The organism is Nonomuraea guangzhouensis (assembly GCF_019396345.1).
Lineage (GTDB): Bacteria > Actinomycetota > Actinomycetes > Streptosporangiales > Streptosporangiaceae > Nonomuraea > Nonomuraea guangzhouensis.
In genome coordinates this window covers 56,355-114,025 of the sequence record NZ_JAHKRM010000037.1, presented here as the reverse complement: position 1 = coordinate 114,025, position 57,671 = coordinate 56,355, and the positions used below count along the sequence as shown (strand labels likewise).

Genomic DNA, 57,671 nt, shown 5'->3' with positions numbered 1-57,671 from the left:
GGCGGGCGACTCGACGCGTTCGGCGGTGGGCTCGCGTCTGCCCGGAGCGGCCAGCACCGCCACGAGCAGCACCAGCGCGGCCTGCGTCCAGAGCCAGGGGCGGTGCAGGGCGCTCTCCGGTTGCGCGGGCACGTGGCCGAGCGGCTCCAGGAGCCGCCACAGCCCGCCCGCGTCCGACAGGTTCAGGCGTTCCAGCGACGGTTCCGAGTCGAGGGCCTTGACCAGTTCGGGCGCGACGGGCGGGGCCACCGCGACCATCGCCACTCCGTAGCGCGCGAGCGTGGCCGCGTCCTTGCCGCCGCGCCCGCCGGCCAGGCCTTCGGCCGCGGTGGCCACCAGGGCGCGGGTCTTCGACGCGACGGGCAGCTCCGCCTCGCCGATCAACGGGGTACGCCCGTGCAGCACGGTGAAGCCGGAGCCCCTGATCACCAGGGTGCGCTCGCCGTGCTGGGACTTGAGCGCGGCCAGGGCGGGCATGACATCGGCCGCGCTGCCCTGAAGCGGCCCCGGCACCCCCTGGGCGACCCAGAACCCGGCGGCGAGCACCGGCGTGCTGAACGCGACCGCCACGACCAGCGTGGCGCCCAGCCTGCGCGGCCCGCCGGCGGCGCGCGACTCGGCCAGCCGGTGCGCGGTCAGCCCCACGAGCACGAGCAGCCCGGTGGCGGCGAACGCCAGCGGCACACCCGGCCAGGCCCGTGCCCCCTCGACGGTGACGCGGCTGGCCAGGATCGCGACCAGCACCCCGTACACCGCGACGCCCCACCCGATCGCGACGATCATCCGCTGCGCCCGCATGAGCAGCGCGGCCAGCGCGGCGATGACCAGCCCGCCGGTCACCCAGAACGGCGGCAGCCCGGGACCTCCGGGGCTGAAGGCCAGCAGCGACTCGGGAGCCAGTTGCTGGTCGGACAGCGCGGCGTCGTGCAGCCCGGCTTCGAGCAGCAGCCGGCCCGGGTCGAGCACCAGACCGGCCAGCCACGGGAACAGCAGGGCCACGGGGACGGTCAGGGCGATGGCCATCGAGGTCACCACGTCCCGCCGTACTCCGCCATAGGCCACGGCGGCGAGCACGCCGAGCACCGCGAACAGCGGGTAGACCAGCGGCACGAACGCCGTGCCCACCGCGAGCAGCAGGCCGAGGCCCCAGCCCGCGCGGCGGGCGCGGCGGCGCTCGCCGGACAGGAGGTTCGTGGCGAGCGCGGCGTAGACCGGCAGCAGCACGAAGACCACCGCCGTGCCGAGCCGGCCGGCCGCGATCGCGCCCGTCGCGACCGGCAGCAGCGCGTACGTGGCGGCCAGCCAGACCCGGGCGGGCACCTCGGGGATGATGCGGCGGGTCGCCAGGTAGGCGGAGGCCCCGGCCAGCGGCACCGAGCCGAGCAGCAGCACCGAGACGGCCAGCCAGGTCTTGCCGAACGCCAGCGTGGACAGGGCGGCGACCACCGCGACGTACGGCGGCGCCCAGTCCGTCGAACCGAGGCCGATGTCGTGGAAGCCCTCGGTGTAGAAGCGCCACAGGTCGGCCGCGTCGCCGGTGACGGGGACCAGCGCGCCGCCGCCGAGCCGGTCGCCGCCCAGCAGGGAGCGTTCGGCCACCAGCGTGACGAGGGTGAGCGCGGCGACGAGCAGCACGCCCGGGCGGCCGACGAACCGCCTGACGGCGCCGGTGTCGGACGGCATCACCTCGGCGTCCTCGTCGGCGGCGGCGTAGTGGTGGCGTCCTTCCGAGCCGACGGGCCCCTCTCCGGCGAGGAAGCTCTGGACCATGTCGACCAGCCGCCGGTAGGCCGCGCCTCGCGGCGTCAGCAACCGCTTAATACGGATATATCCCTTTTTGCGGCCATGGCGGCGGGCGCGGCGGGCCTTGAGCAGCCGGGTCGGGTGGATCAGGATCGAGCCGAGCGCGACCATCTCGTCCAGCGCGTTGGCGGGCTGCTTGCCGACGACATAGAGCAGCGTGCGGAGGCACGAGCCGAAGACGTTCCGGATCAGCGCGCCCAGCAGCGCGCGGAACGGCAGGTTCGCCATGACGACGAAGATCGCGTTACGCCGGTCGAGCCTGCGCGGATGGTCGCCGCTGACCGTGATGGGCCGCCGCCTGCGGGTCGCCGCCTCGGCGTGCCAGGCGATCGCCGTGGTGACGACCAGCACCCGGTGCCCGGCGTTGCGCACCCGCCAGCAGAGGTCGAGGTCGTCGCGGAAGAGGGGGAAGAACGGGTCCAGGCCGCCGACCTCGTCCCACACCTCGCGGCGGATCAACATGCCCGCAGTGGAGACCGAGAGCGCCTCGCGGGTGCCGTCGTGCTGCCCCTGGTCGAACTCCCGGGGCTCCAGGCCGGTGTCCCTGCGCCCGGTGCGGTCGACGGTCACGCCGACTTCGAGCAGTCGCCTGCGGTCCAGCCAGTCGCGGAGTTTCGGACCGAGCACCGCCGCTTTTGGGCTGTGCTGGGCTTCGTGCAGCAGCATTTCGAGTGCGCGGTGGTCGGGGGCGCAGTCGTCGTGGAGCAGCCAGATCCACTCGTCCTGGCCGCTGCCGGGCAACTTGCCGAGCACCTCGGCGACCGCCTCGCCGAACCCGGTGGAGCGGGGCAGTTTCAGCACGTTGCCGGAGCCGAGCGCCTTGGCCAGCACGTCGGCCGAGCCGTCCCTGCTGCCGTTGTCGGCGCCGACCAGCCGATCCGGCCTGCGGCTCTGGCCCAGCACCGCCTGCAGGGTCTCCCCGAGCCAGCGCCCGCCGTCGTGGGCGACGACGATCGCGGTGACGAAGTAACGACGCATCGGACGCGACTCCTGGGGAGTGGATCAGGCGCGCCCACCATACATGCGAAAAAGGGTCACACGGCAGACCGCGTGACCCCTTCTCTTATATCCCTAAACGGCCTCTCGCTTGATCCTTCTGCGCTCCCGCTCGGACAGCCCACCCCAGATGCCGAACCGCTCATCGTGTTCGAGTGCGTACTCAAGGCACTCCGCACGTACTTCGCACGATCGGCAGACCTTCTTGGCCTCTCGGGTGGAGCCGCCTTTCTCCGGGAAGAACGCCTCCGGATCCGTCTGAGCGCACAACGCACGCTCCTGCCAGCCGAGTTCTTCAGCGTCAAGCTCATCTTGTGCGATGACCAGATCGGTCACTGCACACCTCCCTGCCGCCCGCCCGCAATGGAGCCCCCCATGGAACGCCTTCCTTACTACCCACCCACAGGAAGGCGTAACAACATGGTTGTAATTACACGCGTGTGCCGTACGTGGAGTCAAGCGGCATGCCGGTATCCGGGGAAAGACCAGATCTCGCCCCGGTGTGCATGGCATGTGATGTTCGCACCCCGGCCTACGCCCTCGATCCGTGGCTCTGGCCTGGTGTATTGGAACGTCTGTCAGCGGTCCGAACCGTACCAGGGCAGGAAAGACACCCGCCCGTGGCCCACCTTCTCTCTAGCCGTGCTTTAACGGACTCTTACCTGCGTGGCTCGTTAGGGGCGTATATGGCCGTGGGGTCGATCGGGTCGTCTCCCTGCCCGGGCGCACCGCCCAGCGCGTCGCCCTGGAACATCGACTGGTCGAGCCGGACCGTCGCCTCGGTCGGGGGCTCGTTCCACCGCGCCGCCTGGTGGTGCGGCTGGTAGGGCTGCGGCTCGTACTGGGCCGGTTGGGGCTCGTACTGGGCCTGGTGGGCCGGGGGTTGGGCCTGGTGGGCGGGGGGTTGCGGCGGGTAGCCCGGCTGCTGGAGCTGCTGCGGGTGGCCGAAGGGGTCGTCGTACGGACTGGCCTGCTGCTGGCTCGCGTAGTCGGGGACGCGGAGGTCGGGGGCGCCGCTGTTCGCCGAGTGCTGGTACGTCTCGGCCTGCTGGTAGGCGTCCAGGAGTTGCTGGGAACGCGGGTCCACCGGCGGGTCGGGCTCCTGGTAGGCGGCCGGGGTGGCGTACTCCTGGCCCGAGAAGCCGGTGAAGGGCTGGCCCTGCGGCTGGTCGAAGGCGTTGGGAACGTAGGGCTGCTGGCCGAACAGGGGCTGCTGCTGCGACGCGGGTGGGGGCTGGTCGGTCGGCGCCCATGGGTTCGGCTGGTTGTCGATGGGGGCGAAGGGGTTGGGCGGGTTCGCTGCCGGGGCGTACGCGTTGGGCTGGCTGTCGACGGTCTGGTAGCCGTCGGCCGGGGCGTAGGTGTTCGGTGGGGTCGCCGCCGGGGCGTACGCGTTGGGCTGACTGTCCGCGGTCTGGTAGCCGTTCGCCGGGCTGTCGGCCGGAGCGTAGGCGTTCGGCTGGCTGTCGGCCGGGGCGTAGGCATTCGGCTGGCTGTCCGCGGGGACGTACGGGACCGCCTGGTTGTCCGGTGTGTTGTACGGCTGCGCGAAGGCGTTCGGCTCGCTGTCCGCGGGGACGTAGGGGGCGGGCTGGTACTCGGGCTTCGGCTGGGAGAAGCTCGGATCCGTCTGGCCGAAGCCGGGCTGGGGCTGGGGGAAGCCCTGGTCCGGCTGGCCCTGGTTCTGGTCGGCTGTGGCGGGGAACGCGGCGGTGGCCGGCTGGGGCGTCGAGGCCGGCTGGCCGTAACCGGGCTGCTCAGACTGGCCACCGTAGCTGGGCGGCTGCGGGACATAGCCAGGCTGCTCCACCGGACCGCCATAGCTCGGCGGCTGCGGGACGTAACCCGGCTGCCCCACCGGAGCGCCCTGGCCGTCCGGCTGACCGCCAACGCTGGGCGGCTGCTGGCCATAAGCAGGCTGCTCCACCGGACCGCCGTAGCTGGGCGGCTGCGGGACGTAGCCGGGCTGCTCGGGCGCGCCACCATAGCTCGGCGGCTGCTGGCCGTAGCTCTGCTGCTCCGCCGGACCCCCGGCGAAAGGCGGTTGCTCGCCGTACGGCTGCTGCAAGGGGGGTTGCTGACCGTAGGGGGCGTTGGGGAACTGCTGGCCGTACCCCTGCTGGGGCTGGACGGCAGGGCGGTCGGGGAGGACCAGGGGAAGCAGGTAGACCAGCGCGATGCCCGTCAGGGCGAGCACCGGCACGCCCCTGAGCCCGAACTCCGCCGTCAACCGCGCCCCGTTGCCCGCGAAGAGCCCGAGCACCAACGTGATCGCACCGAACAGCGTGGCGATGCCGAGCATGGCCGCCGCGCCGAACGCGACCGGCTTGGCCTGGGGCGACGGTGGGCCGACCTTGGTGAGCAGCAGCACCGAGCCGAGGAGCAGCGCGGTCGTGACGGGGCTGGTGAAGTTCCCGAAGTTGCTGAAGGCGCGGTCGGCGAAGGAGAGGGCGAGTTCGCCGGACAGCGAGGCCGAGGAGCTGACGAGCACCTTGCCGATGGCCACGAGGATGTTCAGCCCGCCGCCGGCGAGCATGAGCCAGGCGGCCGGCTCCCTCAACCGGGTGACGTCAAGTTTGCTCACAAGTACCCCCATCGGACCCTTTAGCCCGAAGGGAGTGTGCCACATCGCCGCCTTTGACGGCGGAGGTCCCAGCAACCTCTTACGTGCTAGACGTCCCAGTTAGGCCCTATTTGCTGGGTTTTTCGGAGACCGAAGCGTTGTAAAGCTGGCTCCCGCGACAGGCGTGTCGGAGGCCCCTGCAAGACTGGTCCGCATGCACATCGTGTCCCTCGCCGGCGGCATCGGCGGCGCCCGCTTCCTGCGTGGCCTGCGGGCGACGGCCCCCGACGCCCAGATCACCGTCATCGGCAACACGGGTGACGACATCACCCTGTTCGGCCTGCGCGTCTGCCCCGACCTCGACACCGTCATGTACACCCTGGGCGGCGGCATCGACGAGGAGCAGGGCTGGGGCCGCGCCAAGGAGTCCCACGCCGTCAAGGAGGAGCTGGCGGCCTACGGGGTCGAGCCGCAGTGGTTCGGGCTGGGCGACCGCGACTTCGCCACGCACATCGTCCGGTCCCAGATGCTGGAGGCCGGCTACTCCCTCTCCCAGATCACCGAGGCGCTCTGCGCGCGCTGGCAGCCGGGCGTGCGGCTGCTGCCGATGAGCGACGAGCGCTGCGAGACGCACGTGGTCATCTCCGACGAGCGCGGGCGGCGGGCGATCCACTTCCAGGAGTGGTGGGTACGACTGCGCGCCTCCATCCCCGCCGAGTCGATCGCGCTGGTCGGGGTCGAGACCGCCAAGCCCGCCCCGGGCGTGCTGGAGGCCATCGCCGAGGCCGACGTGGTGATCCTGCCGCCGTCCAACCCGGTGGTGAGCATCGGCACGATCCTGCAGGTGCCGGGCATCCGCGACGCGCTGCTGGCCAAGACCGTGGTGGGCGTCTCCCCCATCATCGGCGGGGCGCCGGTGCGCGGCATGGCCGACGCCTGCCTCACCGCGATCGGCGTCGAGACGAGCGCCCAGGCGGTGCTCGACCTGTACGGCGCGGAGCTGATCGACGGCTGGCTGGTCGCCGAGGAGGACTCCGGCGTCACCCTCGACGGGGTCACGGTGGCGGCCCGGCCACTGATCATGCATGACGCCGACGCGACGGCCGACATCGCACGCGCCGCCCTCGACCTGGCCCTGGAGCTCGCCCGATGACCCTGACAAACACTGGGCGGGTCGAGGTCTTCGGAGTTCAGGGGATCGGCGAGGTGCGGCCCGGTGACGACATCGCGGCCCTTCTCGGCGGTGCCGACCTGCGCGACGGCGACATCCTCGTCATCACCTCCAAGATCGTGAGCAAGGCCGAGGGCCGCGTCCGGCAGGCCCCCGACCGCGCGGCCGCCATCGCCGACGAGACCGAGCGCGTCGTGGCCAGGCGCGGCGACACCGTCATCTCGCAGACCCGCCACGGCTTCGTCATGGCCGCAGCCGGGGTCGACGCCTCCAACACCGCCCCCGGCACGGTCCTGCTGCTCCCCGAGGACTCCGACGCCTCCGCCCGCCGCGTCAGGGCGGCTCTGGCGGCTCGCGCGCGGGTGGGCGTGATCGTCTCCGACACGTTCGGCCGCCCATGGCGCCACGGCCTGACCGACGTGGCCATCGGCGCCGCGGGCGTGACCCCGCTCGAAGACCTGCGCGGCGGCACCGACACTCACGGCAACCCGCTCAACGCCACCGTCACCGCCCTGATCGACGAGATCGCCGCCGCCGCCGAGCTGGTCAAGGGCAAGCTCGCCGGCGTGCCCGTGGCCGTCGTACGCGGCCTGTCCCACCTGGTGACCGAGGAGGACGGGCCGGGTGTCCGGGCGCTGGTCCGCCCGGCCGACGAGGACCTGTTCCGCTACGGCTCGCGGGACGTGGTGTTCGCCCGCCGTACGATCAGGGAGTTCTCCGCCGACCCCGTGGACCCCGACGCGGTACGCCGGGCGGTGGCGGCGGGCATCGCCGCCCCGGCGCCGCATCACACGACCCCTTGGCGGTTCGTGCTCGTCGAGTCGGCGGAGACGAAGGTGAAGCTGCTCGACGCGATGCGCGACGCCTGGATCGCCGACCTGCGGGCCGACGGGTTCACCGAGCAGTCGATCACCAAGCGGATCAGGCGCGGCGACGTGCTGCGCAACGCCCCCTATCTGGTCGTGCCGTGCCTGGTGATGGAGGGCTCCCACACCTACCGTGACGACCGGCGCAACGCCTCCGAGCGTGAGATGTTCATCGTGGCGACGGGCGCGGGCGTCGAGAACTTCCTCATCCAGCTCGCCGTGGAGGGGCTCGGCTCGGCGTGGGTGTCGTCCACGATGTTCTGCCGCCCGGTGGTGCGCGAGGTGCTCGACCTGCCGGAGTCGTGGGACCCGATGGGCTGCGTCGCGGTGGGCCACGCCGCGGCACCGCCCCGTGACCGCCCGCCCCGCGATCCGCAGGACTTCATCCTGACGCGCTGACAGGCAGTCAATGGCCATTTACCGTTAATAAAGTTTCCTTTACATTCGGAGCATCCCCCCATGTAAAGGAGCAATCCATGCGAAGGATGCTCACGTTACTCACCGTGGCGGTGATCTCGATCGCCGCCACGGTCTTCGTCGCCCAGCCGGCCCTGGCGCACGGCTACATCAACTCACCGCCCAGCCGCCAGGCGTTCTGCGCGCAGGGCAAGGTGCCCGACTGCGGCGAGATCATCTACGAGCCGCAGAGCGTGGAAGGACCGAAGGGGCTGCGTAACTGCCACGGCAATGTCGCCCGGTTCGCCCAGCTCAGCGACGAGAGCAAGCCCTGGCCCGTCACGTCGGTCAGCAACACGGTGACCTTCAACTGGACGCTCACCGCCAGGCACGCCACCAGCACCTGGGAGTACTACATCGGCAACACCAAGGTCGCCTCGTTCAACCAGGGAGGCGCCCAGCCACCGGCGACGCTCTCCCACACCGTGAACTTCGCCGGCTACACCGGCCGGCAGAAGGTCCTGGCGATCTGGAACGTCGCCGACACGCCCAACGCCTTCTACGCCTGCGTCGACCTGAAGTTCGGCGGAGGAGGCGGGACCCCGACCCCCACACCGACGCCGACCCCCACGCCGACTCCCACGCCGACCCCGACCCCGACCGTGCCGAGCGGCACCTGGGCGCCGAATGTCGCGTACTCGGTGGGCGCGGTGGTCACCTACGCCGGGCTGTCGTACAAGTGCATCCAGGCGCACACCTCGCTCCCCGGCTGGGAGCCGCCGAACGTGCCCGCGCTCTGGCAGCGCCTCTAGCCCACCGACGAGGGGGCGCCGGGGTCCCGGCGCCCCCTCGTCACGTGCTTGGCTTGCAGGTGGGGTGGCACAAGCGGCGGGCCAGCGCGGCGAGGAAGACGTCGATGATCTCGTCGGGCTGCTGGGCGACGTGCAGGGAGCCGTTCGTGGCGGCCGTGATGCCGGACAGGCTGGCCCGGTCCACATTGCCGAAGGCGATGATGACGATCTGGATGGGCTTGTTGGGGTTCCACTCCTGGTGGAGCTTGTCGAGAAGCTGCGGCAGCCTGGTGCCGCGGCCGTCGTCCTTGCCCGCGGTGATCACCAGGAGCGTGTTGTTCATCTCCTCGCGATAGTGGGCGGCGACCTCGTGGAAGCCGCCGAGTATCGCGTCATAGAGCGAGCTGTCGCGGTCGGGATGCGCGGTGATCGTGGTGGTGAGCTCGTCGAGCACGCTCCTGCGGACCAGCTGGCCGGTCTCGGGGCGGTTGATCGGCCCGAGCCCGACGCGCGGCTGGTAGCCCTTGGCCTGCCCGAGCCCGTCGGCGAACTCCCACAACCCCATGTGCGTGGAGTCGGGGAAGAGCCGTAACCCGGTCTTGGCCGCGGCCAGCGCGACGCCCAGCCGAGTGGTGTTCTTCAGCTTCTCGGCCATGTGCTTGGAGGTGTCGGCCAGCACCAGGATGTTCGTCGGCGGCGCCAGCCTGCTCCATGCCTGCAGGGCCTCGTCGATGTCCTCGGGCGAGACCGAGGGCCTGGTCTTCGGGGTGCCCGTCGGGATCTCCGGCCCCGGCGAGACCGGGCCCAGCGTGCCGTCGCCCGAGTGGAACCCGGCCCGCCGTACGAGATCCTGGGCCTCGGAGCCGCGCAGCCAGTCGGCGAAGAGGGTCGAGGCCTCGGCGACCGTGGGGTCGGTGGCGGTGACGACGTACGGGTAGTCGAGGTTGATCGTGCCCTCGCGCGGGCGCAGCGCGACGACCGGGTCGGCCGAGGCCTGCCGGTTGTGCGTCCACACCGACTGCTCGGGCACGATGACCACCGGCCGCTTCCAGAACGTGTGGTCGTCCACGGCGGCCAGCATCGAGCGGTAGTCGGGCGCCGAGCCCGCCTGCGCCCAGCGGACGAACGCGGTCAGCGCCTTGTCGGCCTCGGGCCCGTTGCCCACGACGTCCCTGGCGGCGGCGACCGTGGCGATGCCCGCGCCGGCCAGCGACGGGTCGGGCACCCGCACGATGTCGGGCTCGTTCGCGTTGGGCGTGAGCCGCCCCCGTACGGTCGAGGGGAAGACCATCCGCCAGTTCATCTCGGTCTTGCCGACGGAGAAGCGCTGCGCCAGCGAGGACCGCGTGGCGAACACCAGCGGCGACGTCGCCACCACGCTCTCACCCGCCGGTAACGCGCTCGCGCCCTGCTTGCGGGCCAGCCGGATCCAGGCGGAGGAGTCGGCGATCCAGCCGTCCGGCCGCTCGCGCAGCACACCCGCCCGGTCGCCGATCAGCGTGCGCAGCACGGTGGCCGGGGGCTGCTCGGTGACCTGGACGAGCACGCACCGGCTGCCGACCGTGTTCTTCTCGTCGTTGAACCGTCCGGCCGCCTCCATGGCCGCCGGAGCCACGTCCACCGCGGCGGCCACGCTGACCAGAACAGGCTCTCGTGTCGAGCACAGCGCGCCACCCCCGCCGAAGATCACGACCACGGTGGCGGTGACGATGGCCAGCGCCGCCGCCCCCGCCAGCAGGCCGCGTTGCAGTGCCTTCCTGCGGCGCTGCTCGGCTGGCAGCGCTGCGCGGTGTCGACCCAGCCGCACGGTGCACCTCTCTCCGGGGACTGCCGATTCTCCCAGCGCCGCCCACGACTGGCGCAAGAGTCGGTAGAACTTGTTATATCTAAGCCATTGGGAGTACCCGCCTGACGCTCTGGCAGACACCGTCGCTCGCCGCCGACGCGGCCAGCCGCTCGCCGTCCGGGTGGCCGTACTCCGTCGTCCGCTGCCTGACCGGCCGGCCGGTGACCTCGACCATCGCGCGCAGCTCGCTGATCGTCTTGTACGAGCCGTTCTCCGACCCGGCCATGCGGCTGATGGTCTCCTCCATCAGCGTGCCGCCGAGGTCGTTCACCCCGCCCTGGAGCACCTGGTGGCACAGGTCGTCCTGGAGCTTGACCCAGGAGCACTGGATGTTCGCGATGGCGCCGTGCAGCAGGATTCTGGCCAGCGCGTGCACGGCCCGGTTCTCCTGCGCGGTCGGCCCCGGCCGGGCGACGCCCGCCAGGTAGATCGGCGAGCTGGTGTGCACGAACGGCAGCAGCACGAACTCCGAGAATCCGCCGGTCTCCTCCTGCAGCCGCCTGATCAGCTTGATGTGCCTGACCCAGTGGACGTGGGTGTCCACGTGGCCGTACATCATCGTGGACGTGGTCGGGATGCCCACCCGGTGCGCGGTGGTGATGACGTCGATCCACTCCCTGGTGGGCAGCTTGCCCTTGGTGAGCACCCAGCGGACGTCGTCGTCGAGGATCTCCGCCGCCGTGCCCGGCAGCGAGTCGACGCCCGCCTCCTTGGCGGCGTGCAGCCAGTCCTCGATGGAGAGGTTCGTCCGGCTGGCGCCGTTGATGACCTCCATCGGGGAGAACGCGTGCACATGCATGCCCGGCGTCCTGGCCTTGACCGCCTTGGCGAGGTCGAAGTAGGCGGTGCCCGGAAGGTCGGGGTGGATGCCGCCCTGCATGCACACCTCGGTCGCCCCGGCCCGCCACGCCTCCTCGGCGCGGTCGGCCACCTGGTCGAGGCTCAGCGTGTAGGCGTCGGCATCGGTCCTGCGCTGGGCGAACGCGCAGAAGCGGCAGCCGGTGTAGCAGACGTTGGTGAAGTTGATGTTCCTGTTGACGACGTACGTCACCTCGTCGCCGACCGCTTGCCGGCGCAGGTCGTCGGCGATACGGGCCAGCTCGTCGAGCGCGCCGCCGTCGGCCGACAGCAACGCCACGGCCTCGGCCTCACTCAACCCGGCCGGATCCGCCTCCGCCCGCCGCAACGCCGCCCGCACTTCAGACGGCGTGTGCCCGCCGGTCGCCCGCGCGGCGTGCTCCCCCTGCCCGGGAGCGGGTACGGCCTGCTCTCCCTGATCCGGTACGGCGGCCCGCTCTCCCGGCGCCGGTGCGGCGAGGAGGTGGTCGGCGGTGGGCGGCGCAATGCGTGCGGCGGGATCCAGGCGTTCGCGCAGTGCCTCCCAGTCGCCGTAGACGTTGTCGAAGTCGTCCCGCCGATCATTGGTCCGGCCCAAGGTGTCCACTTCGACGTGCAGGTCCACCCGCCCCGAAGCCGCGAATCCCCCATCGGGCTCCTGCCAGGGAAGCCCCCGCAACACCGCGTCCTCCCGAGCCAGCCCGGTGACCGGATCCGCCAACGCCGCCACATGCCCGAACAGCCGAGGATCCAGCCAAGGCTCCCCCGCCAACACATATTCCGGATAAATCGTCAGCCGCTCCCGCAGCACGAACCCCGCCTCCCTGGTCCGCGCCGCCAGGTCGTCGATCTGCGGCCATGGCCGTTCCGGGTTGACGTGGTCGGGCGTCAGCGGAGACACCCCGCCCCAGTCGTCGATCCCCGCCCGGATCATCAGCTCGTACTCCGCGTCGACCAGATTGGGCGGCGCCTGCAGCCGCACCCGGGGCCCCAGCACGAGCCGGGCGACCGCGATCGTGGCGGCCAGTTCCTGCAGGTCGGCGTCGGGCAGGCCGCGCATGGCGGTGTGGGGCTTGGCGCGGAAGTTCTGCACGATGACCTCCTGGACACCGCCGTACTCGCGCGCCACCCGCCGGATCGCGAAGATCGACTCGGCCCGGTCCTCGATGGTCTCGCCGATGCCGATCAGGATCCCGGTGGTGAACGGCACGTTCGAGCGGCCCGCGTCCTCCAGCACGCGCAGGCGTACCGCCGGGTCCTTGTCGGGAGAGCCGTAGTGGGCGGCCCCCTTCTCCTCGAACAGCCGCCGCGAGGTCGTCTCCAGCATCATGCCCATCGACGGCGCGACCGGCTTGAGCCGCTGCAGGTCGCGCCAGCTCAGCACGCCGGGGTTCAGGTGCGGGAGCAGCCCTGTCTCCTCGAGCACCCTGATCGACATCGCGCGTACGTACGACAGCGTGTCGTCGTAACCGTGCGCGTCGAGCCACTCGCGGGCCTGGTGCCAGCGGTCCTCGGGCCGGTCCCCCAGCGTGAACAGCGCCTCCTTGCACCCCATCGCCGCACCCTGCCTGGCGATCTCCAGCACCTCGTCGGGGCTCAGGAACGGCGCGGGCAACTTGTTCGGCGCGGTCGCGAACGTGCAGTAACCACAACGGTCCCGGCAAAGCCTGGTCAGCGGGATGAACACCTTCCTGCTGTAGGTGATGACCCCCTCCCGACCGATCGCCGTCAACCCGGCATCACGGACTCGCGAGGCGTGTTCGAGCAGCGTGTCAAGGTGTTCATCGCGGGCGTGGAGCAGCACGGCGGCCTCGGCGACGTCGAGGGTCTTGCCATCGCGGGCCCGGGCGAGAGCACGGCGAAGTGCGGATTCACTGACGAGACTCATAACGGGCACACTACGTGGGCTGAGTTCGCGGCCCGCACCTAGGGCAGGTCAGAAGGCCCGGTAGTCGCGGACTGGCATGCGCGGACCACGCGCGGGCGGGCGCAGCCCGGTGAGGTAGATCAGGACGGTCGCCCGGTGCCGGTGCCCCTTGTACGGCTCCAGCAGCCGCAGCATGCCCGGATCGTCGGTCTTCTCGCCGGTCAGCGCGTAGCCCACCAGCTTGGCCAGGTGGAAGTCGCCCACGCTCACGGCGTCGGGATCACCGAAGGCCCGCTGACGCACCTCCGCCGACGTCCACACCCCGATCCCCGGCAGGGCCCGCAGCAGTCGGTCGAGCTCCTCACTGGTGGCGGCGGCCTCCAGCTTGGCGGCGTGCCAGGCGGCGGTGGCGATGGTCCTGGCGCGTACGGCCTCGGCGCCGGCCTTGTGCCAGTGCCAGGAGGGCACCGCCCGCCACACACTCGCCTCGGGCACGACCCGCATCCCTTCGGGCGCGGGTCCCGGGGCGGGCTCCCCGTAGTGGTTCAGCAACCACCGCCAGGCCCGCCAGGCCTCACGCCCGACGACCTTCTGTTCGAGCACGGCAGGCACCAGCGCCTCCATGACCCGGCCGGTCCTGCCGATCCGCAGCCCCGCGTGCTTCCTGGCCACGTCCTCCAGCACAGCGTGCCGGACGCTGAACCCCGACGCGTCGTCCTCGGCCCCGAGCAGCGCGGGCAGCTCCTCAAGCAGCCACTCGGCGCCCGGCCCCCATGCCTGTCCGCACACACTGCCCGTCCGCACGCTCACCCGCAGCGTGCCGGGCCCATCGGGGGTACGGGAGGTGCGCCAGACGGCACCGTCATGCGTGGCCCGCCAGGTCGGGTCACCGGTGCCACGCCGGTGCGGCCCCAACACGAGACCCACATCCAGCGCCCCCTCAGGCACCCACCAACGCTCCATCACCCGACCAGTCTGCCGCCCGATTCCACCTCCGGGTGCCCGGGCCCGTCATGAGGCGCCGCCCGAGCCCGCCTCGGGGCGCCAGGGGCCCGTCCGCCTCGGGGTGCCGGGGGTCCCTGTCACGGGCGCGCGTATCGGCGCCCGGCCGCGTGCGGGCTCAGCGGCCGTATTCCTGGAGGCCCCCAGCCCTGTACGGCGGGTGGCGGGTGCCCACCGCTTGCCGTACAGGAAAAAAATTGGGTTAGACGTCGCTCGAATAACGGACAGCACGCTCAGGCAGCTCGATGCCCGGCCAGATCCGCACCCCCGCCTGGAGCTCGTTGCCCGCGCCCACCACCGCGCCGTCACCGATCACCGCGTCGCACACCACCGCCCCCGCGCACACCCGCGCCCCCCGGCCCACCACCGAGTCCGTGACGGTCGCGCCCGAGTGGATCACGCAGTCGTCGCTCAGCACGCTGCCCATCACCGAGGCCCCCGCCTCGACCACGGCCCGCGCGCCCACCGTGGAGCCGCCCTGCACCTTGGCCTCCGGCGAGACCACCGCGCCGTCGAGCACCAGGTATTCGCCCGTCGGGCCGGGCAGGGCAGGCGAGGCCAGCCGGCCGAGCACCAGGTCGCGTGAGCCGCGGACGAAGGCGGCGGGCGTGCCGACGTCGAGCCAGTAGGTGCGGTCGGCGTAGCCCAGCACGAGCTCGCCCGACTCAATGAGCCCCGGGAAGGTCTGCCGCTCGACCGACACGACCTCGCCCCGGGGGATCTGGTCGATGACCGAGCGGGTGAACACGTAGCAGCCCGCGTTGATGCGGTTGGTCACCGGGTTGGGCGTCTTCTCCAGGAAGGCCGTCACCCGCCCGTCGTCGTCGGTGGGCACGCAGCCGAACCGGGTCGGGTCGTCGACCTCTGTCAAATGGAGCGTTACAGCGGCAGATCGCCGCAGGTGAGTGCGTATCTGGTCACCGATGTCATGACCCGACAGAATGTCGCCGTTGAGGATGAGCACGGGGTCGTCGGGACCCGAGCCGAGCGCCTCGGCGGCATTGCGGATCGCCCCGCCGGTGCCGAGCGGCGTCTCCTCCGTCATGTATTCGATCGAGAGCCCGAACGCGGACCCGTCGCCGAAGACCGGCTCGAACATCGATGCTTTGTACGAGGTCGCGAAGACGATCCGGCGAACCCCGAAGGATCGGGCCCGGGCCAGCTGGTGTGCCAGGAACGGCACTCCGGCGGTGGGCAACAGCGGCTTGGGCGTGCCCAGTGTCAGCGGACGCAGGCGCGTGCCCTGCCCCCCGACCAGGAGGATCGCCTCGAGGTCCGGCAAAGAGCTCTCCATCACTCGGTGAGGTTATCTGACTATTCAATTGCGCGTTGATAAGAACTGAGATGCGCCTCCACGGACGCCTGCCAGGTGAATTCGCGGGCCCTGGCCAGACCGGCCTCGCGGAGCTGCCGCCGCCGTTCGGGGGAGGCGAGCAGCCGGCCCAGCTCACTGGCGATGCTGTCGGCGTCGGGCTCGGTGTAGGCAACGGCGTCGCCGCCCACCTCGGGCAGCGAGGTGCGGTGCGTGGTGAGCACCGGCGCGCCGCAGGCCATCGCCTCCAGCACGGGCAGCCCGAAGCCCTCGCCGCGCGACGGGAACGCCACCACGGCCGCCCCGCCGAGGAACCCCGGCAGGTCAGGAACGCGCAGGTAACCCGGCCGCACCACCTTGACCGTGGCCTCGACCTCCCGGCAGGCGGCGTCGACGTCATCCTCGTGGACCCCGCCGCCGAGCACCAGCGCGGGCGGCTTGTCGAGGCTCTTGACGGCCATGGCGAAGCCGCGGATGAGGTTTGGCACGTTCTTGCGCGGGTCGAGCGTGCCCAGGAAGGCCACGTACGACTGACCGTGCAGGCCGCACCTGGTGGCCGCGCGGAGCATCTCGATCTCGTCCGGCGGGTGGAAGAGCTGCTGGTCGACACCGTGGTAGGCGACGTCGATGCGGGTCGGATCAGCGGCGAGCACCCGGACCAGCTCGTCCCTCGTCGCCTTGGACGGCACGATCACGCGGGTGGCGTGACGTACGGAGGTGCGGGTGGCGGACCGGAAGAACGACGCCCGGACCGCGCTGTGCTGGTCGGGCTCGGTGAACCAGGTGACGTCGTGCACGGTCACCACAGTGGGCAGGCCCGCGCGGATCGGCATCGAGTAGTAGGGGGCGTGGATGACCTGCGCCCCCGCCTGGCGGGCGAGCAGCGGCACTCCGGTCTGCTCCCAGGCGAGCCTGGCGGCCCGGTTGGTGATGGCGACCGGGCCCGGCATGATCCGCGCCGAGGGCGCAAGCCGCCCATAACGGTCGGCGTCCGCCCGCTGGCAGACCACGGCGAGGTCGGCACCGGCCCGGTCGAGCCCGGCGACGAGCCCGTCCACATATCTGATCAACGCACCGCGGTCTGCGGGGACCGCCGCGGCATCGACGAGCACTCGAGGCATTACGAAGATCTTCTCCCCTCAAGATCAACGTGGGACTTTGTCATCCCCCTCTAGGTTCAGCTTATGACCAGCCTCCCCCAATTCGTGGCCTAAATCACACCGAGTCGCGCCGAGCCGCGATTCCCGCCATACCCGCGCAGATCAGGTCACCAATGACGATGACGATTCGCGATGAAAGAGCCACGGCGATGGCCTGACCCGAGGGCATCACCGGGGACAGCACGCCCACGATGACCACTTCCCGAACACCGGCCCCGGCGGGCACGACGACCGACATGATGCCCAGGCACCACGACAGCGCGAAGGCGCCGATGGCGAAGAGCAGGCCGGCCTGCGGCACGATGAAGTACAGGTGCAGGCCGTAGCAGACCCAGCCGGCCAGGGCCCAGCCGAGCGCGGTGAGCATGCCGCGCCGGGTGAGCGGGTGTTCGAGCGGCTCGCGCTTGAGCCGGCGCAGGCCGAACCCGATCAGCCCGTTGATCACCTTGGGCTCCAGCAGCACCAGCAGCACGGGGACGAGCAGCAGCAGCCAGCCGAACCGGTCCCAGCCGAGCGTGACCAGCGTGACGAGCAGGCCGGTGGCCAGCTGGATCGGCATCGTCAGGAAGAACGCCGCCGCGCTGCGCGGGCGTGGCACACCGAGGTCGCGGCCCATCTCCATCTGGGCGAGCACGGGCCAGACGGCGCCGGGGATGTACTTGCCGAGCTGGCCGACGAAGAACACCTTGGCGGCGGAGCGAAGGGGCAGCGGCGAGCCCAGGTCGGCCAGCAGCGTGCGCCAGGTCATCATGGCGCCCAGCAGCGCGCCCACGACGCCGGCCAGCGAGGCGGCGAGCAGCGGCCAGCTCAGCCGGGCGAACCCGGCGACCACGGCGTCCCACTGCGACGCCACGGCCCACACACCGAACCCGAGTGCGACCAGCAGGAACCCGAACCGCACGACCTTCCGCACAACGGGTGCCTTGCCTGACGTACCGGGTGTGATGGTGCTCACAGCGGGCGGACCCGCTCGGGCGGCTGCGGAAGATCGGCACCGGCCGGGCGCCGGGGCGTCTTCGTCGCCACCCACAGGTAGGTAGGCACGATCGGCAGGAGCAGCCGCAGCACCGCGCGCGGCGTGCGTGCGAGCACGGCCTGCACCAGGCGCCCGAGCGCGCCCGGGAACAGCTCGGACCCGGCGAACCGGGTCGGCGTCGCCAGCACCGGGAAGGTGTAGTCCCACACGTGGAAGGCCCGCAGCATCCTGCGCAGCCCACGCCGGGTGCGGAAGCGCTCGTAGTAGTTGTCGGCGCGACCGGAGGCGCGCACGTAGCGGTCGGCGAGCGCGGGCGGCAGGTACGACAGGAACGGCAGCTTGTAGTGCGGCTCGATGATGCCGAGCCGGTTGCCCAGCCCCAGGTAGAGCACGCCGTCGTCGGACAGCACGCGGTGCATCTCGGCCACCACGGCGTCGGGGTCGACCACGTGCTCGTAGATGTGGTTGAACACCAGCACGTCGACCGAGCCGTCAGGGAACGGCAGCCCGGTGCCGTCGCCGCAGACGAACGCCACCCGCTCGCCGAACCGGTCGGCCGCCTTGCTCAGCCCGGGGACGTCGATGTCGATGCCCAGCGTGTGCTTGGCCCCCGCCCCGGCCAGCTCGTCGGCGATGAACCCGGCCGAGCAGCCGACGTCGCCGACGGTCAGCCCGCCGAGCGAGCCGTGGAAGTGCTCCACCACCGCGATGATCTTCGCGGCCTTGCGCCGGCGCTTCTCCTCGTCGAGCATCGCCGATTGGAACTCGGAGTACTCCAACTGTGCGACCCGTTCCTTACCCACGCCGCCCAACAGTACCCGCGTGTGAGAGGCGGCGCCGTCGTCTGGTGTGCGCAGTCGACCGCGGTTAACCTTGGCCAATGCTCCGCCGCCTGCTGCGCGTCTTCCTCGCGCTGGTCGCGCTCGGTTTCCTCGGGTACGGACTGGCCAGGAACTGGGATGAGACCATCGCGGCCGTGACCGCGCTGTCGCCCTGGGCGGTGCTCGGGGCGTTCGCCGCGGTGCTGGCCGGGCAGTTCTGCATGCTGCTGGCCTGGCGGAAGGTGCTGGCCGGGCTCGGGTCGCCGCTGCCGCTGCGGGTGACCGGGCGGATCATGTTCGTGGGCCAGCTCGGCAAGTACATCCCCGGCTCGGTCTGGGCGTACGCGGCGATGATGGACCTCGGCCGTGACCACGGCAGCCCGCCGCGCCGGACGTTCGCCTGCATCTCGCTGTCCCTGGTGATCAACCTGGGGGTCGCGCTCTCGATCGCGGCCGCGACGCTGGCGACGCAGCAGGCCGTGCGCCAGGCGTGGTACCTGCTGCTGATCGTCCCCGTGATCATCGTCTGCCTGCATCCCAAGGTGCTCACCTGGGGTCTCAATCTGGCCCTGCGCCTGGCGCGCAAGGAACCGCTCGAAAGCGTGCTGCCCGGCCGTACCGTGCTGGTCGCGGTGGCCTGGACCGCGCTCGGCTGGTTCGTGTACGGCCTGCACACCTGGCTGCTGTCCGGTAGGTGGGACCTCTACGTGGTCGCGACCGGGGCCTACGCGTTCGCCTGGGCCACCGGGCTGCTGACGTTCGTGGTGCCCGCCGGGGTCGGGGTGCGCGAGGGCGCCATGATCCTCGTGCTCCGGCCGCTGATCGGCGACGGCCCGTCCTACGCGGTCGCGGTGGTGTCGCGGCTGGCGTTCACCCTGGGCGACGCCGTCGCCGCGGGCATCGCGTTCCTGCTGGGCCGTCAGGCGTCGAGGAGCACCGCCGAATACGCCGACCAGAACGGCTCCGGATCGACCGCCTTGACGCCCGACCGCAACCGTTCGGGCTCACCCGGCGCGTAGAACCGCTTGATCGCCCGGTTGAGCACCTCGACGTCGTCCGGCTCGACCAGCAGCCCGTCGACGCCGTCCGTCACGTGGTCGGCGAGCGCGCCGACGCGGGTCGCGATCACCGGCACGCCGTGCTCGTGGGCCAGCCAGACGTTCTGGCTGGCGGTCGCGCTACGGTACGGCAGGACGAGCGCGTCGGCGGCGGCGAACAACTTCGGCACGTCCTCGGCGGCCACGTAACCGGGCCGCAGCTCCACCCGGTCCGCGATGCCCAGCTCATCGATCAATGCCCGGGTGCCGTCGAGCCCACCCCAGAACTCCCCCGCCACGGTCAGCCCGACCCCCTCCGGCAGGGCACGCATCAGCAGGTCGAGCCCCTTGTACGGCCGGACCATGCCGAAGAACAGCAGCCGCCCGTGCACCTCGGCGGAGCGCTCCCCGGTCGTGGACGGCAGGTGCGGCGGCAGCCCGGCCACACTCACCGGCCGGTCACTCAGGGAGGCCGCCAGCGCCGCCTGCTCGTCGGAGTGGGTCAGCACCGCGTCGACCCGGTTGAGCAGCGTCTTCATCAACGGCCTGTCGTACGGCTTGCGCTCATGCGGCAGCACGTTGTGGCACAGGGCGACCGTCTTGGCCTTCCTGCCCAGGCCGTACAGGATGCCGAGATAGGCCGGGACCTGCACCGGGCTCAGGACGGCCAGGATCACCAGGTCGGCCGAGCGCAGCCGGCGTCCGCACGCCACCCAGCCGCCGGGGTTGCGCCAGTCGAGCCGGCGCAGCGTCTTGGGGTAGGGGGTGCCCTCGGGTGCGGAGATCGTCTGCTGGCCCGGGTAGAGGAACGCCGGGTATTGGGCCCGCCACGACTCGATCACCACGTCGTGGCCGAGCGCCGTCAGCCGGTGTGCCAGCTCGGTGGTGTGCTGCGCCCCGCCCCCCTTGTACGGGTAGGTGGGGCCGATGATGGCGATGCGCACGCTATTCGCCCCGCGAGCGCACGATCAGGTCGGCCAGCAGTGCCACGGATCCGATGAGCAGCCCCGACAGGAAGATCATGACGGTGTTGGCCGGGAAGTAGAACGGGTGCTGGATCATGTCCCAGATCCCCTTGACGAACCCGATCCCCACCAGCCACAACGCGGGCGGCATGAGCACCTTGAGCGGGTTGAAGTACATGATCATCCGCAGCACCTGCAGGATGTAGCGGTAGGCGTCGGACACGAAGCTGAACTTCGACTTGCCCGCCCGCTTGGCGTAGCCGATCGGCAGGTAGTAGACGTCGTGCTGGTTCGACAGGAACGACAGCGTGATCGTCGTGACGCAGGAGAACCCGGGCGGCAGCAGCCGCAGGTAGGGCTTGGCCACCGTCCTGCGGAACGCGCGCAACCCGGAGTTGAGGTCGGGGATCTTCTGCCCGGCGAGCTGCTCCGCCACCTTGCGGATCACCCACTTGGCCGGGACGCGCAGCAGCTTGTGCGACCCCTCCTCGGACGTGCGGGCGCCGACGACCATGTCGACGGTCGCGTCCTTCTCCAGGATCTGGACCAGCTCGGGGATCCGCTCGTTGGGGTAGGTCATGTCGGCGTCGGTCCAGACGACGATCTCGCCTCTGGCCTCCTGCGAGCCGATGCGGCGCACGGTGCCCGCCCCGCCGTTGCGATGGAACGCGCGGATCCGCAGATTGTCGAACCGGGGCGCGGCCTCATGCAGCCTGGCCAGCGTCTCGTCGGTGGAACAGTCGTCGACCGCCACCAGCTCATAGGTATAGCCGCTGGAGTCCATCGCCTTGGTGATCCGCTCGACCTCGTCGATGACGTGGTCCTGCTCGTTGTAGCAGGGCAGGACGATCGTGACGTATGGCGCTTCTTCCACGGCGTATCCACTCTGGGGGGTCTCAGGCGTGCTCACGTGCGTCGAGGGTACTCTGCCCAGCCGGGAACCGAGTCCACCTGCCGTCGGCGACGCGGTCAGCCGACGGCCATCCACACGTTGATCCGGAGCGACCAGGTGCCGTTCGGCGCGTCGACGAGGGACCGCTCGTCCTGCCGGGTCACCAGGGCCATGACCTGCGTCTTCGGGCCGTACGCGGCCACCTGCCCCTCCTCGGCGGCCAGCACGACCGGAACGCGGCCGGCGGCGCGAACCCGAGCGATCATGCGGCGCACGTCGGCTTCGTCCGCCGTATCCGGATTGGACACGGCGCGGACCTGCGCCGCCGGTCGGCCGCACATGCCGCGGACGAGCTGGGTGAACCGGTTGCCCGTCACCCGCTCGACGATCAGCACCGAGGCGTTCGGCGGGATCTTCGCGCACATCGCCTCGACCGCCGCCCGCTCGCCCCGCCCCACCGGGGTGAACGCGATCCCGATCGACGTGATGACCGGGGGCACCAGGATGAGCACGGTGCCCACGGCGGTGATCCATCGGCCGTACTTGCGGAGGATGGCCTGGTTGCGCACCCACTCCAGGCCCCAGACCGCCAGCAGGATCAGCCCCGGGATCACCACCGGGACCAGGCGGCGGGCGGCCCACGGCTGGTCGGGGGTGATCTCCGGGCGCAGCAGCGTGGTCACCGTGGTCCAGCCGATGACGGCCAGCGGCAGCAGCCATTCGGCCGGGGAACCGTTCCTGAGCAGCCCCCGCACCAGCACCGCCGCCGCGATCGTGGCGAGGACGATCACGGGGAGGCCGACGTACCAGCTCACCCAGTGCAGGGACAGCTCCGTGTAGAGCCGGGTCCCGTCGACGGGCATGCCGTTGGCTTTCTGCGTCTGTTCGATGAACTTGGCGGTGAGCACGTCCTCCGACGTCGTGGCCACCCGTCGCACGGTCTGCAGCCACGGCCGCACGGCCAGGCCGACCATGACCAGCACCACCAGCCCGGCCCCCACGTCCGGAAGCCACCTGGGTATCCGGATCCGGGCCAGCCGGGGGGCGGCGAGCGTACCGGCCAGGGTGAGGAGGAGAACGGCGGCGCAGATGAGCAGCAGCGGATTGACCGACCTGGACAGATAGGACAGATACGGCCGCGCAAGTACGTACGCCGCCAGCAGCCCCAACCCGGCGCCGACCGCGAGCCCGAGCAGGAGCGGCGGCCCGAGCGCCCCCTGGGGGCTGCCGAGGCGCCGCCAGGCGATCAGCGCCCCGGCGAAGGCCAGGACCGGCAGCACGTCACGCAGCCCATCGATCCTGACCAGCACGGCCAGCCCGAACACCAGCCCGGCCAGCGCCCCCTCCCAGCGCTGGACGCTCCCGCGGGAGAGGGCGTCGTGGACCAGGGCCAGGCCGCCGAACAGCAGGATCAGCGAGGGGATCTCGCTGAAGGTGGTCCGTGAGGTGTAGAGGATCGGCAGGCTCACCGCGAAGGCCAGCGCCGCCACCGGCGCCCAGCGCCCGCCGACCAGCCGGCCCACCACCCCCGCCAGCGTGAGCACGGCCAGCACCCCGAGCACGGCCGGTGTCAGCAGCAGCCCGCCGAGCCAGTCACCCACGGCGAACAGCAGCGGCGGTCCCGGCATGAACTGCGGCACCACCGACCCGTCGACGTCGTAGAACCCGACGCTCTCGAACATGAGCGCCGGATCGGCCCCGCCGAACGCCTCCGCCTGCGCGGGGATCGGCAGCGAGCCGTGTCCGGCCAGCCAGGTGGCGTACTGGGCGTACGTGGCGGGGTCACGCCTGACGATCAGCTGCTCGCTGTGCATGATCGCGTTGAACACACCGGACCCGACCGCGACGGCGACGACCGCGCCGACCTGCCGCCCGGTCGCCCCTTCGACCACCTTGAGCGACCGGCGGAGAGCGAACCAGCAGAGCCCCCCGATCACCACCGCCCCGAGCACCAGCGCCGGCATCGGCCGATACCACCCGGCCAGCAGCAGCGGCAGCGCGGCGAGCAGCCAACCGGCCACGACCAGGGCAGGCAGCACCGAGACCACGGCGAGCACCCGACCCGCCGACGGCCTACGCGTCCGGTCCAGCCAGGCGATTCCCATCGGTGATCGCGAGCGTATCCAACCCACGGACAGCGCGACGATCCCACAGCACCTTCGGCCCGAAACGGCGCGATGCCCCCAAGGGCCCTCAGCCCGGCCGGCGCGACGACCCCGAAGCGGCCCAGGGCAGGCAACGCAGTGATCCTGCGGGCCCACAGCCCGGGCAGCGCGCTCCGGGTCGGCGGTTACGCGGGATCACGCGAAACGCGGGTAGCGTACGCGACGTGCCGGTGAAGCGGGAGGACGCACGAGTGGAGGAGACGACGCTCGTCGGCGAGCCCGAGCCCAGACCCAGGCCCAGCCCTGCCCGGGCGGCCGCACTGGCGCGGCGGCACGGCTGGTTCCTGGCGGTCCTGACCCTGGGCGCCGCGCTGCGGGTCGTCACGATGCTCGGCTACCGCCCGGCCCTGTGGTTCCCCGACTCCTACACCTACGTCGTCACCGTCTTCCACCCCCGCCCCGACCTGGTGCGCCCCGCCGGCTACTCGGCCTTCATGAAGGCGCTCGAACCGTTCCACTCCTTCGGCGCGATCACCGCCGCACAGCACCTGCTCGGCCTGGCCACCGGCGTGCTGGTCTACTGGTGCGCACGCCGCGCGCCCAGATGGGCGGCGACGCTGGCCACGGTGCCGGTGCTGCTGGACGCCTACCAGATCGAGCTGGAGCACCTGCTCGTCTCGGACGCGCTCTTCATGTTCCTGGTCGTCGCCGCGATCGCGCTCACCCTGGCCGACCGGCCCGTGGTGATCGCCGTCGGGCTGCTGCTGGCCGCCGCCACGCTCACCAGGACCGTCGGCCAGCCGCTGATCGTGGTCGCGGCGGCCTGGTTCCTGCTGCGCAGGCGGGTGGGGCTCGCCGGGCTCGTGGTGGTGGCCGCGCTGGCGCCGGTCATCGCGTACGGGGGCTGGTTCTACGCCACCTACCACCGCGTCGGCATCGTCGGGGCGAACGGCGCGTTCCTCTACGCCCGCACGATGTCGTTCGCCGACTGCGCGAAGATGGAGCCCCCGCCGGACCTCAAGGTGCTCTGCGACCCCCGGCCGCCCGAGCGGCGTCCGCCCTCGCAGGAGTACATCTGGGCCAAGGACTCCCCGCTCGTCGCGCTACCCGACATCACGTTCACCGAGGAGAACGACGAGCTGGCGGGCCGGTTCGCCTCGCTGGCCATCCGGAAGCAGCCGCTCGACTACGCCGCCTCCGTGCTGTCGGAGCTGGGCCGTTCGTTCGTCTGGGGCCGCCCGGTCTACCCCGACCACGAGATCTACGACTACTACGAGTTCCCCGCGGTCTCGCCGCAGCCTCCGGGCCGGTGGGCCGCGCAGCTCGGCGTCGACCTGGGCAAGCGTTACGAGCAGGGACCGATCGGCACCGAGGTCGTCGAGCCGTACGCCGGCTGGATGCGCGCCTACCAGGATGTCGGGCGTCTGCCGGGCACCGTGCTGCTGGCCGTCCTGCTCGTCCCGCCCGCTCTGGCGATCAGGCGGCGGCTGTCCGGCGGGCGCCGGCTCGCGGTCCTGACCGACGAGCCGCCCCCGTGGTTGCTGCCCTGGTCAACGGCGGTGCTGCTGCTGGTCGTACCGCCGGCCGTGGCGGAGTTCGACTACCGGTACGTCCTGCCGGCCGTGCCCCTGGCCTGCCTGGCAGCGGCTCTGGCCACCCGCGTCGGCCCGCGCTCTCCGTAAAGAGTTTGACGATGAATATTCCGCTAAATGTCCAGGTCTGAGTATGCTTTTGCGCGGTAACATCACGTCCGGGTCACGGTCGATTCTCTTCGTCATGGCTGCGGGTACGCCGTCCGTGACCTAGTCTCGTGGCGCAGAATGACCGAGCCAACCGGACCAGGCGAGGGGGCGCATGAGTGACCAGTGGAGCGTGTCCGTGCAGGACCGCAGGGTCGCCTCGACACAGCCCGGCAGCCGGATGTCGCGCCGGGCGGCGGCATCCTCTCCCCCTCCCCCGCCCCCCGAAGACCTGCCACCCCGCGGCCATCGCGGCGGCGGTGACGGTGGTGGCAACAAGATGCGCGTGCTGGCCTGGATCAGCATCGCGACCACCTCGCTCATGGTCGCCGGCGCGCTGACCGGCTACACGCTCTACCGCGACGCCTTCAGCAACATCAACCAGAGGCCCGTCGACAAGGACATCATCAACCCCCGGCCGCCGGAGACCGGCGCGCTCAACGTGCTGCTGGTCGGCTCCGACACCCGAGCGGGCAAGGGCAACGCCCAATACGGCCAGAAGCTCGCCAGGACGGCCGACGCGGGCGGCAAGCGCACCGACACGATCATCCTGATGCACATCTCGCCCAACCGGGACCAGGCGCGGCTCATCAGCTTCCCCCGTGACTCGATGGTGCAGATCCCCAAGTGCAAGAACGAGACCACCAAGCAGGAGATGCCGCCGCGCCGCGACATGATCAACTCGGCGTACAGCTCGGGCGGCGTCGCCTGCACGATGTCCACGCTGGAGACACTCACCGGCATCCGGGTCGACCACTTCGTCGAGGTCGACTTCAGCGGCTTCAAGAACATCGTCGACGCGCTCGGCGGCATCCAGATCTGCCTGGCGAACGGCGTGAACGACAAGAACTCCCACCTGACGCTACCCAAGGGCAAGAGCCTCCTGAACGGCGAGCAGGCGCTGGGCTACGTCCGGCTGCGCCACTACGGTGACGGCAGCGACATCCAGCGGATCAAGCGCCAGCAGATCTTCCTGAGCAAGGTCGTGCAGAAGGCCACCAGCAGCCAGCTGCTCACCGATGTCGGGAAGCTCAGGGACTTCATCAAGGCCACCGCCAAGTCGGTGACGATGGACCCGGACCTGGCCAACGACACCACCCAGCTCATCGAGATCGCCACCAGCGCGCAGAAGATGACGGCGGGCGGGGTCAAGTTCACCACGATCCCGTGGCAGCCGGACCCGGAGGACACCAACCGGGTGATCTGGAAGCAGCCCGACGCCAACGATCTGTTCAACGCGATCAAGAGCGACGTCGACCTGCCCGAACCCGCGGCGTCGGCGTCGACCGCCGCCTCCACGCCCAAGATCAACGTCAAGCCGGAGCAGGTCCAGGTCCAGGTGCTCAACGGCACGACGACGCAGGGCAAGGCCAAAGAGGTCGCCGACCTGCTGAGCAAGGAAGGCTTCAAGGTCACGGGCGTGGGCAACTACCTGGCCACCGACGGCAAGAGCCAGCCGACCACCCAGGTCCGCTACGCCAAGAAGGCCACCGACGGCGCCGCGTACAGCGACGTGCTGGTCAAGGCCATGCAGCCCAAGCCGGCTCCGACGGCGGGCAAGCTCAAGCCGACGACCACCTCCACCTACACCTCTCCGGTGCCGGTGCCCTCGACGACCCCCGCGACGGCGAACCCGCCCGTGATCCAGCTGATCATCGGCGAGGACTTCAAGTCGGTCAAGGTCACCAAGTTGCCCGACAGCGTCACCAACAGCACGATCTCGGCGGACAAGCAGAAGAACGTCTGCACCTGACCTCCAAGTTCCCTGTGTAACCGGGTGTTCTCACACCGCAAGTGAGACAGGAGCCTCGTAGCCGGGCTAGTGTGTAGCGGGTCGGCGACGCGGCTCGTCTCACTCGTCAAGGACGCGTGCATGCGGGCTGCCTGTCGCGTTCCCCCGACCCCGAGTGAAGCTGAGCGACTCCGTAGTGTCTGACACCAAGCACTCCCCACCGGTCACGACGCCCCCCGACACGGGTGACGCCGATGAGGCCACCGGCCCCGCGAGCACAGGAGCTCAGTGGCCACTGCCGGAGGAGGCTTTCTGGAGTGAGAAGACGGATCCGCACGGCGTCGGCCCGTCCAAGACGGACCAGGAGCAGGACGAGGACCAGGAGCGACCGGAGCCAGAGCCGGCCCCCGAGCCCCAGCCCGAGGCCCCCAAGCGCAAGCGCGATCCCTACCTGGACAACGTCAAGTTCGTCCTGATCGCGTTCGTGATCGTCGGCCACTCGTTAGTGCCGACGCTGTCCACCGACTCGGCCAGGTCGCTCTACATCTTCATCTACACCTTCCACATGCCGCTGTTCGTGCTCATCAGCGGCTATCTGTCCAGAAATTTCTGGAACTCCAACGCCAAGACGAACAAGCTGGTCGACACCTTCGTCGTGCCGTACGTCATCGTGGAGGTCGGCTACGCGCTCGTCCGGCTCGGCCTGGGCGAAAAGTGGAGCCTCACGATCATCGATCCCGCGTGGATCAACTGGTACCTGCTGGCGCTGCTGTTCTGGCGCCTGTCCACCCCCGTGTGGAAGCGGATGAAACACCCGATCCCGGTGGCGATCGCGATCTACCTGTTCGCCGGGTTCTCGCAGATCTCCGGTGACTTCAGCATGGACCGCTTCTTCGGTCTGATGCCGTTCTTCGTCATCGGGCTCGTGATGCAGCCCGAGCACTTCGACCTGCTCGACCGCCGGTGGATCAAGATCGTCTCGGTGTTCGTGGTGCTCGGCGCCGCCGCGGTGTCGATCTTCATCGCGCCCAAGGCGCCGCTGAAGCCCTTCTACTACAAGCACAGCTTCCAGGACCTGGACCTGTCCTGGTGGATGGGCCTCGGTGTACGCACCGGGCTGCTGATCTGCGGGCTGGCCATGTCCTACGCCGTCCTGGCGCTGGTGCCCAGGCGCGAGACCTGGTTCACCGATCTCGGCACCCGCACCCTCTACTGCTACCTGCTCCACGGCATCCCCGTCCTCATCGCCAAGGACCAGGGGTGGCTGGAGCTGCCCTGGCTGCACGGCCCGCTCGGAGTGCTGGCGATCAGTACGAGCTGTTTCGCCCTGGCGATCGTGCTGTGCCTGCCCGAGACGCGCACCGTGTTCAAGTGGGTGCTCGAACCTCGGCTGACGTGGCTCTACCGCCGCCCGTCAGGAAGTTAAGCGGCAATTCCCCCAGCATTTACGCCATTGACCGGGTAGCGGCGCAGCATCGACCGCATGCGTGTATGCGTAGCCACCACCGTCCACCATCCCGAGGACGCCCGGATCATGCATCGGCAGATCCGGGCGCTGCTCGACGCGGGCCACGAGGTGACCTACGTCGCGCCCTTCACCTACTACAACGTGACCCCCGCGATGGGCGTCGCCGCGATCGACGTATCACGCAACGCCGGCTACGGCCGGGCGCGGGCGGCGCTCAAGCGCGGCCTGAGGGGCGCCGACCTGCTGGTGCTGCACGACCACCGTCTGCTGCACACCCTGCCCTTCCACCACCCGCCGATCGTCTGGGACGTACGGGAGCAGGTCACCGCCAGGCAGCTGTCCCGGGCCGAGCGGCGCCACCACGTGGTCACCTCCGCGGTGGTGCCGGAGGCCACGCTGGTGTCGGCGGCGCCGCCCCCGCCCGGCGACACCAGGGTGGTGCACATCGGGCGGCTCTCCGCCGAGCGCGGCGTCTCCGAGCTCATCGGGCTGGCCGAGCGGCTCGTCCCGCACGGCATCCGGATGGACCTGCTCGGCGCCGCCGACCGTGAGGTCCGGCCGCTGCTGCGGGACGCGCAGCGGGTCGGGCTGCTCGACTGGTTCGGGTACGTCCCGAACCGCCACGCCCTGCGGATGGCCGAGGGCGCCCTGGCCGGCCTGTCCCTGTCGGCGGAGACCGGCACGAGGACGCCGACCAAGATCCTCGACTACATGGGCCGGGGGCTCCCGGTGATCACCACACCGCACGGCTCGATGGCGGAGCGGGTCGGGTGCGGGGTCGTGGTGCCGCTCGACGTGGACGCGCTGGTGAACGCCGTACTCGATCTCAAGGAGGACCCCGAGCGGCGGGCCGCCCTGGGGGCACGCGGCCACGCCGAGGCCCGGCTGCGTCATCACTGGCCCGACCACGCGGCGGAGTTCGTGGCCAAAATGGAGAGGTGGGCGGGGGTTCAGGTGCGCGCCCACTCTCTGGCGGTCTAGGGCCGTTCGAGGTCGTAGGTGGTGTCCGCCACCCGAACCGTCTGAACCAGCGGGTCCTCGATGATCTTCCGCAGGTCGCCGATCTTGGCCTCAATGTCCACGTAGGCATACGCCAAGCCGTCGTTCGCGGCCTTGCGCAGCCGGGCCAGGCTCAGGTCGAAGTCGTGCAGGTTGTCGTCGTCGTAGTCCTTGAGGATGCCCACCCAGCGGCGGAAGCTCTCGAGGTCCAGCCTGATCGCCTGATCGGGCTCGATCGAGTGGTCATCTTCGGGCATCGGGGCTCGGTCCCAGAACGTCATTCCTCCCCACGTGATGGGGATCGACCTGGGGCGCCGCTCGTATACCACCTTCTCGGCGGATGAGTTGTACCTGGCAGTGAAGGCGCCCAGTTCCTGGGTGGTGAGCGGCCTGGCGAACTCGATCACCGACAGCGCGTTGAGGTCCTCCGGGAGCCTGGCCAGGACCTTGCGAGTGTCCTTCTTAGGCTGGTTGCCGGTGCTCACGTTGGCCAGCGCCCTGCTCAGCGTGGTCTTGGCGTCGTTGCCAAGCGGCAACCTGCCCACGTGACCGAAGAAGTCCTGGGTGATGACATGTTCCGCGCCTCCGTAACCAGCGACGAAGCCCCCGTAGGCCCGCATCGGGCGGGCGTTCACGGTGAACGACATCGACAGCGGCGTGGTGGCACCCCAATCCTGGACCTGGATGTCGTAGGCGGGGTTGTAAATCTTGAAGGCAGTGCCGAGCACGTCCGTCATGCGCGTTTCCCGGTCACCACGCTGCTGGATCATGCTGGAGCCGACCGTCGCCACCAGGACGAGGACGATCAACGCCGCCAGCACGGTTATCGCGGTGCGGATGAGACCTCGCCGGACGGACCGGCGGGTCGCCTTGGGGTCGAAGTCGGGCATGGGCAGAAGGTCGTCTTCAGTCATGGGGGACTCCATAGATGTCGGCGAAGGCGGCTCTGGCCCGCCACACGGCGGTCTTGATCGTGGCGTGCTTCTTGCCGGTCATCGCGGCCACCTCGACCATTGAGAAGCCCTCGAAGTAGACCAGGGCGAGCAGTCTGCGGTGCTGGTCGGGCAGCCGGTCCAGGGCGTCGCGGACGGCCAGCGACTCGACGTGCAGCGCGGGCACACCGAGCTCGTCGGGGTCGGGCAGGGCCAGCTCGCGGCGGTGGCGCCGGACGTGGTCGACCAGAACGTTGCGGGCGATGGACAGCAGCCACGCGGCCGCGTTCTCGCCGCGCCAGCCGAGCAGCGCCCTGGTGGCCTTGACGAACGTCTCCTGGGCCAGGTCTTCGGCGAGATGGGGGTCGCGGGTGCGGCGTAACAGGAACCCGCACACGAGCGCCCAGTGCTCGCGGTACAGCTCCTCGATGATGATGCCCTCCGCGTTCTTACGAATGTCACAACAGACCAGACGGGATCCGAGGAGGAATGGTCACACGGCTTTCCGGTTGATGTACTGGAGTCATGTCTTCGCATCTGATCCAGGGCCGCACGGTGAGCATGCCCGTCCAGGTGAGAGACGCCACGGTCTGCAGTGTCATGTATCCCGTCCGGGCCGACGCCGCCAGGGCGGTGATCGCCTACTCGGGCCTGGACGCGGCCGAGGTGTTCCCCGGTAAGGCGATCTGCGTGCTGGTGTTCGTCGACTACCGCGAGGGAGACCTGGACGCCTACCACGAGTTCGGCGTGGCGTTCCTGGTGCGCCCGCCGGGTGTGGCGCAGTCGGTCGGGCTGGGCGATCTGCGGCGGGCCGGGGTCTTCATCCACTGGTTGCCGGTCGATCAGGGGTTCACCTTGGAGGCGGGCCGCCGCATCTGGGGCTTTCCGAAGGAGCTCGCCGACATCGACCTGCGGCTCGACTCGCCGTACAAGCGCTGCGTCCTGCGCAAGGACGGGCGGCTGGTGCTCGACCTGCTGCTCAAACCGGGCATGCCCGCGCCGAGCGCGGGCGCGCTGGTCCCGCTGGACGCCTTCACCCATCGGGAGGGCGTGACGCGCCGCGTCCCGTGGTCGGTGGAGACCCGTGGCGTCCGCATACGGCCCGGCGGCGCGCTGATCCGGCTGGGCAACCACCCGATAGCCAAGGAGCTGAGCGAACTGGGCCTGCCGAAGCGCCCCTTACTCACCACCACGGTCGCCCGCGCGGCCATGACCTTCGGCGACGCGGCGGCCATCTAGGCCCGAGCGCTCCACCGTCCGTCGACGCGGCTGATCCGCACCGGGTGGTCGAAGCACTTGCTCACCAGGTCGGTGGTCAGCACCTCGTCCACCGGACCCGACGCCATGCACTCCCCCTCCCGCAACAGCAGCGCGTGCGTGGTGCTGGCGGGCAGCTCTTCCAGATGATGGGTCACCAGTACGGTGGCCAGCGCGGGGTGCTCCTTGCGCAGCACGTCCAGGCTGGCGAGCAACTGCTCCCGGGCGGCCAGGTCCAGCCCGGTGGCGGGCTCGTCGAGCAGCAGCAGCCGCGGCCGCGGCATGAGGGCCCGCGCGATCAGCGCCCGTCCCCGCTCTCCCTGGGACAGGTGGGGCCAGCGCGCCTCGGCCTTGCGGGCCATCCCCATCACCCCGATCAGCCGCAGGGCCTGCTCCTCCTGCTCCGCGGTGGGCGCCCAGCGAGGGACGAGCTCGATGGTGTTGGTGGCCCCGGTCAGCACCAGGTCGCGGACCCGGAGGCTGGACTCCAGGGAGTGCCGCGGATTGACGTGCCCCAGAAACGAGCGGAGCTCCCGCATGTCGACCCGGCCGAGCCGATGGCCCAGAACCTCGACGACCCCGCGCGTGGGATGCTTCACAGCCCCGAGGAGGTCCAGCAGCGTGCTCTTCCCGGCCCCGTTGGGGCCCAGCAGCGCCCAGTGCTCCCCCGGCGCGACGGTCATAGAGATCGACCGCAGCAGGGAAGCCCCGTCACGCACGACGTCGACCTCGACAGCGCGGAGCACAGCCCCACCCGTAACAGGATCCATCGGGGCAGGCTATCAAGAGTCATCAGATGTCTGAGGACTGGCTCACACGATGGGCGGACGACCCAGCTTCATCATGCGCCAGGCGGTGCGCCAGGCCATCGGGCGGCGCTCGCCGGCCGGTGTCCGCAGTCCTTCGAAGAACCCGGTGAACCACGCCTTGATCGCCACCCCGGACCGGCGCTCCCGGATGAGCGTCAGCACCACCCAGTCGAGCAGGTAGATGACCGCCAGGGGCCACGGCAGGTTGCGCCGCGCCAGCCACACCCGGTTGCGGGCGTTCATCCGGTAGAACTCGGCGTGCCGGGTCGGCGGGACCTGCGGGTGGTACATGACCGTCTCGGCGTCGTACTCGATCCGGTAGCCCTCGCCCAGCAGCCGCCACGCCAGGTCGGTCTCCTCGTGAGCGTAGAAGAACCGCTCCGGCAGGCCGCCCACCTGGAGGAAGGCCGAGCGGCGGATGGCTGAGGCGCCGCCGAGAAAGGTGGTGACGGGTGAGGAGCGTTCGGGGTCGCCCGCGCGCAGGCGCGGCACGTGGCGCCGCTGGCCGATGCCGCCGTCGGGGTCCATCACCCGGAAGGAGATGACCGCGAGGTCGGGCTCGGTGGCGAAGCGGTCGCGGACGTGGGACACGACCTTCTGGTTGGCGTACCAGCCGTCGTCGTCGAGGAACAGCACGACATCACCGGAGCACTCCTCGACGCCGCGGTTGCGGCCGGCCGGGATGCCGGTGTTGCGTTCGAGCCGGACCGTCTTCACGGTCGCGGACGAGCCCACGGGTGGCGTCGCCGTCACCTCGGGCACGTCGGCACCGTTGCCGACGATCACCACTTCGACGTCGCCGTCGATCTGGTTGAGCGCGGACTCGACCGCCCGGGTCAGCTCCGCGACCCGGTTGCCCATGGTGAGGATGACGCACGAGATCTTCAACGGGTCATCGTCCTGACGCGTCGAGAACACGGGCGGAGCATTCTTTCATGATCACCGAGTCTGCTGGTATGCATATTTCCTGATATTGGTGGAGCTAAGGGTATCGGAACCGTACGTGAACCCCCACCGAACGGCGGACATCCGATCAATACGACGAGCGGGAGGCCCCGCCGGTTCCGATGTGCGTTCACACAAGCCGCCTCGATGCCAGGATGCTGACCAGATGAAGGACGGTCTGCAGCGCGGCGGCCGCGAAACAGACCACCACGAGCACCCGCGAGGCCATGAGATCGCCGGTGACCACGTCGATGACGGCGGTCACGACCGCGAGGAGCGAGAGCTCGATCGGCTGCATGATCCGGTGGAACTTCGTCGCCCCCACCACTCGCCTGGCCAGCCCCAGCAGCCCCGATCGGAACTGCCCCACGGACGCCTCGGTGGCTGACGACAGGCCCCCCTTGGCCCTGGCCACATCCACGAGGTCGGTCTCGACCTTGATGAGGATCGCGCCGAGCGCGGCGGCGACGCCCAGCACGGTGTACCAGTCAGGCAGGACGGCCGACGCCCGCCAGCCCAGCCCGACGAGCACCGCGGCCTCGGTGAAGTAGGCGCCGACGCGGTCGAGGTAGACGCCGACCAGCGACGTCTGCCCGGTCCAGCGGGCCAGCTCGCCGTCGGAACAGTCCAGCAGCAGATAGACCTGTACGAGCAGGGCGGCGGCCACCGCGGCCCACAGCCCCGGCAGGGCCAGCACGACCCCGGCCAGGATCCCCGCCACCGTCATCACCCAGGTGAGCTGGTTGGGCGTGACGGACGTCTTGGTCATCAACCAGGTGACGTAGATGGACAGCCGGCGCATGTAGAGCACGCCCGCCCAGTGCTCACCGTTTCTGCGCTCAAGGTGTCCGGCGGGCTGGGCGACCCGCCGGAGCTCAGCTACCGAAGGCCCGGACATAGTCCCCCACCCGATCGCGGACCTCGGACTCCGGCATACGCAGGTGCTCCAGGATCGTGTAACGGCCGGGACGGGTGGCCGGCGCCAGCGTGACGGCTTCGGCGAACTGCTCGCTGGTCAAGCCGATGTCGGCCGGGACGACGGGCAGCTCGTGCTGTCGCAGGCAGTCGGTGACCTGCTTGAGCCGGGCGGCGTCCTCCCTGAGGAAGAAGCAGAAGGCGGCACCGATCCCGGCGAGTTCGCCGTGATTGGAGGTGCCGGGGAAGAGCTGATCCACGGCATGAAGGATCTCATGGTCTCCACCGCTCGCGGGCCGAGACGAGCCAGCGATCACCATCGACATGCCTGACATGATCAGCGATTCCGCCAGAATCGTGAGGAAGGCATCCGACTCGATGGAGTCGACCCGGCCGATCAGCGCCTCGGCCGCGATGCGGGCCATCGAGCAGGCCAGCCCGTCGATGGGCTCGCCGCGCTCCACGTTGCCGAGCTGCCAGTCCTCGATGGCCGACAGGTTGCTGACCACGTCGCCGACTCCCGACCGGACGAGCGACTCGGGCGCGCTGTGCACGAAGTCGAGGTCGACCAGGACCGCCAGCGGCATCGGCACGCCGAACGTGCCCTTGCCGCCGTCGTACACCAGCGAGGCCGTGGGCGAGCAGATGCCGTCGTGGGAGAGGTTCGTGGCCACGGCGACCATCGGGATGCCCGCCAGCGAGGCGGCGTACTTGGTCGCGTCGATGGTCCGGCCGCCGCCGACGCCGACGACCACCTCGTAGGCGCCCTTACGCAGGTCGGCGCCGAGCGAGACGGCCGCGTCGACCGAGCCGTCGGCGACCCTGAACACCTCGGCCTCGTCGAGCGTGGGCGCGATCAGGCCCTCGATGTGGTCGCCCTGCCCGGGACCCACGGCCACGGCCACCCGGCCGGAGGTCGCCACCCGGGTGTCGGCCAGCAGCGCGCCGAGCTCCGCGACCGCGCCGCGCCTGACCATGATGGCCAGCGGCGCGGGCAGCATCCGCGCTAGAAGCGGCATACCCGCCTCCTCAGTAACGAACGGCTATGGTGCGAGCCTTCGCCAGGTCGTCGTGGTTGTCCACCTCGACCCAGTCGACCTCCCCGATAGGCGCGACGTGGATGCGCTCGCCGCGCGCGACCATCTCCTGGTAGCCGTCCTCGTAGTAGAGCTGCGGATCGCGCTCGAAGGTGGCCTGCAGCGCGTCGGCCAGGCGCCCGGCGGCGCCGGGGCGGATGAGCGTGGCGCCGATGTACTCGCCGTAGGCGGTGGCCGGGTCCATCAGCTTGGTGATCCGCTTCAGGTCGGGGCCGTCGAGCGTGACCTTCATCTCCTCGTCGGCCAGCCGCTTCACGTTGTCGACCGCGAGCAGGATGTCGCTGGTCTCGGGGGCCGACAGCAGCGTCTTCTCGATCGAGACGGGGTGCACGGTGTCGCCGTTGACCAGCAGCGCGCCCTGCGCGAAGTAGTCGCGCGCGCACCACAGGGAGTAGGCGTTGTTCCACTCCTCGGCCTTGTCGTTGTGCACGAGAGTGAGCTTGACGCCGTGCCGCTTCTCCAGCGCGTCCTTCCGCTCGTGTACGGCCTGCGCCGCGTAACCGACGACGACCACGACCTCGCGCAGGTCCACCTCGGCGAGGTTGCGCAGGGAGATGTCCATGATCGTGGTCTCACCGTCGACCGGCACCAGTGCCTTCGGCAGCGTGTCGGTGTACGGTCGCAGGCGTCGTCCGGCTCCAGCGGCCAGCACCATTCCCAGCAACGTCCACTCCTCTGTCGGGCATGACTACTTAGGACCCAAAGGTTAGTTGCCTTTAGGCCCTCCCTGGGTAATCGGCCGTTAGTCTCGCGTTTCCGTCTCGGCCGCGGCCACTCTGGAGGGAGCCGTGGCGAGCCAGCAGGTGAGGCTCTCCCACCCGAACAGGGCCCACAGATACAGGGCGAGCAGTACGAAAGCGCCAGTGACGAAACCCACGAGCGCCGCCAGCGAGACCACGATCATCCGCCCGTCCCAGCCCAGCCCGAACGTGCTGAGCCACGGCGGCGGATAGACGCGCTGGCGCAGCCGGTAGATCAGGTCGTAGTGGTGGAAGGCCAGCGCGCCGAGCAGCGCGAAGATCAGCACCGGCGGCACGTCGTGGGCGAACCCGATGGCCGCGATGAAGGTGTACTCGATCAGTCGCAGGACCGGCGGCACCAGCCAGTCGAGCCGGCCGTCATGCGGATGGGAGCTGCCCGGCCCGGCCAGCAGCAGCGTCACGGCGGGCGCGAAGACCGCCAGCCCGTCGGACCCGGCCACCCCGATCAGCAGCAGCACGCCGGTCACGAACGCCCCGGCGATCAGCGGGGGCAGCGGCGGGAGCTGCCCCGACACGAGCGCTCCCATGCCGCGCGACAGCGGCCCGTCGTCCCGATAGGCCACGACGGTGCTGCGCGGCACGGGTGTCATGTGGACAGAGTTCATCGCGCCGACCTCGCGATCCGGCCGGCGAGCAGGTAGAGAGTCGCCACCCCGCCCCAGCCGAGCAGCGCGATGAACGTGACCCGGGCGTTGTACACGCCGGCGGTGATCGCGATCAGCGCCATTCGCTCCCCAATCGGCAACACGATCATCTTCTTCAGCCACCACAGGACCTTCTCGCGCTCCATGCGCCGCGCCAGGCGGAGCACCCCCTGTGGGGGTACGGCGTAGCGCCCGCCGTCGGCCGACTCGTGCAGCGGAGTCGCCGGTTTGCCCCCCGGGACGCCGATACGGCCCGCGTCCTTGGCCGCGGCCCCGAAGGCGTAGTTGATCGAATGCCGTACCGTCTGGAGGATCATCGCGGCGACGGCGAGATACCAGATGCCGTCGGGCCCGCCCTCGCTCAACGGCAGCCCGGCGGCGTAGCCGAAGGCCAGCCCCACGTAGACGACGTACTCCTTCAGCCGGTCGGCCATGGAGTCGATCCAGGCGCCGAGCGGCGAGAACATGCGGGTGTAGCGGGCCAGCTGGCCGTCCAGGCAGTCGAGGCAGAACGACAGGTAGAGCAGCACGGCCCCGGCGAGCTGCGCCGGACGGTTGCCCGCCGCGAACCAGATCGACGACAGCACGGCCAGGCCGATCGAGATGCCGGTGACGGCGTTGGGCGTGAGCTTCAGCGCGGCCGCGGGCCGGATGAGGTAACGCGTCCAGGACGAGACGAAGTAGGTGCTGAAGAAGCCGTCGCTCGACTTGACCGCGGAGTCCAGGCGTACCCGGGACTCGTCCACGTCGGCGAGCCTGCCCAGCGCGTTGTCGGCCGAGACCTGGCCGGTCACCCGGTCGCAGTGGAGCTGCCCGATCGAGGCGGCGCGTACGACCACACCCGACCTGACCAGGCCCACCAGCAGCAGATCGACCGCCTCGACGGTGGTGACGGGGCCCAGCTTGCCCATCTCGGCGAGCTCGGCCAGCTCCTCGGCGACGTCGGCCAGCGCGGTCAGGTCGGTCTCACGCGCCTGGAGCACGCCGCGGAAGGTGGCGTTGGCCTCGGGGACGAGGTGGAAGGAGCTGCCGGCCGCGACGACCTTGCCGCTCTCGACACGTACGGGCGGCCGCATCGGCGCCGCGGTGGCGTCGTAGGAGACCAGGGCGCTCGTGTCGCGCGCGGGATGCTCCAGGAGCAGCGCGAGCGCGTCGGTGTGGGCGACGAGGTCGGCGGGCAGCACGACCACCGGGCCCGGCGCGACCCGCGCGATCTTGGCGATGCCGCGCAGATCGGCGCTCAGCCCGCCGAGCCCGTCGCTCGGGGACACCACCTGGACGTCAAGGACGGACAGCTCGGCGAGCTGGCCGTTGAGCCGGTCGAGCAGCGTGCCGTCGGCGCAGGAGAGCCTGCAGGCCGGTGTCGTGGCGAGCAGCACCACCGAGGTCGTGCTCTCGCGGGTGAGTGAAACAGGCTTCAGTGAATCGGTCACAGCGCAGGACTCCTCCCGTTCGTGAGGGAGAGCGTGGACACAGCGTAGCGACAGGGCAACGCGATATCACGGAACCGGACCGTTACCCTCGCCGTATGGAATCTCGGCTGCGCACCGTAGGGGTCGTCCTGGCAGGGGGTGTGGGCCGGCGTGTCGGGCTCGACACGCCGAAGCAGCTCATCAAGATCGCCGGCCGGACGATCCTTGAGCACACTCTCGCCCTGTTCAACGGCTCATCCGAGATCGACGAGATCGTGGTGCTGATGGCCCCGGGCTTCACCGGCACGGTCAGGGAGATCGTGGAGAAGGGTGGGTTCGACAAGGTCGGCCAGATCGTCGAGGGCGGCGCGAGCCGTACGGAGAGCACGTGGCGCGCGCTCAACGCGCTGGGCCCGCAGGAGTGCAACGTGCTCCTGCACGACGCTGTACGGCCCCTCCTGGAGCCCCGGATCATCACGGAGTGTGTCAGGGCGCTGCGGACGTATTCGGCCGTGGAGGTGGCGATCCCGAGCTCTGACACCATCCTGGTGGCCGCTCCCGGACCAGGCGGCGACATCATCCGCGACATTCCCGACAGGTCATGGCTGCGGCGCGCCCAGACACCACAGTGCTTCCGCCTGTCGCTGATCCGCGAGGCGTACGAGCGGGCCTTCGCCGACCCCGACTTCGATCAGCGGCCGGCCACCGACGACTGCGGCGTGCTGCTGCGCTACCTGCCCGACGTCCCGATCTACATCGTGCCGGGCAGCGAACGGAACATGAAGATCACGCACCCGGTGGACGTGTACATCGCCGAGAAGCTCCTCCAGTTCGCCGGCGCCGACGCGCCCCGCCCGAGCGCGCGGGACTATCGCGAGGCACTCGACGGCCGGACCATGGTGGTCTTCGACGGCGGCGCCGACCTGGCGGAGCTCGCCGCCGGCTATGGCGCCCGCGTGCACTCCTTCTCGCGTGCCCAGAACGGGGTGCGGGTGGAGGACTACGACTCGGTGGCCAAGGCGCTGGCGCAAGTGGGCCGGATCGACTTCGTGGTCGGCAACGCGGGCGCGCCGCACGTGGGCAAGCTCACCGAGCTCACCCACGAGACCCTCGCCGAGATCGTGGCCGTCGACTACCTGGGCCCGGTCAACGTGGCCCGCGCCGCCTACCCGCACCTACGCGAGAGCGCGGGCCACCTGCTGCTCCGCACCGGGGGCGGGGCCGGCCACAGCCTCAGCTCCTCGACGAGGGCCGCCGTCGTCGACCTCACGCGGGCGCTCGCCGAGGAGTGGGCCGGCGACGGCATCCGGGTCAACTGCGTCGAGTTGGGTGAGGAGCCTGGGCGCGCGGTCGCCCAGGCCTCACTCGACGTTCTCATCTCCGACCTGACCGGGCAGGTGATAGACGTACCTGTTCGATCAGCTTGAGCGCGGGGGTCGAGCGAGTCTGCGCGGGCTCGTGAGGAACCCCCAGCCCCAGGACATGTGCATCGCGGCGTACACGATCGGCAGCCTGGTCTTGGCCGCTGCCGGCAGTCCGCTGCCCGTCAGCGCCGACCCGGCCACGATGGCGAGGGCGTAGCCGCCGGGCACGATCAGCGCGAGCGGGAAGAACGGCGAGACGAGCAGGCCGAGCAGGATCGCCAGCACCGCGGCGGGCGGCGCCAGGTAGCGCAGGTTGATCGTGCCCTCGTGGGTGCGCGAGACCACCCGGCGCCAGCGCCCGTAGTGGAAGTACTGTCTGGCCAGCGCCTTCACGTTGGGACGCGGACGATAGGAGACCCGCATGCGCGGCTGGAACCAGACCAGTCCGCCGGTCTGGCGGATCCGGTGGTTCATCTCCCAGTCCTGGGCCCGCTGGAAGTGCTCGTCATAACCGCCGACCCGGTCGAGCGCGGCGCGCCTGAACACCCCCAGGTAGACGGTGTCGGCGGGACCCGCCGTGCCGCCCACGTGGAAGGCGGCCGCGCCCACGCCGATCTTGGAGGTCATCGCGCACGCGACGGCCTTCTCGAACGGCGTGATGCCCTCGGCCGCCATGACGCCGCCGACGTTGTCGGCGCCGGTCTCCCTCAGCGTCTCCACGGCGACGCGCAGGTAGTCGGAGGGCAGCATGGCGTGCCCGTCGACCCTGGCGATGATGCCGTTGCGGGAGGCGTTGATGGCGGCGTTGAGCGCATTGGGCGTGCGGCCCGTGGGGTTGGGCACCACGGTCACGCGCCGATCGGCCGCCGCGATGGCGTCGGCGACCTCTTGGGTACGGTCATGTGAGGGCCCCACGGCGAGAACGACTTCGATCTCACCTGGGTAGCTCTGGGCGAGGACCATGTCTACGGCCTCGCGTAGATGCCGCTCCTCATTGAGGACCGGCATGACGACGGAGATGGGCGGCCAGCCGTGCGTCTCCGCTGGCGCGTGCGGCGAGTCGGGGAACTGCTTCATGGCGGGGCTCACGCTACTGTACGAGCAGGGGAACACGGCAATCCCGCGGTGGCACGAGGGGAGCAGGGCATGCGCGACCCGGGCGAGCAGGACGCTGGGGTGCACGTGGGCGGCGACGCGTACGGCGGCGTCAGGCTCGTGGGCGGGCGCACGCGCAGGCCGCTGAAGAGCGCCAAACGCCGGCGCCGCCACCTGATCCTCTCGGGAGTGCTGTCCGTGGGCGTCCTGGCCGGCACCGGCGTGGTGTGGGCGACGCCGAAGCGGATCGGCACGGTCGACGCGGGCGTCACCGAAGCGGCCCCCCGCGGCGCCATGAACATCCTGCTCGTCGGCGTCGACAAGCGCGACGACCTCACCCGCAAGCAGCAGAACGAGCTCAAGCTGGGCCGCGAGGCCGGCCAGCGCACCGACACCATGATGGTGATCCACCTGTCGGAGGACCACACCAAGGTCACGGTCGTGAGCCTGCCCCGCGACACCTGGCTGACCATCCCCGGCAAGGGCGATCACAAGATCAACTCGGCGTACCAGTTCGGCGGCCCCAAGCTCGCCCGCCAGACCGTCGAGCAGGCCACCGGGCTGCAGATCAACCGCTACATCGAGGTCAACGTCCTCGGCTTCATCAACGTCGTCGACTCCCTCGGCGGCGTCACCGTCTGCACGCCCGTGGCGATCAACGACCCCAAGTCCGGGCTCAACCTCACGGCCGGCACCCACGAGCTGAAGGGCGCCCAGGCGCTCGGCTACGCCCGCACCCGGGCCACCGCCCGCTCCGACCTCGACCGGATCGGCCGGCAGCAGCAGGTCATCTCGGCACTGCTGAACCGCGCGCTCAGCGCCGACACGCTGGCCAACCCGGCCCGGCTCACCTCGTTCGTCAACTCCACGCTGAGCACGATCAAGGTCGACCCCGACGACGACCTGATCGGCCTGGCCACCCAGCTCAGAGACGTCTCGCTGGACAACGTGAAGTTCGCCGACGTGCCGCTGTCCAACGTCGACTTCAAGGCGCCGACCGGCGAGTCCGCGGTGCTCTGGGACAAGCAGGCGGCCCGCGACATGTTCGCCAAGATCAAGGCCGACCAGGACCTGGCCAAGCCGAGCCCCAAGCCCAGCTCGTCCACGTCGGCCTCCGCCAAGCCGACCATCCCGCCGGAGCGGATCTCGCTCAAGGTGAGCAACGGCACGCTCATCACCGGTCTCGGCGCGCGCACCAAGACGGCGCTGGTCGCCGCCGGGTTCCACGTGCCCGGCACGCCGGGCAACACCAAGAAGAAGGACTACAAGAAGACGGTCGTCCGCTACGGTCCCGGCCGCGAGGACTCGGCCCGCACGGTCGCCGCCGCCATTCCCGGGGCCGAGCTCCGCCAGAGCGACGCCGACGGCATCGAGGTCATCGTCGGCAGCGACCAGCCGAAGATCGGTAAAGTGAAGACCGCGACCACGCCAAGCGCTCAGCCCACCGCGACCCCCACAACCAAAACCGCGACCCAGAACATCTGTAAAAAATAGGCATATCTCTCTGCTGTTCGGGCACGTGACAGCCATGGTGGTCAGGTCGTGGCGAGACGAACCGCTTACCGTATTGCACGCCGTCGGAGACCTTGACGTGGCAGGCGCTCCACGCCTCCAAGCCGCACTCGATCAGGTGCTGGCCTCCGTGGATCCGCCGAAACTCGTGCTGGACCTCACCGACGTGCCCTTCTGCGACTCCGTGGGACTGGGTGTGCTCGTGGCCACCCTCAACCACGTACAGCACGCGCACGGCAGATTCATCCTGGTCCTCGCGCCCGGCATGATCAGCCATCTGCTGACGATCACGAACCTCGACCGGCACTTCGAGACGAGTTCGTCGTTGCTGGACGCGCGGACGGCTCTCGGGACGGCTGCCTGAGATCGAGCAATCGCCGGAGGTGTGCTAAACGATGTCCATGACATCGGTGGCGCGCCTTACGGCAGTCTCGTAGGCAAGCGCGCTTCGTTCCCGCTTCGTTCCCGCTTCGTTCGTCCGCGGAGGCATTCCACGTTGTTCGATCAGTTCCCCGAACCTGCTCGATCCCAGCTGGCCGGCGCCTTCGACGAGGGCAAGACGCGGCCGGAGTGGTGTTTCACCGAAGGCCAGGCCCGGCTCGCGTTCTGGGCGCCCTTCCGCGGCGCGGACCCGGTCATCACCTGGCAGTTCGAGCCCGGCCCCGACCCCGCGCTCGCCGCCGGCCTGCTGCGCCGTGCCCTGTCGGAGATGGGCCTGGACAAGATGATCCACGACATCTCCCTCAAACCCGGCCTCACCCCGGTCGTCGACCGAGCCGTCGAACACCAGGCCCTGCTCGGCGCCGGGTTCGCGATGGAGGTCGAGCGGCTCCTGCTCGAATGGCCGGCCGGGAGCGACGTCCCGGTCGATCCGGGCCGGCTGACCTACCGCCCCGCCCGCGGCCTCGACGCCGACTCCGTACTCGAGCTGCTGGTACGCATCTCGGAGGGCTCGCTCGACTACGACACGCAGGTGGAGGTGGCCACGGCCGGCGCCGAGCACGAGGCGCGGTGGATGTACGACGACCTGATCAACCGCAAGGGGAAGCCCGACTGGTTCGTCGTCGGTTACCTGGGCGATTCGCCCGTGGGGCTGGTGGCGCCGGATGATCATTCCATCGCGTACATCGGCGTGGTGCCCGAGCACCGGGGCCACGGCTACGTCAACGATCTGCTGGCCAAGGGCACCGCGACGCTGGCCGAGACGGGGGTCGAACGGATCGTGGCGGCCACGGACGTCGGCAACGCGCCCACGGCGAACGCGTTCCGGCGGGCGGGCTACTCGGAGGTCGGGCGGCTTTTCCGCTATTACTGGAGGGCAGTCTGAGGCTTTATTGGAGGACATCATGAGACTTGGCGTCATGTTCGACCGCGACCTGCCGCCCGAGCAGCTGGTCCCCTTCGCCAGGGAGCTGGACGGCACGGCGGTGGACGACCTGTGGGTGGTGGAGGACCTGGGCTGGACGGGCGCCATCTCCTCGGCCGCCACAGCGCTGGCTGCCACCTCCCATCTGCGGGTGGGCCTCGGCATCACCCCCGCTCCCCTGCGTAACCCGATGCTCCTGGCCATGGAGCTGGCCAATCTGGCCCGCCTCCACCCGGGCCGCCTCGCGGCCGGCATCGGCCACGGCGTCCAGGACTGGATGCGTCAGGTAGGCGCCGCGGTCCCGTCGCCGCTCGCGCTCCTGGAAGAGACGATCACCGCTGTCCGCGGCCTGCTCCGCGGCGAGACGGTGACGCTGCACGGGCGCTCCGTACACCTGGACGGCGTTTCCCTGGTACACCCGCCCGCCGAGCCGCCCCCCGTACTGGCGGGAGTCCTCAACCCCCGCTCCCTCGCCCTGTCGGGCCGGGTGGCCCAGGGCACGATCCTTCCGGAAGGCTTCGCCCCCGAGCGGTTCCCCGAGCTCCTGGGCCACATCGGAGCGCCGGCCGATCATGAAGTGGTGGCGTTCATCCACCTGTACATCGGTGCCGACGCCCGTGAGGCGACCTGGGACATCGCCGTCGAACACGCCAAGTTCCTCAAGGTGCGGCCCGAGGAGGTCGTCATGGCGACGGGCTCGGCCGAGGAGGCCGCCGAGCGGGTGCGGGAGCTGGGGGCGGCCGGGGTGCACACGGTGGCGGTACGCCCTGTCGGCGCGGAACCGCTTTCCCATGTGACGAAGCTCTTGGCGGCCTTGTAGGACTTTCCAGCGGCTTCGAAGACAACCGAATGGCGGATGTCCAATCGGTCGAATGGCCGATGGCGACACCCCCGCGCCGGGCCACGATCGTGACATGAGGCGAATCACGGCAACAACCACGGCCTTAGCGCTGGCGGGACTGATCGGGCTGACCGGATGCGCGCTGAAGCTGGACGCCAAGGACGTACACACCGCCCAGTCCTTCCCCTACACCGGCCCTCAGCTCGCCATCAAATCCTCAATGGGCGGCCTCCGCATCATGCCCGGCACCGGCACGACCGTGCAGGTGGAACGCTGGCTCCGCGGCAAGGCAGCCGATGACGGCAACGCATCATGGTCGCTGAGGGACGGCACCCTCCGCCTGAGCGCCAACTGCACCGTGGTCTTCGGCGACTGCGGCGCCCGCTACCACGTCAAGGTCCCGCCGGGGATCCGCCTCACGGTCGACGGCGGGGACGACGGCGTCATCCTCCAGAACCTCACCCAGGACGTGGACGTCTCGAACGGCGGCTCCATCAAGGCGTACGACATGGCCGGCAAGCTCCGCCTCCTGAGCGACGACGCCACCATCACCGGCGAACGCCTCAAATCCCCCTCGGTCCGCGTCCGCTCGAACACCGGCGCCATCAACCTGTCCTTCGCCGTCCCCCCGTCCAACCTGGACCTCCTGTCCAAGGACGGCCAGGTGACGGCGACCGTGCCCGCCGGCGCCTACCGGGTCACGGCGCGGAGCAAGGACGGAGCCGAACAATCGGAGATCAAGAGCACGGAGAGCGACCGAACGATCGTGGCGAAGAGCAACACGGGGGATGTACGGATCATCGCCAGGTAGGCCGTGTGCCGCGTAGGGTCAGGCCTGGTAGAGGCGCTCCAGCCCGACGAGCATGGTCCGGGAGTCGTCATCGGCGTACGCCGTCAACTCCTCCGTGAAGCCACATCCCCCATAACAGGCCAGAATCGTGTCACGGGTGTCATAACCCTTCTGCTCGAGCAGCGTACGAGCCCTGGCCAGGCGTTCCAGGTGATGATGGCTCATTACCTCACCCCATTTGACCTCACCGAGCGACAGGATTCTCCGAGGCTGCCCAGGTTCTTGCGCGGCGAGAACCGCCACGTCGATCTCGATCTGGGTCCGTTTCGCGGGATCGCCCACCACTCCTGACCCGATCTCAGCCGGAAAACCGCCATACAGCGTTTCCCCCGCGTCCAGCGCGAAGTCCCGGCAAAGGGATTCGAAGTGGGGACCCACGACCTGGGCGAGGAATGTCTGCCGCACGGATCCCCACACATTCTCCGCCCGGTGGATCTCCAGTTCCGGCCAGCGCCGCCGCATGATGGCCTCATAGAACGTGATCAGCGGCTCCACGATGCGATAGCGGGACCGCCGGGACCTGAACAGGTCGGGCTCGCGCGCGACCAGCGCGCAATCCTCCAGGACGTTCAGGGGGTGGGTGATCTGATCAGACTTGCGTCCGACGTAATTGGCGATCCCACCGTTCGTGGTGTTGCCACTGGCGATGGCGGCCAGCACCGAGTGATACAGAGCGGGGTCGCGGATATCCGATTCCTCCGCCAGCAGGTAACGCGCCTCGCGAAAGAGCGGCGTCTGCGGATTGAGAACCGTCCGGACGACCCAGTCATCGAAATCCGCCAGGCTCGCCGGTACATCTCCCTGAGTGAACTCGTACCGGTACGCCGGCGTCCCGCCCAGAATCGCGTGCACGAGCACGGCCAGCCGCGGGTCCGAGATTCCCCAGAACTCCGCGGCGTCCCGATAGCGAAAGGGGTGGATGACGAGTTCGAGCCCAGCTCTTCCGCGCAACGGCGCCTGCCCCGCCAGCAAGCCGCCCATCACGGACATCGCCGACCCGCAGAGCACCAATCGCGCCGCACTGTCGCGCCCGCTACCTCCGGGCCCGAGCTCCCGCTGGATGATCGACGGCAACGCCGGTGAAGTCCTGGACAGGAACGGGAACTCATCGATGACCACCGGCACCGGCCGGTCACCGAAGCTCCGGAACAGGTGAGCGATCGCGTCATTCCAATCCCGGAAGGGAGCATCGGGGATCTCGCGGGTGTGGCGCACCAGCGCATCGGCGAACAACCGGAGGGATTCGGCTTCGGTCGCCTCGGTTGCGGCGAAGTACATCCCTCCCGTCGCCTCGGCCAAGGCTTGCAGCAGGAAGCTCTTCCCCTGCCGCCGACGCCCGCTGACCACACCGAGGGCAGCACCGGCCAACGGCGTGGCCCTATCTCCACCGGACACGAACCGGACGAGCCCTTGCCACTCTCTCTCCCGGCCGAAGACCCGCTCTGGCTTTCCGATCACCGAGTCTCTCCAAACTTACAGAAACACACTTCCCGGAAGTGTACTTCTGCATCTCCTCCGAACGGCGCTGAGACGCGACGTGAAATCCGAGCCGAACGTCTTCGTAACGAACGCTATCGTAACGAACATGTTCGTGCTACGTTGACACTCATGAGCTCGACCGATCGCGCTCAGACTCCCTGGCCACCGTCGCCTCAGCGGTCGACGTGGCAGCCGACTTTTCCGCGCTGGGCGCGCAGCGCATAGGAGCCCACCATGTCCCCACGTTCCATCGCCATCGTCGGCGCCGGCCTCAGCGGCCTGGTCCTGGCGCGCGTACTGCAGATGCACGGCATCGAGTCCACCGTGTACGAGGGCGAGGCGTCCGCCGACGCCCGCGGGCAGGGCGGCGCCCTCGACATGCACGAGGAGTCCGGACAGTACGCGCTGCGCGAGGCCGACCTCTACGAGCAGTTTCGCCGGCTCACCCAGCCACAGGGCGAGACCATGCGAGTCCTGGACAAGGCGGGCACGGTCTTCATTGACCACGAGCCCGAGGGCGGCTACGGCGGCCGCCCCGAAATCGAGCGGACCGCACTGCGCAACCTGCTCATCAGGTCACTCGACCCCGGCCGCATCGTCTGGAACCACAAGGTCACCACGGCACGCACCCTCGACGACGGTCGGCACGAGCTGACCTTCGCCGACGGCGGCAGCACCACCGCGGACCTCCTGGTCGGTGCGGACGGCACCTGGTCCAAGGTGCGCCCCCTGGTCTCGGCGGCCACCCCGCGATACGGCGGGATCTCCTATCTGGAGCTGCATCTGTCCGACGTCGAGGTGCGCCACCCTGACCTGGCCGCCCTCGTGGGCCCCGGCAGCATGTTCGCCCTGTCCGACAACAAGGCCCTGATGGGCCACGGCGGCACCGACATCCACCTGGGCGCCTCGCTACGGGTGCCGCAGGACTGGGCGGCCACCCGCGGCGTCGACTGGACCGACACGACCGCCGCCCGCGAGGCCCTGCTCAAGGAGTTCGCCGACTGGAGCCCCGACCTGACCGACCTCATCCGCAAATGTGATGACACGATCATCCTGCGACTCATCTACACCCTGCCGACCGGCCACTCCTGGCCCCGCATCCCCGGCGTGACCCTGGTCGGCGACGCCGCGCACGTGATGTCGCCGTTCGCCGGTGAGGGAGCCAACCTCGCCCTGCTCGACGGAACGGAGCTGGCGCTGGCGATCGTCGCGCACGAGGACGACGTGGAGGCCGCCCTGGCGCAGTACGAGACGGCCATGTTCCCCCGCGCTGCGGCCGCGGCTGAAATGTCGGCCCAAGGGCTGGACATGTGCTTCGCCCCGGACTCGCCACGCGCCGTGGTCGACTTCTTCTCCGGCCTCGGCGTACCCGTGGTTTGACATGATCGCGACGCGAGCGATAGATGCGTCGCTGGTGTCGTCGAAATCCTCCGTGCCTGCCTTATGCACTGTCGCGATCCTGATGCCGCTGGCTCCCGCCGTCATCGCGCGCGGGGTCCTCGGAAGAGGCGGGCAGTCCGGTCACGCTCATGTGGGTGGCGTACACGCTCCTTCCCGTCGTCCTGATCGTGCTGGCGGTACGGGTGCGCCGAGCCTTCGCCACCGAGGAGAACCGCACCTCCGAACCGCTGGCGTGATCCGGACTACTGCAGATCCTGGGCGCCTTCGAGAGTCTCCGGCGTGATCAGCTCTACCTCGTTCTCCTTCAGCGCGTCCAGAAGATCAGCCGGCGGAGTGGCGTCTGTGACGAAGTAGTCGGCGACCCCGAGCTCGGACACCTGGGCGAAGAGCCGGCGGCCGAACTTGGACGAATCGGCCAGGATCGCCACGCGCCCCGCCCGGGAGATCATCTCTCGCATCATCGCCGCCTCGGCGAGGTTGCTCGTCGTGTACCCGGCGGCCGCCGAAACGGCGCCGACGCCGATCAACGCCAGGTCGCAGCTGATGTCCAGGTCGCTTCCGTCGGACCCCCGGAAGCTGACGGGACCGACAGTAGCCAGCGTGAGAGTGCGGACCGCGCCCCCGAAGAGGTACACGTCGCGGACGGCCGAGGGCGGCAGCGCCGGGGGCACGAGCAGACTGTTCGTCACCACGGTCAAATCCCGGTGGTTACGCAGGTTCCGGGCCACGGCAAGGGTGGTCGTACCGCCGTTGATCATGACGATTGACCCATCGTCCACCAGCGACGCGGCAAGCGCCGCGATCTTCTCCTTCTCCCGTTCTTCCATCTTGAGCCGCACGTCCACGGCCCGGTCGACCCGGGAGAGAGTCGACTGACTGACCGCTCCGCCATAGGTGCGGACCAGGACGCCGTCGGCGCTGAGCTGGTCCAGGTCCCGCCGGATCGTGTCGATGGAGACGCCGAAGCGCTCTGCGAGTGCGGTGACCGTGACCTGCCCAGCCTCTGCGACATATGCCGCCAGTTGGGCTTTACGACCCGCAGGTAGACGCCGCTGCCGGTCCTCTTCGTCAAGGGTCACTGACCCTCCCATCTCTGCGGTAGTCGCGCTACGGATCAGCGCAACTGAGGAGTGATACAGGCCTAGAACTGCAGACTACCGCATACTGCTGCGTGTTTCGGGCAAAGTGCCGCCCTCCTCGGTGACACCTGGGACGAGAAGCCCCCAGCTCCAGCGCACTCCTTCCGTCCGGATGCCGAAGTATGCGGTTTCTAGCAGGGTTTTGCATTACTAACCCTTGTGATGTGGCGTCATGCGTTGTTAATGTGGCGGAAACCAGCAAAGAGCGGTAACACCTGTACAGCAAGGAGGTCGCGATGACCGGAGGCAGCACCCGGTTGCAGGGCCGGACGAGGCGACTACTCGGGGTGATGGCGGTGGCGGTGCTCAGCGCCACCGCCGTGGGGTGTGGGTCCAACTCGGGATCAAGCGCGGGAACGAGCGCGGACGGCACCGTCACGCTGGAGTTCGCGCAGTGGTGGGCGCCGGAGCTGCCGGCGGGATCGTTCGACAAGCTCATGACGGAGTTCACGGCGCAGTACCCGAAAATCAAGGTCAAGCTGCTGAGCGCTCCGTACGCGTCCACGAAGCAGCAGTTGGTCTCCGGAGCGGCGTCGAGGACCCTGCCTGATGTCGTGGGCCTCGACGGCGCTTGGGTGAGCGACTTCGCCAAGCAGGGTGCCATCGCGGACCTGTCCGAGCTCATGGCGAGCGCGAAGTACGACTCGAGCCAGCTCGCGAGCCAGATCCAGATCAAGGGGAAGACCTACATGATCCCCGTGGTCAACTTCGTCTATCCCCTGTTCGTCAACAACGATCTGCTCTCGAAGGCGGGGGTCAAGAAGCCGCCGAGCACCCGCACGGAGTTCTTGGACGCGGCCAAGAAGATCAGCGCGCTCGGCGGCAACGTCAAGGGCTGGGCCCTGCCACTCGACTCCGCCGTTCCCAACGGCGTCCAGAATGACGTGATGTCCTGGCTGTGGGCATCGGGCGGCAGCATGCTCACCCAGGACGGGAAGCCCGACCTGACCGGCCCTGGCGTCAAGAGCACCGTCAACTTCGTCAAGAGCCTGAACGACGCGGGCGTCATCGCGCCCGGATATCTCACCATGAAAGAGCAGGACAAGGTCGAGAAGTTCTCCACCGGTCAGGTCGGCATGATGATCGACTCCTTGGCCCACATCACGCTGATCAAGAAGAACGATCCGAAGCTGGACTTCTCGGTGGTGCCGATCCCGGCCGAGGACGGCTACACCGGCAAGCGCGGCATCCCGTACGCGTCCTGGGGCATCGGCGTCGCCGAGTCCTCGGAGCACAAGGCCGAGGCGTTCAAGCTGGTCCAGTTCTTGATGGACAAGAAGGCGAACTCTGAGCTGAGCACGCTGGCGAACGGCTTCCCCGGCAACAAGACGGCCGAGCCGGACTTCAGCAAGAGTGACCCGTTGTTCAAGACGGCCTTCGACATCTACAAGGCGGGATATCCCGCCAACCAGTTCGTGGGGTTGCCGAAGTCCGAAGATCTGATGCGCAGCTTCGATGAGCAGTTGCAGCTCGCGCTCACCGGCAAGCAGAGCGTCGACGACGCCCTCAACAAGGCACAACAGGCCTGGATGCCGGTGCTCTGACCTGCCGTCCTTCGCGGGCCGCGCCGACCGTGCGGCGCGGCCCCGAACCAAGGAGACATCGATGAAAACCGCGAAACTCGATCCCGCGGCCGCTCCGGAAACCGCAGAATCGGCATCGAAATCCGCTGCGGACCGAAGGAGAAGGACGCGGCCTTTCCCCGTACAGCGGGTCGTCCCGTACGGCTATCTCTCGCCGACGCTGATATTGATCTTTGTGCTGATGATCATCCCCATCGCGATGGTGGTCAGTTATTCGTTCAAGGACAATGTGATCGTCGAGCAGAATCCGGTCTTCGCCGGCCTCGCCAACTACACCACGGTGCTCACCGATCCCGACTTCCTGGCAGCCCTGAAGAACACGTTCATCTTCATCACCCTGAGCACTCTCGCTCATCTCGGCCTCGGACTGGCCTTCGCGACGATGCTCAACACGCCGTTGCTGGGCGGAGTGACGAAAGCCATCTTCCGCATTGTCTACATTCTGCCCTGGCTGTTCACGGTCGCCGTGATCGCGGTCATCTGGCGGCTCATGCTGGACCCGTCCGGGGTGGTCAATTACGTCCTGACCACGATCGGCGTGATACGCGGGGAAGTGAGCTGGCTCTCCGACCCGAACAAGGCGCTCTGGGCGTTGACATTCATCAACATCTGGGCCGGCTTCCCGTTCTTCATGATCAGCATCCTGGCCGCGTTGCAGGGAATCTCCCCCGTTCTGTACGAGGCGGCCTCCGTGGACGGCGCAACCGCTTTCCGCCAGTTTCGCAATGTGACGATTCCCCAGCTGAAACCGGTGCTTCTCAGCATGGCCGTGCTCGATCTCATCTGGACGTCCCAGCAGTTCGCGCTCATCTGGATGACCACCGGTGGTGGCCCGCTGAATGTCACCGAGATGCTCAGCACGTACACCTACAAGCAAGCCTTCAGCAGTTACGAGTTCGCCACCGCGTCCGCCGCCGCTGTCATAGTCCTGCTGCTCACGATGATTCTGGCCTTCTTCTACGTTCGCCTGCAAAAGGAGAGGTGATCACCCGTGCTCACCCGCAAAAGGCGGCGCCTCTACGCGAAGATCGCCGTGCTCGCAGGCTTGTGCGCCGGCGCGGCCTTCGCCGGCCTGCCGGTCCTGTGGATGCTGTCGACGTCGTTCAAGACCAATGGAGAGGTCTTCCAGGTTCCGCCGCGACTGGTCACCGACAGCTTCTCGTTCGACGCCTACGCGAAGATCCTGGGCGACGAGGCCCAGTTGAGGTTTTTCATCAACAGTTACATCGTCGCGCTGTCGGTGACCGTACTGACATTGTTCGTGGCGATCCTCGCGGCGTATGGATTCAGTCGCTACAACTTCCCGTTGAAGCGATCCATCAATGCGGTGATCGTCACCGTTCAGGCTGTGCCGCCCATCACACTCGTCATTCCGTACTTCGGTCTCGTGGTGGGATTGGGCCTGTATAATACTTATGCGGGGTTGATTCTCACGCACATGGTGTTCACCTTGCCCTATGCGATCATCATGATGACCGCATACTTCAATACCCTGCCCCGGGAATTGGATGAGTCCGTCAAGGTGGACGGGGCGTCGAGCTGGACGGCTCTCTGGCGTATTCTGGTGCCCATTTCGGTTCCTGGGCTGGTCGCCGTCGGCGTCTACACTTTCATGATCTCGTGGAACGAATACCTGTTCGCGCTGACCCTCACCCGTACCGATGACATGCGCACCGTGCCCATCGGCATCCAGCTCCTGATGGGCCAGCATTCCTACGAGTGGAACCAGATGATGGCCATGAGCATCCTGGGGTCCATCCCGGTGCTCGTGTTGTTCCTCCTCTTCCAGCGGCGATTCATCGGCGGCCTCACCTCCGGTGCGGTCAAGGCCTGACACATTTACTGATCAGAAGGAGAAATAAAGTAATGCTGACGACCGGCAAGGTGCTCCTGGCCGTGGCGAACGAAAAATACTTCGCCGTGCCCGCCTTCAACATCAGCGACTACGCCATGTTCAACGGCATCGTGGACATCAGCGAAGAGAAGAACGCGCCGCTCATCATCGGGATCCACCCCGACGAGGTACGGCACCTCGGACCGGACGTGATCGTCGCGATGCACCAGCGGGCCCACCGCTCGTCCGTGCCGATCGCGATTCACTGGGACCACGGCGCGACCTACGAGGAGATGCTGACCGCGATCAAGACCGGCTTCACCTCGGTGATGATCGACGCCTCGATGAAGTCCTTCGAGGACAACATCGCGCTCTCCAAGAAGGTCACCGAGACCGCGCACGCGGTCGGCCTGTCGGTCGAGGCGGAGCTGGGGACGATCGGCAAGACCGACAACGAGGCCGAAGACGGCAGCGACGCGATCATCTACACCGACCCGGCCGACGCCGTGACCTTCGTGAAGTCAACGGGGGTGGACAGCCTCGCCGTGGCCATCGGCACCTATCACGGCATCTACCCGAAGCACCTGAAGCCGGAGCTCAAGCTCGACCTGCTGAAGGAGATCAAGGATCGGGTCAAGATCCCCCTCGTGCTCCACGGCGGCTCGGGCAACCCGGACGACGAGATCGCGGAGTCGGTCAAGCTCGGCATCAACAAGATCAACATCTCCAGCGACATCAAGCTCGCCTACCACACGAAGATGCGCGAAGTCCTGGCCGACGAGAGCCTGCGTGAGCCCAACTCCATCCAGCCGCCGTGCATCGATGCGATGAAGGTGGTGGCCGCGCAGAAGATCGACCTCTTCGAAGCGACCGGCAAGGCATCTCTCTACTGACATGACCAGTCCTGTAGTCCTGGGCTTGGGGGGATGCGTCGACTACGAGCTCAAGCTCTCCTCGTCGATCTTGGAGCAGCTTGTCGGCGAGTATCAGATCCACGAGGCCGAGCTGACTTCATCGGTCACTGTTACCGATGAGCGCGAGCTGGTCATCTCCATTCTCACCTACCTCAGAAAGGGGGGAGGAGGCGAGCATTTCGTCGCCTCCTCCGAATGCCTGAGCGCATTCGCAGGGCGGTTCCCCACCCGAACAACTCTGGGCGGAACCTCCGTTCGAGCGGCCATGGAGATGAGCCGGCTCGGCGTACCCTCCACCCTGCACCTGGTCAGCCTCAACGACATCGTCCGCCGCCTGCTGCCGGCAAGCTGCGACTACATCTGCAGTGGCGACCAGGACACCCTCTATCCGCACCTGATCGTGCAGTACGACCAGGACATGCGGGTTCGAGCAGGTGACATCGACATCCGCGCGCCATTCCCGAACAGATTGATCTACGTCAACGACCCGGCGAACGAGTCGATGCTGCTGAGCGACGAACTCGGCTCATTGCTGCACGACGCACGGGTCTTTCTGATCTCGGGATTCAACGCGGTACGCGACCAGCGAACCCTGGACCTGCGCCTGTCCACGCTGAGAAGCCACATGCGGCAACTGCCGGCCGAGGCGATCGTCTATTACGAGGATGCCGGATTCCACGAGCCGGGCCTCAGTCAGCGGGTCCACGACGCGCTTCTGGAAGTCATCGACGTTTACGGACTGAACGAAGACGAGCTGCAGTCGCACCTGGGCGACGCCGTCAACCTGCTCTCCGTGACGGAGGTGGCCCGCGCCCTCGCATCGCTGCGGGCTCTCATCCCCGTGAAGACCCTGGTCGTGCATACCAAGTACTGGTCGGCGGCCTTCGGCGAGAGAGCCGGCGAGTACGCGGACCCCCTGAACGAGGGCATCCTGATCGCCAGCACCCGCTACTGCCACGGCGATGGCTACACGGACCACGACTACGAACGCATGCGGAACCGGCCGAGGCGAACGGAGGCGGTGGAGTTCGCCGCAGCTCTGGAAGGCCACATGGGCGGGGTTGTCCGTTGCCTGCCCGGCTTCGACCTCGACGTCGCCGCGCCCACGACCATCGGGCTGGGCGACGCGTTCGTCGGCGGTTTCCTCGCCGCGGTCTCCCGGAGTTCGTGATCAGGATGGTGTGAGACACCGCCCGGCGGCCTACTTGAGCAGCTGCCGGGCCATCACCATGCGCTGGATCTGGTTGGTGCCCTCGTAGATCTAGCGGGTGCTACTTCTCGTAGTGGTATCGACAGGCGGCGACCATGATGGTGTCGTCGTTGACGCGGTAGACGAGCCGGTGCTCTGAGGTGATGCGCCGGGACCAATAGCCGGACCATTCGTACTTCAGCGGCTCTGGTTTGCCGATGCCTTCGTTCTCGTTACGGGCTATGTCGGCGATCAGCTGGTTGATCCTTTTGAGAATGCGTCGATCTTCGCGCTGCCAGAAGCAGTAGTCCTCCCAGGCAAGTTCGTCGAAAAGGATCTTCACGAGGTGGCGTCCTCGTCAGCCAGGTCGCGGACGGTGCCGCCTCCAGCCTCCAGACGGGCGACCGCCTCTGACAGCCGCCTGCGGTTGACGGGAGAGGCCATCAAGTAGAGCGTCTCGCGCATCGATTCGTATTCGCGCTGCGACACCATGACGACGCCTTCTCCGCCGGCGCGGGTGATGAGGACTTCTTCCTGGTCGTCGATGACGGCGTCGAGGGTGGCGGCGTAGTTGGCCCGCGATTCGGACATGGTCATCACCTTCATGGCATCAGTGTACATGATGATGTACATCAAGGGCGTGGAAGTGGATCCGCACACAGCCGGTCCGCCTCCCCCGCCCATGTCGTCGATAGCCCATGGGTGAGCGTCGGCCAAGCCGAGACGCCTTGGTGCCAGATTCATGCGCGGTGAGCTGTTTGGCCGTGAGCGCGCGACGGAACACGACCCACTGCACGGGGCTCGGGCATCGCGCGAAACCCGGCAGCGCGCGCCCTCACATGCCGGGTCTCCGCACGTCAACCGGCTACTTCAGAAGCTGCCGGGCCATCACCATGCGCTGGATCTGGTTGGTGCCCTCGTAGATCTGGGTGATCTTGGCGTCGCGCATCATCCGTTCCACCGGGAAGTCCCGCGTGTACCCGTACCCGCCCAGCAACTGCACCGCATCCGTGGTGATCTCCATCGCCGCGTCCGACGCGGCGCACTTCGCGGCGCTGGACAGGAACGTGAGGTCCCTCTGCGGCTGCCCGTGCATGGCCAGCTCCGACTTGGCCGCCGCGTGGTACGTCAGCTGCCGAGCCGCCTCCAGTTTCATCGCCATGTCCGCGACCATGAACTGCAGCCCCTGGAAGTCCGCGATCGGCCGCCCGAACTGCTTGCGCTCCTTGACGTACCCGATGGCGTAGTCCAGCGCTCCCTGGGCGATGCCGAGGGCCTGGGCGGCGATGGTGATGCGGGTGTGGTCGAGCGTCGCCAGGGCGGTCTTGAAGCCGGTGCCCGGGTCGCCGATCATGCGAGAGGCGGGGATGCGGACGTTCTCCAGGATCACCTGGCGGGTGGGCGAGCCCTTGATCCCGAGCTTCCGCTCCTTCGGCCCGAAAGAGACGCCTTCATCGGCTTTTTCCACGACGAAAGCGGAGATGCCGCGGGCGCCGGCCGATGGGTCCGTCACCGCCATCAGCGTGTAGTACTCCGACACACCCGCGTTGGTGATCCACATTTTTGTGCCGTTGAGCACATAGTGGTCGCCGTCCAGCACGGCCCGGGTCCGCATGGCCGCGGCGTCCGAGCCGGCCTCACCCTCCGACAGCGCGTACGAGAACATCGCGTCCCCACGAGCCACCGGCGCCAGATAGCGAGCCTTGAGGTCGGCCGACGCCGACAGCAGCAGGGGCACCGTGCCGAGCTTGTTCACCGCCGGGATGAGCGAGGACGACGCGCAGGCGCGGGCCACCTCCTCGATCACGATCACCGTGGCCAGCGCGTCGGCCCCGGCGCCCCCGTACTCCTCCGGCACGTGAACGGCGTGCAGGTCAGCCGCCACGAGCGCCTTGTAGACGTCCCAGGGGAACTCCTCGGTCTCGTCCGTCTCCGCGGCGCGCGGGGCGATCTTCTCGTCGGCAAGGGCTCGAATCGTCTCCCGGAGCATGTCGTGCTCTTCGGCGGGCGCGTAGAGAGGGAAGTCCATGAGGGAAATACTAGGACGTCCGACCATCTTGTTACCAGTCGGTACAGTTTGGCGAAATGCCCAGGTGGCACAGAAGGAGTTAGCGAGGGCCGGTAGCATGCCTGGCACTCGAAAGGAGCTCTCTCGTGCCATATCGCCTCACGGTGATCGGGACCGGATACCTGGGCATCACGCATGCGTCCTGCATGGCGGATCTCGGATTCGACGTCCTGGGCCTCGACATAGACGCCGACAAAGTTCGCCGGCTCAACAGCGGTGAGCTCCCGATCCACGAACCGGGGCTCGAACCCGTACTCCGCCGCGGACTCGACTCGGGCCGCCTTCGCTTCACCACGTCGTACGAGGAGGCGGCGGCCTTCGGCGACGTGCACTTCGTCTGCGTGGGCACGCCGCAGAAGCGCGGCGAGTACGCCGCCGACGTCTCCTACATGGACAGCGCCATCGAGTCGCTGGCCCCGCACCTCGACCGCGAGTGCCTGGTGGTCGGCAAGTCGACGGTGCCGGTGGGCACCGCGGAGCGGCTCGCCGACCTGCTGGCCCGGCTCGCCCCGGCCGGCGTCGAGGTCGAGCTCGCCTGGAACCCCGAGTTCCTGCGCGAGGGCTACGCCGTGGAGGACACCCTCAAGCCGGACCGCATCGTGATCGGCGTGCGTTCCGAGCGGGCGGAGAAGATGCTGCGCGAGGTGTACCAGCCGCTCGGGGACATCCCGATGGTGGTCACCGACTTCGCGACGTCCGAGCTGGTCAAGACGGCCGCCAACGCGTTCCTCGCCACCAAGATCTCCTTCATCAACGCGATGGCCGAGGTCTGCGAGGCCGCCCACGCCGACGTCACACAGCTGTCGAAGGCGCTGTCGTACGACGACCGCATCGGCGGCCGGTTCCTCAACGCCGGGCTCGGGTTCGGCGGCGGCTGCCTGCCCAAGGACATCCGCGCGTTCATGGCGCGCGCCGGCGAG

General features: G+C 69.1%; 50 protein-coding genes (2 of these 50 cut by a window edge). 22 read left to right on the top strand and 28 right to left on the bottom strand.

The window, feature by feature from the left end; translation table 11 throughout:
• From KME78_RS51905 to KME78_RS51895, 3 genes are all read right to left on the bottom strand, one after another.
• A protein-coding gene (locus tag KME78_RS51905; protein ID WP_219537420.1) for a glycosyltransferase family 2 protein crosses the window boundary here: on the bottom strand, positions 1 to 2,781 show its 5' portion. The gene continues 24 nt to the left of window position 1, outside the view; 2,781 of the gene's 2,805 nt are visible here — the first part of the coding sequence; its start codon is at positions 2,779 to 2,781; its stop codon lies beyond the left edge, outside the window.
• A gap of 93 nt (positions 2,782 to 2,874) precedes the next feature.
• Positions 2,875 to 3,135: a WhiB family transcriptional regulator gene (locus KME78_RS51900; RefSeq protein ID WP_214633495.1), complete on the bottom strand. Its 261-nt coding sequence runs from the start codon at positions 3,133 to 3,135 to the stop codon at positions 2,875 to 2,877.
• Positions 3,136 to 3,457: 322 nt separating this feature from the next.
• A complete protein-coding gene (locus KME78_RS51895; RefSeq protein WP_219537419.1) occupies positions 3,458 to 5,383 on the bottom strand; it encodes a hypothetical protein in 1,926 nt (641 codons plus the stop codon).
• 193 nt (positions 5,384 to 5,576) lie between these two features.
• Here KME78_RS51895 and cofD point away from each other — a divergent pair, with 193 nt between their 5' ends.
• From cofD to KME78_RS51880, 3 genes are all read left to right on the top strand, one after another.
• Entirely contained in the window at positions 5,577 to 6,515 is a 939-nt protein-coding gene (gene cofD / locus KME78_RS51890) for a 2-phospho-L-lactate transferase (protein WP_219537418.1), read from the top strand.
• A complete protein-coding gene (locus KME78_RS51885; protein ID WP_219537417.1) occupies positions 6,512 to 7,798 on the top strand; it encodes a coenzyme F420-0:L-glutamate ligase in 1,287 nt (428 codons plus the stop codon). The genes cofD and KME78_RS51885 overlap by 4 nt, the downstream gene beginning before the upstream one ends.
• Before the next feature lie 77 nt (positions 7,799 to 7,875).
• Positions 7,876 to 8,607, top strand: a complete 732-nt coding sequence (locus tag KME78_RS51880; protein ID WP_219537416.1) for a lytic polysaccharide monooxygenase — start codon at positions 7,876 to 7,878, stop codon at positions 8,605 to 8,607.
• Positions 8,608 to 8,647: 40 nt separating this feature from the next.
• Here the strand turns inward: KME78_RS51880 and KME78_RS51875 are convergent, their stop codons facing one another.
• The 7 genes from KME78_RS51875 to KME78_RS51845 form a co-directional block, all read right to left on the bottom strand.
• Positions 8,648 to 10,393 carry a substrate-binding and VWA domain-containing protein gene (locus KME78_RS51875; protein WP_308127450.1) on the bottom strand — a complete coding sequence of 582 codons (1,746 nt, stop codon included), beginning with the start codon at positions 10,391 to 10,393 and terminating at the stop codon, positions 8,648 to 8,650.
• Between the two features lie 79 nt (positions 10,394 to 10,472).
• A complete protein-coding gene (locus tag KME78_RS51870) occupies positions 10,473 to 13,157 on the bottom strand; it encodes a bifunctional FO biosynthesis protein CofGH (protein ID WP_219537415.1) in 2,685 nt (894 codons plus the stop codon).
• 48 nt (positions 13,158 to 13,205) lie between these two features.
• A complete protein-coding gene (locus KME78_RS51865; RefSeq protein WP_219537449.1) occupies positions 13,206 to 14,099 on the bottom strand; it encodes a DNA-3-methyladenine glycosylase family protein in 894 nt (297 codons plus the stop codon).
• Positions 14,100 to 14,340: 241 nt separating this feature from the next.
• Positions 14,341 to 15,420 (bottom strand): mannose-1-phosphate guanylyltransferase, encoded by a 1,080-nt coding sequence (gene manB, locus KME78_RS51860; protein ID WP_246654308.1) that lies wholly within the window; start codon positions 15,418 to 15,420, stop codon positions 14,341 to 14,343.
• A 32-nt stretch (positions 15,421 to 15,452) separates the two neighbouring features.
• Positions 15,453 to 16,571 (bottom strand): glycosyltransferase family 4 protein, encoded by a 1,119-nt coding sequence (locus tag KME78_RS51855; protein WP_246654302.1) that lies wholly within the window; start codon positions 16,569 to 16,571, stop codon positions 15,453 to 15,455.
• A 94-nt stretch (positions 16,572 to 16,665) separates the two neighbouring features.
• Positions 16,666 to 17,523, bottom strand: coding sequence for a lysylphosphatidylglycerol synthase domain-containing protein (locus tag KME78_RS51850; RefSeq protein ID WP_219537414.1), 858 nt, complete (start codon positions 17,521 to 17,523; stop codon positions 16,666 to 16,668).
• Positions 17,524 to 17,561: 38 nt separating this feature from the next.
• Complete coding sequence (locus tag KME78_RS51845) at positions 17,562 to 18,389, bottom strand: class I SAM-dependent methyltransferase (protein ID WP_219537413.1); 828 nt, start codon at positions 18,387 to 18,389, stop codon at positions 17,562 to 17,564.
• A 77-nt stretch (positions 18,390 to 18,466) separates the two neighbouring features.
• On the opposite strand from KME78_RS51845, the gene KME78_RS51840 reads away from it, so the two are divergent.
• Entirely contained in the window at positions 18,467 to 19,426 is a 960-nt protein-coding gene (locus KME78_RS51840; protein WP_219537412.1) for a lysylphosphatidylglycerol synthase domain-containing protein, read from the top strand.
• Here KME78_RS51840 and KME78_RS51835 read toward each other — a convergent pair.
• The 3 genes from KME78_RS51835 to KME78_RS51825 all read right to left on the bottom strand — a co-directional run bounded on the left by KME78_RS51835 (position 19,327) and on the right by KME78_RS51825 (position 23,406).
• The gene (locus KME78_RS51835) at positions 19,327 to 20,388 is read right to left on the bottom strand and encodes a glycosyltransferase family 4 protein (protein WP_219537411.1); all 1,062 of its coding nucleotides are present in this window, start codon (positions 20,386 to 20,388) and stop codon (positions 19,327 to 19,329) included. The genes KME78_RS51840 and KME78_RS51835 overlap by 100 nt on opposite strands.
• 1 nt (position 20,389) lies before the next feature.
• Positions 20,390 to 21,283, bottom strand: a complete 894-nt coding sequence (locus KME78_RS51830) for a glycosyltransferase family 2 protein (RefSeq protein ID WP_308127449.1) — start codon at positions 21,281 to 21,283, stop codon at positions 20,390 to 20,392.
• 95 nt (positions 21,284 to 21,378) lie between these two features.
• Positions 21,379 to 23,406 (bottom strand): glycosyltransferase family 39 protein, encoded by a 2,028-nt coding sequence (locus KME78_RS51825; protein ID WP_219537409.1) that lies wholly within the window; start codon positions 23,404 to 23,406, stop codon positions 21,379 to 21,381.
• 224 nt (positions 23,407 to 23,630) lie between these two features.
• Here KME78_RS51825 and KME78_RS51820 point away from each other — a divergent pair, with 224 nt between their 5' ends.
• The 4 genes from KME78_RS51820 (at position 23,631) to KME78_RS51805 (ending at position 29,326) form a co-directional block, all read left to right on the top strand.
• Positions 23,631 to 25,088: a glycosyltransferase family protein gene (locus KME78_RS51820; protein WP_308127448.1), complete on the top strand. Its 1,458-nt coding sequence runs from the start codon at positions 23,631 to 23,633 to the stop codon at positions 25,086 to 25,088.
• A gap of 172 nt (positions 25,089 to 25,260) precedes the next feature.
• Positions 25,261 to 26,898: an LCP family protein gene (locus tag KME78_RS51815; protein WP_219537408.1), complete on the top strand. Its 1,638-nt coding sequence runs from the start codon at positions 25,261 to 25,263 to the stop codon at positions 26,896 to 26,898.
• A gap of 175 nt (positions 26,899 to 27,073) precedes the next feature.
• Positions 27,074 to 28,303 (top strand): acyltransferase family protein, encoded by a 1,230-nt coding sequence (locus KME78_RS51810; protein WP_219537407.1) that lies wholly within the window; start codon positions 27,074 to 27,076, stop codon positions 28,301 to 28,303.
• Positions 28,304 to 28,360: 57 nt separating this feature from the next.
• Positions 28,361 to 29,326: a glycosyltransferase gene (locus KME78_RS51805; RefSeq protein ID WP_219537406.1), complete on the top strand. Its 966-nt coding sequence runs from the start codon at positions 28,361 to 28,363 to the stop codon at positions 29,324 to 29,326.
• Here KME78_RS51805 and KME78_RS51800 read toward each other — a convergent pair.
• Positions 29,323 to 30,258 carry a hypothetical protein gene (locus KME78_RS51800; protein WP_219537405.1) on the bottom strand — a complete coding sequence of 312 codons (936 nt, stop codon included), beginning with the start codon at positions 30,256 to 30,258 and terminating at the stop codon, positions 29,323 to 29,325. The two genes, KME78_RS51805 and KME78_RS51800, sit on opposite strands and share 4 nt — an antisense overlap.
• Positions 30,251 to 30,697, bottom strand: coding sequence for an RNA polymerase sigma factor (locus KME78_RS51795; protein WP_281429118.1), 447 nt, complete (start codon positions 30,695 to 30,697; stop codon positions 30,251 to 30,253). Before KME78_RS51795 ends, KME78_RS51800 begins: the two co-directional genes overlap by 8 nt.
• Before the next feature lie 104 nt (positions 30,698 to 30,801).
• Between KME78_RS51795 and KME78_RS51790 the strand changes: the two genes are divergently transcribed.
• On the top strand, positions 30,802 to 31,515 hold the full coding sequence (locus tag KME78_RS51790) for an acetoacetate decarboxylase family protein (RefSeq protein ID WP_219537403.1): 714 nt from the start codon (positions 30,802 to 30,804) through the stop codon (positions 31,513 to 31,515).
• On the opposite strand, the gene KME78_RS51785 is transcribed toward KME78_RS51790, so the two are convergent.
• The 7 genes from KME78_RS51785 to KME78_RS66770 form a co-directional block, all read right to left on the bottom strand.
• The gene (locus KME78_RS51785) at positions 31,512 to 32,303 is read right to left on the bottom strand and encodes an ABC transporter ATP-binding protein (protein WP_219537402.1); all 792 of its coding nucleotides are present in this window, start codon (positions 32,301 to 32,303) and stop codon (positions 31,512 to 31,514) included. The genes KME78_RS51790 and KME78_RS51785 overlap by 4 nt on opposite strands.
• Positions 32,304 to 32,345: 42 nt before the next feature.
• Positions 32,346 to 33,230 (bottom strand): glycosyltransferase family 2 protein, encoded by an 885-nt coding sequence (locus KME78_RS51780; protein ID WP_219537445.1) that lies wholly within the window; start codon positions 33,228 to 33,230, stop codon positions 32,346 to 32,348.
• Between the two features lie 187 nt (positions 33,231 to 33,417).
• Positions 33,418 to 34,185, bottom strand: coding sequence for a CDP-alcohol phosphatidyltransferase family protein (locus KME78_RS51775; RefSeq protein WP_219537401.1), 768 nt, complete (start codon positions 34,183 to 34,185; stop codon positions 33,418 to 33,420).
• Positions 34,163 to 35,203, bottom strand: coding sequence for an iron-containing alcohol dehydrogenase family protein (locus KME78_RS51770; RefSeq protein ID WP_219537444.1), 1,041 nt, complete (start codon positions 35,201 to 35,203; stop codon positions 34,163 to 34,165). The genes KME78_RS51775 and KME78_RS51770 overlap by 23 nt, the downstream gene beginning before the upstream one ends.
• A gap of 28 nt (positions 35,204 to 35,231) precedes the next feature.
• Positions 35,232 to 35,963 (bottom strand): phosphocholine cytidylyltransferase family protein, encoded by a 732-nt coding sequence (locus KME78_RS51765; protein ID WP_219537400.1) that lies wholly within the window; start codon positions 35,961 to 35,963, stop codon positions 35,232 to 35,234.
• Positions 35,964 to 36,041: 78 nt separating this feature from the next.
• The gene (locus KME78_RS66775) at positions 36,042 to 36,665 is read right to left on the bottom strand and encodes a DUF5941 domain-containing protein (protein ID WP_219537399.1); all 624 of its coding nucleotides are present in this window, start codon (positions 36,663 to 36,665) and stop codon (positions 36,042 to 36,044) included.
• The gene (locus KME78_RS66770) at positions 36,662 to 38,137 is read right to left on the bottom strand and encodes a CDP-alcohol phosphatidyltransferase family protein (protein WP_308127447.1); all 1,476 of its coding nucleotides are present in this window, start codon (positions 38,135 to 38,137) and stop codon (positions 36,662 to 36,664) included. The genes KME78_RS66775 and KME78_RS66770 overlap by 4 nt, the downstream gene beginning before the upstream one ends.
• Before the next feature lie 95 nt (positions 38,138 to 38,232).
• On the opposite strand from KME78_RS66770, the gene KME78_RS51750 reads away from it, so the two are divergent.
• Complete coding sequence (locus KME78_RS51750) at positions 38,233 to 39,543, top strand: bifunctional cytidylyltransferase/SDR family oxidoreductase (RefSeq protein WP_219537398.1); 1,311 nt, start codon at positions 38,233 to 38,235, stop codon at positions 39,541 to 39,543.
• Here the strand turns inward: KME78_RS51750 and KME78_RS51745 are convergent.
• Positions 39,535 to 40,557, bottom strand: a complete 1,023-nt coding sequence (locus KME78_RS51745; protein ID WP_219537397.1) for a glycosyltransferase family 2 protein — start codon at positions 40,555 to 40,557, stop codon at positions 39,535 to 39,537. The genes KME78_RS51750 and KME78_RS51745 overlap by 9 nt on opposite strands.
• Before the next feature lie 69 nt (positions 40,558 to 40,626).
• Between KME78_RS51745 and KME78_RS51740 the strand changes: the two genes are divergently transcribed.
• The 5 genes from KME78_RS51740 to KME78_RS51720 all read left to right on the top strand — a co-directional run bounded on the left by KME78_RS51740 (position 40,627) and on the right by KME78_RS51720 (position 45,105).
• The gene (locus tag KME78_RS51740) at positions 40,627 to 42,069 is read left to right on the top strand and encodes an LCP family protein (protein ID WP_219537396.1); all 1,443 of its coding nucleotides are present in this window, start codon (positions 40,627 to 40,629) and stop codon (positions 42,067 to 42,069) included.
• 34 nt (positions 42,070 to 42,103) lie between these two features.
• Positions 42,104 to 42,451 (top strand): STAS domain-containing protein, encoded by a 348-nt coding sequence (locus KME78_RS51735; RefSeq protein ID WP_219537442.1) that lies wholly within the window; start codon positions 42,104 to 42,106, stop codon positions 42,449 to 42,451.
• 132 nt (positions 42,452 to 42,583) lie between these two features.
• Positions 42,584 to 43,414 (top strand): GNAT family N-acetyltransferase, encoded by an 831-nt coding sequence (locus KME78_RS51730; RefSeq protein ID WP_219537395.1) that lies wholly within the window; start codon positions 42,584 to 42,586, stop codon positions 43,412 to 43,414.
• A gap of 19 nt (positions 43,415 to 43,433) precedes the next feature.
• Entirely contained in the window at positions 43,434 to 44,273 is an 840-nt protein-coding gene (locus tag KME78_RS51725; RefSeq protein ID WP_246654289.1) for an LLM class flavin-dependent oxidoreductase, read from the top strand.
• Between the two features lie 94 nt (positions 44,274 to 44,367).
• The gene (locus KME78_RS51720; protein WP_219537394.1) at positions 44,368 to 45,105 is read left to right on the top strand and encodes a DUF4097 family beta strand repeat-containing protein; all 738 of its coding nucleotides are present in this window, start codon (positions 44,368 to 44,370) and stop codon (positions 45,103 to 45,105) included.
• Between the two features lie 18 nt (positions 45,106 to 45,123).
• Here the strand turns inward: KME78_RS51720 and KME78_RS51715 are convergent, their stop codons facing one another.
• On the bottom strand, positions 45,124 to 46,512 hold the full coding sequence (locus tag KME78_RS51715) for an AAA family ATPase (protein ID WP_246654283.1): 1,389 nt from the start codon (positions 46,510 to 46,512) through the stop codon (positions 45,124 to 45,126).
• 345 nt (positions 46,513 to 46,857) lie between these two features.
• On the opposite strand from KME78_RS51715, the gene KME78_RS51710 reads away from it, so the two are divergent.
• On the top strand, positions 46,858 to 48,003 hold the full coding sequence (locus tag KME78_RS51710) for an FAD-dependent oxidoreductase (protein WP_219537393.1): 1,146 nt from the start codon (positions 46,858 to 46,860) through the stop codon (positions 48,001 to 48,003).
• A 263-nt stretch (positions 48,004 to 48,266) separates the two neighbouring features.
• On the opposite strand, the gene KME78_RS51705 is transcribed toward KME78_RS51710, so the two are convergent.
• Entirely contained in the window at positions 48,267 to 49,103 is an 837-nt protein-coding gene (locus KME78_RS51705; protein WP_219537392.1) for a DeoR/GlpR family DNA-binding transcription regulator, read from the bottom strand.
• Positions 49,104 to 49,399: 296 nt separating this feature from the next.
• Here KME78_RS51705 and KME78_RS51700 point away from each other — a divergent pair, with 296 nt between their 5' ends.
• The 5 genes from KME78_RS51700 to KME78_RS51680 all read left to right on the top strand — a co-directional run bounded on the left by KME78_RS51700 (position 49,400) and on the right by KME78_RS51680 (position 54,665).
• Positions 49,400 to 50,707, top strand: coding sequence for an ABC transporter substrate-binding protein (locus tag KME78_RS51700; protein ID WP_219537391.1), 1,308 nt, complete (start codon positions 49,400 to 49,402; stop codon positions 50,705 to 50,707).
• 61 nt (positions 50,708 to 50,768) lie between these two features.
• Positions 50,769 to 51,731, top strand: coding sequence for a carbohydrate ABC transporter permease (locus KME78_RS51695; RefSeq protein WP_219537390.1), 963 nt, complete (start codon positions 50,769 to 50,771; stop codon positions 51,729 to 51,731).
• Positions 51,732 to 51,737: 6 nt separating this feature from the next.
• Complete coding sequence (locus tag KME78_RS51690) at positions 51,738 to 52,580, top strand: carbohydrate ABC transporter permease (RefSeq protein ID WP_219537389.1); 843 nt, start codon at positions 51,738 to 51,740, stop codon at positions 52,578 to 52,580.
• Positions 52,581 to 52,612: 32 nt separating this feature from the next.
• Positions 52,613 to 53,473 (top strand): ketose-bisphosphate aldolase, encoded by an 861-nt coding sequence (locus tag KME78_RS51685; RefSeq protein WP_219537388.1) that lies wholly within the window; start codon positions 52,613 to 52,615, stop codon positions 53,471 to 53,473.
• A 1-nt stretch (position 53,474) separates the two neighbouring features.
• Positions 53,475 to 54,665, top strand: a complete 1,191-nt coding sequence (locus KME78_RS51680) for an ADP-dependent glucokinase/phosphofructokinase (RefSeq protein WP_219537387.1) — start codon at positions 53,475 to 53,477, stop codon at positions 54,663 to 54,665.
• Positions 54,666 to 54,765: 100 nt separating this feature from the next.
• Here KME78_RS51680 and KME78_RS51675 read toward each other — a convergent pair whose 3' ends face one another.
• From KME78_RS51675 to KME78_RS51665, 3 genes are all read right to left on the bottom strand, one after another.
• A complete protein-coding gene (locus KME78_RS51675) occupies positions 54,766 to 55,026 on the bottom strand; it encodes a Txe/YoeB family addiction module toxin (RefSeq protein WP_219537386.1) in 261 nt (86 codons plus the stop codon).
• Positions 55,023 to 55,289 (bottom strand): type II toxin-antitoxin system Phd/YefM family antitoxin, encoded by a 267-nt coding sequence (locus KME78_RS51670; RefSeq protein WP_219537385.1) that lies wholly within the window; start codon positions 55,287 to 55,289, stop codon positions 55,023 to 55,025. The genes KME78_RS51675 and KME78_RS51670 overlap by 4 nt, the downstream gene beginning before the upstream one ends.
• Positions 55,290 to 55,548: 259 nt before the next feature.
• Positions 55,549 to 56,712 carry an acyl-CoA dehydrogenase family protein gene (locus tag KME78_RS51665; RefSeq protein ID WP_219537384.1) on the bottom strand — a complete coding sequence of 388 codons (1,164 nt, stop codon included), beginning with the start codon at positions 56,710 to 56,712 and terminating at the stop codon, positions 55,549 to 55,551.
• 125 nt (positions 56,713 to 56,837) lie between these two features.
• Between KME78_RS51665 and KME78_RS51660 the strand changes: the two genes are divergently transcribed.
• Positions 56,838 to 57,671 carry the 5' portion of a UDP-glucose dehydrogenase family protein gene (locus tag KME78_RS51660; RefSeq protein ID WP_219537383.1) on the top strand. 480 nt of this gene lie beyond the right edge of the window, so only the first 834 of its 1,314 coding nucleotides appear in the window; its start codon is at positions 56,838 to 56,840; its stop codon lies beyond the right edge, outside the window.

Coding starts and splice junctions, on each gene's coding strand:
- KME78_RS51745 (WP_219537397.1), bottom strand. CDS start 40,557: ATGAAGCAGTTCCCCGACTCGCCGCACGCGCCAGCGGAGACGCACGGC.
- KME78_RS51865 (WP_219537449.1), bottom strand. CDS start 14,099: ATGGAGCGTTGGTGGGTGCCTGAGGGGGCGCTGGATGTGGGTCTCGTG.
- KME78_RS51720 (WP_219537394.1), top strand. CDS start 44,368: ATGAGGCGAATCACGGCAACAACCACGGCCTTAGCGCTGGCGGGACTG.
- cofD (WP_219537418.1), top strand. CDS start 5,577: ATGCACATCGTGTCCCTCGCCGGCGGCATCGGCGGCGCCCGCTTCCTG.
- KME78_RS66775 (WP_219537399.1), bottom strand. CDS start 36,665: ATGAACTCTGTCCACATGACACCCGTGCCGCGCAGCACCGTCGTGGCC.
- KME78_RS51805 (WP_219537406.1), top strand. CDS start 28,361: ATGCGTGTATGCGTAGCCACCACCGTCCACCATCCCGAGGACGCCCGG.
- KME78_RS51880 (WP_219537416.1), top strand. CDS start 7,876: ATGCGAAGGATGCTCACGTTACTCACCGTGGCGGTGATCTCGATCGCC.
- KME78_RS51885 (WP_219537417.1), top strand. CDS start 6,512: ATGACCCTGACAAACACTGGGCGGGTCGAGGTCTTCGGAGTTCAGGGG.
- KME78_RS51870 (WP_219537415.1), bottom strand. CDS start 13,157: ATGAGTCTCGTCAGTGAATCCGCACTTCGCCGTGCTCTCGCCCGGGCC.
- KME78_RS51725 (WP_246654289.1), top strand. CDS start 43,434: ATGAGACTTGGCGTCATGTTCGACCGCGACCTGCCGCCCGAGCAGCTG.
- KME78_RS51685 (WP_219537388.1), top strand. CDS start 52,613: ATGCTGACGACCGGCAAGGTGCTCCTGGCCGTGGCGAACGAAAAATAC.
- KME78_RS51710 (WP_219537393.1), top strand. CDS start 46,858: ATGTCCCCACGTTCCATCGCCATCGTCGGCGCCGGCCTCAGCGGCCTG.
- KME78_RS51800 (WP_219537405.1), bottom strand. CDS start 30,258: ATGACTGAAGACGACCTTCTGCCCATGCCCGACTTCGACCCCAAGGCG.
- KME78_RS51815 (WP_219537408.1), top strand. CDS start 25,261: ATGAGTGACCAGTGGAGCGTGTCCGTGCAGGACCGCAGGGTCGCCTCG.
- KME78_RS51840 (WP_219537412.1), top strand. CDS start 18,467: ATGCTCCGCCGCCTGCTGCGCGTCTTCCTCGCGCTGGTCGCGCTCGGT.
- KME78_RS51750 (WP_219537398.1), top strand. CDS start 38,233: ATGGAATCTCGGCTGCGCACCGTAGGGGTCGTCCTGGCAGGGGGTGTG.
- KME78_RS51770 (WP_219537444.1), bottom strand. CDS start 35,203: ATGCTGCCCGCGCCGCTGGCCATCATGGTCAGGCGCGGCGCGGTCGCG.
- KME78_RS51785 (WP_219537402.1), bottom strand. CDS start 32,303: ATGGATCCTGTTACGGGTGGGGCTGTGCTCCGCGCTGTCGAGGTCGAC.
- KME78_RS51735 (WP_219537442.1), top strand. CDS start 42,104: ATGGTGGTCAGGTCGTGGCGAGACGAACCGCTTACCGTATTGCACGCC.
- KME78_RS51740 (WP_219537396.1), top strand. CDS start 40,627: ATGCGCGACCCGGGCGAGCAGGACGCTGGGGTGCACGTGGGCGGCGAC.
- KME78_RS51700 (WP_219537391.1), top strand. CDS start 49,400: ATGACCGGAGGCAGCACCCGGTTGCAGGGCCGGACGAGGCGACTACTC.
- KME78_RS51680 (WP_219537387.1), top strand. CDS start 53,475: ATGACCAGTCCTGTAGTCCTGGGCTTGGGGGGATGCGTCGACTACGAG.
- KME78_RS51670 (WP_219537385.1), bottom strand. CDS start 55,289: ATGAAGGTGATGACCATGTCCGAATCGCGGGCCAACTACGCCGCCACC.
- KME78_RS51790 (WP_219537403.1), top strand. CDS start 30,802: ATGTCTTCGCATCTGATCCAGGGCCGCACGGTGAGCATGCCCGTCCAG.
- KME78_RS51695 (WP_219537390.1), top strand. CDS start 50,769: ATGAAAACCGCGAAACTCGATCCCGCGGCCGCTCCGGAAACCGCAGAA.
- KME78_RS51825 (WP_219537409.1), bottom strand. CDS start 23,406: ATGGGAATCGCCTGGCTGGACCGGACGCGTAGGCCGTCGGCGGGTCGG.
- KME78_RS51775 (WP_219537401.1), bottom strand. CDS start 34,185: ATGTCCGGGCCTTCGGTAGCTGAGCTCCGGCGGGTCGCCCAGCCCGCC.
- KME78_RS51665 (WP_219537384.1), bottom strand. CDS start 56,712: ATGGACTTCCCTCTCTACGCGCCCGCCGAAGAGCACGACATGCTCCGG.
- KME78_RS51855 (WP_246654302.1), bottom strand. CDS start 16,571: ATGCCTCGAGTGCTCGTCGATGCCGCGGCGGTCCCCGCAGACCGCGGT.